We start from the raw sequence: 51,198 nt of genomic DNA, 5'->3' as shown, positions 1-51,198 counted from the left end.
GGAGTAGTAGGTTTTCGCCACGCCGGACCCTGCGTCGGTTGCGGTCAGGGCAACCGTTACGTCAGCGTTCGACCAATCCTTGGTTGCAGCGGCCGTGGTGACCGGTGCGGTTTTGTCGATTTTGACGTAGATGGTTTTCGCGGTTTCCGTGTTGCCGACTTTGTCCGTGGAGTAGTAGGAGACTTTGTTGATGCCTTCCGCACTGACGGTGACCGAGTTGCTTTGGACATACGCGCCGTCGTTCAGAGAAACGAACGTTTTGTCGACGCCGGTGTCGTTGTCGGTTGCCGACAGCGTGACGGTGACCGGAGTTTGGTTCGTCCAATCAGCCGGAGCGCTCGCCGTGGTAACCGGCGGTACGGTGTCGTTGATCAGTTTGACGAACGTGACGTTCGACGGAACCGATTCACCAAACGAGTTGGAGTACGACGTGACAACATAGTTATGGTTCGCATACGGCAAGTTGGTCAACGTGTAGGAGAGCGCGTTGAGGTTCTGCTTCACGAGAACTTGTTTGCCGTCGACGATTTCATAGATGTTGTAGCCGTTTGCGTAGGTGACGAAGCCCCACGAGAGCGTTGCAGACGAGGTGCTCAGCACTTTCGCGGTCACAACCGGAGCTTGCATGACCGGGTAGACGATCGTCATGGTCTCGCGGTTGGACGGTTGGGATTCTCCGAAGCGCGTGGCAAACGCCGTGACTTCATAGGAGAACGTGTCTTGCGCCAAGTTGTAGATCGTATAGGTCAGCGCCGTACCTTTGTAGAGCTGGGTCTTGCTGCCGTCCTTGTTGACTTGGTACACGCGGTACTCGTTCGCCCACTGCACCGATTTCCAGGTCAGGGTCACGTTGTTCGCGTTCACGACCGAAGAAGTCAGAGTCGGCGGCGCAACGACCGGCCAGACCAGCTGGAAGTTCAACGTGCTTCCCTCCGGCGATTCACCGAAGCGGGTCGACACGGAGTGCACTTCAAACGTGTAGTTGCCTTCCGGTTGGTTCGTCAGCGTCAAGGAAACCGCCGTCGTATTCTTGACGAGGGTTTTGACCCCGCCGGAAACTTGGTAGACGTTGTAAGAGTTCGCATACGTCGATGCGTTCCATTTCAAGACGATGTCGTTGCCGTTGGTGATGCTTTGCGTGAAGTTTGCCGGCGCTTGCATCGTCGGGAACACCAGCGAGAGGGACACTTGGCTTCCGTCCATCGATTCGCCGAAGCGGTCGCTGTAAGAAAACACTGCGTAGGTGTAATCACCCGCCGGTTGGTTGGTGAACGTGTACGTAGTGCCGGTCACGGTTTTTTGCAGAACCGGTACACCGTCTTGGATCAAGTAGATGTTGTACGCCGTCGCATAGGTGGCGGCGGTCCATTTCAACTGGATGTCGTTGCCGTTGACGATGGTTTGCGTCAAGCCCATCGGCGGTTGCATCGTCGTCGCGTCGAGCGTCACCGTTACCGTGCTTCCGGTGACCGATTCGCCGAAGCGGGTGCTCGCCGTGTGTACGGAGTAAACGTGATCGCCTGCGGAGACTTTGCTAAGCGTTGCCGTCAAGCCCGTGACCGTGGTCTTCAAGACTTCTTGTCCACCGATCACTTCATAGATTTTGTAGGAGTTGGCGTACGTCGCAGCCGACCAAGTCAACACGACATCGTTGCCGTTTTGAATCTTGGAGGTCAGGTTCGTCGGAGAGAGAACCGTCGGCAGCGTCAAGGTGAAGTTCGTTACCGCCGCTTCCGATTCGCCCAACGTGCTGGAAACCGCCGTTACGAGGTAATCGTACACCCCGCCCGGCTGGTTCGTGAAGGAGATCGACGTGCCGGTGACCGTTTTCAGCAGAACGTTCTGCCCGTCCACCACTTGGTAGACTTTGTAGCTCGTTGCGTATTGTGCAGCGGTCCATTTCAACGTGATGTCGTTGCCGTTGGTCACGGTGTACGTCAAGTTGGTCGGAGCCGGTTGCGTTTGGTCGGTCAGGGTGAACGTCAGAGTGGTTCCTTCCGCCGATTCGCCGAAGCGGGAAGAGTACGAGTGCACTTCAAAGGTGTAATCGCCCGGCGTCATGTTGGTGTAAGAAACGCTCGTGGTGGAAACGGTGGATTTCAGGACTTTCTGACCGTTGGTGACCTGGTAGACTTTGTAGCTCGTCGCATTCGCGGCCGGGTCCCAGTTCAACTTGAACGAAGTCGCGCTGGTGACCGATTGCACGACGTTGGCCGGAGCTGCCATCACCGGGAGCACGAGGGTCAGTTGAACCGTGCTGAATTCCGTCGATTCGCCAAAACGGGTCGAGAACGAATGAATTTCATAGGTGTAATCTCCCGCCGGCATGTTGCTGTACGTGACAGTCAGCGAACTCGTGGTGGTTTTCAAGACCTTCTGATCGCCAATCACTTGGTAGATCTTGTACGACGTTGCGTTGGGCACGGAAGCCCACGACAAGTTGAGATCGTTGCCGTTGGTGATGTTGTACGCGAATTCTTGCGGAGCGGTCATCGTCGGAGTCGTCACCGTCACGGTGACTGTGCTTCCATCCGTCGACTCGCCGAAGCGGTCGCTGTACGAGTGAATCTCATAGGTGATATCGCCCGCCGGCTGGTTGGTGAACGACGTCGATGTCGTCGTTGCGCCCGTCACCGTTTTGATCAACGTGTTCTGACCGTTTGCGACTTGGTAGATTTTATACCCGGACGCATTCGGAACGGTTGTCCAGCTCAAGTTGACGTCGTTGATGTTCGACAGGGTGGCTTTGAAGTTGGCCGGAGCCGTCATCACCGGCAGAACCAGCGTGAAGCTGACTTGCGAAGAGTCTGCCGATTCGCCAAAGCGGTCGCCGTACGAAGTCACAACGTACGCGTAGTCGCCCGCCGGCTGGTTGGTGAACGTGACACTGGTCGTGGTGACCGTCTTTTGCAAAACTTTTTGACCGTTGATCACTTGGTAGACGTTGTAACCCGTCGCGTATTGCGAGGCGCTCCACGTCAACACGATGTCGTTGCCGTTTTGCACTTTGTACGCGAAGTTGCCGGGCGGCAACTGGGTCGTCTCGCCCAAGTCGACTTTGGTCGTCACGGAGATCGGCGATTCCCCGTACAGCGTGTTCACCGCAGAAACAGCGTAGGTGTAAGATCCTGCCGGCTGTTGCGCGAACGTGTACGTGGTCTTGCCCGAAACGGAAGTCACCAGCGTGGTGCTCCCATCCGCCGCTACTTGATAGATGTTGTACGAAGTTGCATATTGCGACGCCGCCCAGTTCAGGACGATGTCATTTGCATTTTGCACTTTGTACGTCAGAGTAGCGGGTGCCTCCATCTTGGGGTACGTGATCGTGACCGAAACCGGTGCGTTCGGACCGGACTCGCCGTCGGAACCATTCGTCGTCACCACGTACTGATAATCGCCTTCCTTCAAGCCCGGGAAGGTGTACGTAGTTGCGGTCGTGGTCGCCAACCGTTGCAATTGGCCGTCGATGATGCCGTAAACATTGTAACCCGTAGCCCCGAAGACGGAACTCCAAGTCAATTTTACGGTGTCAGGAGTCGTCAGAGCAGCGGCCAAGTTGCTCGGCGGCAACAAGGCGCCGGTCGTTGCGGCGCTAAGCGAGGAAGTCGTGGCGCTTGCGGAACTGAGTCCCGAAGGTTTCGTTTCCGGGTTCGTACCCGTCTCCGGAACGGAGATCCCTCCCGACCCGATTCCTCCAAGAATCGGCGTCGTGTCAGGATCGGTCGCTGCCATTGCGTTTACCATAGGAAACACGAGCTGGAACACAAGCAGCAGCGAAGCAACCAGAGACAGTTTGCTGCAAAAGCGTTTTCCCATGTGCAGTCCATCCTTTCTCGTGAAAAAGGGGGACAAGAGGCCATAAAAAATGAACCTCTTAATACAGGTTCATAGACAGAAAACTATGAATCCCTGTGGCAACCGGCTGCCATCCACAACTTGCGTCATGGTCCAGGCCCTTGGCTTTGCGTCTCATGGTTTCCCATGATTTGCCCTTTTCACTTGGTGATTTTGAATACAATTCCATCATATTACTTAAATGAAATGTTGTGAATATGCGACATTTCCTGTCTTTTTGATTCCATGGTCTCACCCATATAGGGCAAAAGTCACTGTTTTTGTTATAGGTATAAAACCCTATAACATTACAAGATAAAAAGCTCAAAAAAAAGCCCTCGCGCTTGTTCGAGGGCTTTTTTCTCTCAATTGTCTGCTAACGTAGAAGGCTGCTAACGGAGAAAGCTTCAGGAGTATGGAAGGACTTAAGTTTAGGCTTCTTGAGACGCTTTGAGCTTGGCGAGTTCGGCTTCGACTTTGTCTTGCAGTTCGGAGTCCGCGCCGAACGTGTTCAGTTTGACGTAGTTGTTGCGGGCGCGCTGGCTCGCTTCGGCGTTCGCTTCCATCCACGCCACTCGCTCTTCCATGCGTGCAAACCCGCGTACGGCGCTTTCGGTGTCGATGGAGTTCAGCGTGCAAGTGAGGGCGTGCGACGTTTTGGCAGCTTGGGCGCGGGCGAGGAGCACGCGTTTCTTCGCTTGCATGTCGGAGTACTTTTCTTGAAGGTCGCGCAGTTGGTTGTTCAGTGTTTCGGAATGGGTCGCCAGCGCTTCCAACTGTTGTTCGTAGGCGGCAAGTCGGGCTTCCAGTTGGATTTTTTCTTGGAGGGCGACTTTGGCGATCTCTTCGTCACCGGTTTCCACGGCGAGTTGCGCTTGGCGGGCGCGTTTGGCGATCAGGGCTTTGGTGTCGGTCACGAGGCTTACATGGCGGTTTTCCAGCACGACTTGGTGCGCGATGGCGCGCTCGGCGTTGGAGATTTCCACTTCCACGTCGCGCAGGTATTGCTTGAGGAGCGCCACCGGGTTTTCCAACTTGTCCAATCCTTCGTGCACGGTGGAGACGACGATGTCGCGAATGCGTTTGAAGATCATGTTATTCTTCCTCCTTGGGGTTGTCGTTTTGGTTGGTTTTCTGATTGGCTTTTTGGTTGAGTTCGCGGCGGGTTTTGGCTTCCCATGCATCGAGAGAGTCCACCGCGCTCGACGTGTAGGTTTGTTCGGCGACGAATTCGGATTGATACGTCGCCACGCTGCGGCGGCGGCGGTAGAAGCGCCAGAGCAGGTAGAGCACGGCGGCCGGGATGATGAGGAACAGCGCCATCATCAACAGCGGCAACAGGGTGATGAAGATCACCCAACCGCCGATCACTTTGCCGGTGCGTCCCGCACGCTTCCAAAGCTGTACGCCGATGAAGAGCAAGAGCAAATCACCGATCAGAGCGGCGATTTTGGCTGCTCCGAACTCGCGGTGCCCGCGCTGTTCGTTGCGGAAATCGCCTTGGCGCATTTCGTTTCGCGGCTGGAAGTGGTTGTGGTTGCGGTCGCCGTAGGTTTGCTGGACTTGCTGATGTTGGGCGTATCCGCGTTCGTTTGCGCCGTACTTCCAATTTCCGTGCGCGTGGCCGAACGTCAGCATCCCCGCGACCGCCAGCACCAGCGCCGCCGCCCCCAGCCACAGGGTCGCGCGCCAGAACTTCGAGGTGCGATTCATCGTGTGTCACTCCCTTCTGTCTTGGTTCTGAAGTCAGTGTACGAGCCCAGCATGAAAGCAAAATGAAAGTGGACAAGCGTTCACGAACTGGACACAGCGAATGAAAAAACGATGAAAACCCTTCGAAAACAGCACCAAAAAGCGCCCTGAGACTTCACGCTGGACGATAGAAAAATGCGTCAGGACTCCGGCCCCGGGCAAAAGAAAAAGCGCCCGGAAGTCGGCTCCGGACGCTTGCTTTTTTACTTGCGCAGGGGGAAGCGCGCCGTGAACGTGCTCCCCTCCCCCGGTTTGCTCTGCACGGAGATTGTGCCGTGGTGCGCTTCGACGATCCACTTGGCGATCGCAAGCCCGATGCCCGTCCCGCCGGTCGCCCGCGAACGGGCTTCTTCCACGCGGTAAAACCGCTCAAACACCCGCTCCTGCTCTCCTTCGGGAATCCCGATGCCCGTATCCGTGACGCTCAAGACGCACGCCCGACTCTCGCCTTGCACCTTCACGGTGACCGTGCCGCCCTCCGGCGTGAACTTCAAAGCGTTGTCGAGCAAGATGGCCAGCAACTGTTTGATCCGCTCACCGTCGCCAAGCATAGAAAGCGCGGGCGGGGTTTCGAGCGCGAGTTCGATCTTGCGCTCCATCGCGAGCGTTTGCCGCAGCCGCACGACTTGCTCGGCGGTGTCGGCGAGGTCGAACGTTTGCTCATACAAATCCACTTCGCCTGAGTCGGAGCGCGCGAGTGTGAGCAGATCGGAGACGAGCTTGCTCATGCTCTGCACTTCGTCTTTCATATCGGCGAAGACTTGTTTCGAATAGTCGGAGAGATTCTCGCCGTCCTCCAACTCGATCACGTCAAACGACGACTTCAACACGGTCAGCGGCGTGCGCAATTCATGCGACGCGTCGGCGACGAACTGCTGTTGCCGCTGGTACGACAACTTGATCGGCACCATCGCCCTCGCGGCCATCCGCTGCCCGAAGAATGCGACGAGCAGCCCGAACGCACCGACGAGGATCAGCAAGACTTTGATCAACTCTTTGAACGTTTCCCAATACGTCGTGATATCGTTGCCGACGTACAACATCCCCGCCAATTTCCCGTTGCGGTAGACCGAACGGCCGCCGATCAACAATTCCAAATTGTCACCGTGGCGAAACGCTTGGTGAATCGTCACCCAGCGGACTTCCCCTGTTTTCGGAGCCCACGAAGAGAGCGTCCGCAAAATCGGCTTGCGCAACTCCGGCATCCGGTCCTGCTGGACGAGCGGATTCCCGTCGGCATCGACAACATACAGAAAAAACTGCCGACTCCCGGCCGTCGAGTTGCTGTCGGGGAGCGTGCCCCCGCCCTCCGGCAAGTGTTGCAGCACATCTTGGTAGAGCGTCGCCGATTCGTCGGTCAACGTCTGCACTTGCCGGATCTGCTCTTGGGAGTTCTCAAAAAACAGCACCGCCGATACGATTCCCGTGAAGACGAGCAAGATCAAGATCAGCATGCCGCTGTACGTCACCGTCAACCGCAAGCGAATGCGGGTAAACGGGTCGAGCGGCCACCACTTGCGCCGCAGATTCCCGAGGCGTTCTCGGAAACGCCGGATGGGAAGGCGACGGATGCCCTTAAAGTTCAAGTTTGTACCCGATGCCGCGCACGCTTTTGATCAAAGTGTCGCCGTCGGGCGGGTCGATTTTTTTGCGGAGCAGTTTGACGGTGGCGTCGATGGCGTTCTTCGTGACGTCGCTGTCAAAGCCCCAGACCCGGTCGAGGATCACTTCGCGCGGCAGCACATGGCCGCGGTTTTGCAACAGCAAATCGAGCAGCTGAAACTCGCGCGGCGACAGTTGCACGAGCACGCCGTCCCGAGACACGGTGTGCTCCGAGCGGTTCACGACAAGCCCCGGCAGCGTCATCACGTCCGTTTGCAGCGGCGCAAACGAACGGCGGCCAAGCGCCCGGATGCGGGCTTGCAACTCCTCGAATTCAAACGGCTTCACGAGGTAGTCGTCCGCTCCGGCGTCCAGTCCTTGCACGCGGTCATGGACGGTGTCTTTCGCCGTCAGCATGAGAATCGCGCCCGCATAGCCGTCGCGGCGCAAGCGGCGGCAAACTTCCAGACCGTCCGTTTGCGGCATCATCCAGTCGAGGATGACCACGTCGTAGGCGGCGGCTTTGGCGTATTCGTAGGCGTCGTCGCCGGATTGCACCCAGTCGACGCGATGGTTTTCTTTTTTTGACAACAGATGTGTGACCAGCTGTCCAAGCCTGCGGTCGTCTTCTGCGAGCAGTATGTTCATATCAAATCACCCGTTTTCAGGTTACCAGAGTTTGATGAATTTGGCGTGAAAGAATACAGGGGTAGGAAACCGCAATCACGATGTGCTCACCCATTTCTTACTTTTGTTTTGTCACTTACTTTTCTAAAGTGAATATGGTATAGTGAGAACATCGAAGCTTTATTAAGGGAGGATCTTCAGATGATCGAACCGCTTTTTTTGGCGCACGGGTCGCCGATGCTGGCGATTCAAGAGAATGCGTACAGTGAGTTTTTGCGGTCGCTCGGGCAGAGTGTGAAGCCGCAAGCGATTGTGATTTTTACCGCGCATTGGGAGAGTCAGGTGTTGACGATCTCGGCGTCGGACGAGGTGTACGAGACGATTTACGATTTCTACGGGTTCCCGGAGGAGATGTACCGGATCAAGTATCCGGCGCGGGGGTCGTCGAAGCTCGCCGGACGTTTGCAAGCGAAGTTGGAGGCGGCGGGAATTCCCGTTCGGCTCGATACGTCGCGGGGGTTGGACCACGGGTCGTGGGTGCTGTTGCAGAAGATGTACCCGGAAGCGGACGTTCCGGTCGTGCAAGTTTCGGTGCACCCGTTCCTCTCGCCGCAAGAGCAGATCGAGATCGGGAACGTGTTGCGCGGCTTGGATGCCGAAGACATCCTCGTCATCGGCAGCGGCGTGACGGTGCACAACTTGCGCGCCGTGAAATGGGGGCAAAGCGAGCCGGAGCCGTGGGCGCTTCAATTTGACGAATGGCTGTTGGAGCAGATGCAAAAGCCCGGCTACGGAGAGTTGCTGAACTACGAGCATGCCGCCCCGCACGCCCGAATGGCGGTGCCGCGTCCGGAGCATTTCGTTCCGCTTCTGATCGCGCTCGGCAGCGGCTCGCCGGATCGTGCGCCGAAGGAAATCTTCCGGGCGTATGAGTTCGGGACGCTCAGTTATCTGTGCATGGCGTTTTAAGCGTTTGTGGAAAAAAAGACCCGTCCAGCGGCACTCTTGCAGCTGGCGGGTCTTTTCTACTTCCCGAGCGGTTCGGGAATCCAGTTGCGGACGCCGTTGTCTTCCAAGATGCCCATCGTCACGTCCGACACATCGGGGTCGGCCAGCACGAGGTCGCGCACGCGGTACTTGATGTCGTCGGCGTCGGCGAGGCTCAAGCCCGGACGCAGTTCGACGTACGCGTCGACGTGATACGTGCGGCCTTCCTGCACGATGCGCAGCAAGTTGATGTCGGTCACGTCCGGGTCGGAAAACAGAATCTGCGCCACCCGCTCTTCCACTTCGCGCGGCGCGGCAACCCCGATCAAGCCGACCATGTTGTCATACCCCACACGAAACGCCACGAAGAGCATCATCAGCCCGATCAAAATCGTCACCGCGCCGTCGAGCACATGCCAGCCGAGCAAGTACGAGGCGAGAATCGCCAGCAACGCCAACAGCGCCCCGGACGTTGCCACCAAATCTTCGTAAAAAACCAACCGGGTCGGCGGCGCCGCTTGTCCGACGTTGCGAAACGCGGTGAACACGACGCCGAATCCACGCGCTTCTGCCCGCGTCTCTTTGACGATCTCCCCCATCGCTTTGACGAGGATAAGCCCGTCGACGAGAATCCCCACGCCAAGCGCCAACACGTCCCAGAGGATGCTCGCAATCTCGGCGGGATGCGCCCAGAGATGCAGTCCTTCGCGAATCGTTTCGTACGCCATGATCGTGACGACCAAGACGGCGACCATGCAGAAGAGGTTGATCACACGCCCGAAGCCGGTCGGAAAGCGCTTCGTCGGCGCGCGCTCCGCCAATACGCTCCCGGTGAAGACGAATGCTTGGTTGACGGCATCGGCCAGCGAGTGCATCGTCGACGCAAACATCGCGCCGCTTCCGCTGAGCGCGGCGGCAATCCCCTTGAGGATCGCAATCCCCGCGTTGCCAAGCGCCGCCATCGCGGACGAAGTGTTGCCTTTTTTGAGTAAGGCCCGGAGTGATGCCATTGGTTTTTTGTTCCTCCATGCGGTACAGTTTACCTAGATAGAACTATCATACCACGCCCTTCCTTTAGCATTTCCAAAAATTATCGTAACGATTTGGCATCTGTTTCGTAGAAGAGAGCACGACAGGCGACGGGAGGATCTATGGAGACACGTGAAGAGTTGCTGGCGGCCTTGAAGGTCGTGGAGAAGTGGGAGGGTGAGCAGAAAGACCTCTGGTTTTGGGAGAAGCTCGGCCGGTTGCCGTTTGCGCTCTTGGATAAGATCACGCCCGCTTTCTTGCAGGAGAAAGTCGGGCTGGCTCTCGATGAGATGATCGGGTACGTCGAGACCGGCGGCCGGTATCTGACCAGCGCCGACGATGTGCTGCGGCGCGTGCAAGAGCGCACGGGCCGGGGTGAGTTGACGCTTGGAGAAGTCGGAGAACTGCCGCTCGCCGTGATGAACGACGTCGCCCGCGAGTACGCGAAGTCGCGGACGAAGTTTGCCGCGTGGCAAGGCGCGACGACCGGCATCGGCGGGCTGTTCACGCTGGCGATCGACATTCCGATGTTACTCGGTTTGTCTCTGAAGGTGTTGCAGGAGATCTGCATGTGCTACGGATACGACCCCAACGAAAAGTCTGAGCGGGTGTTCCTCATCAAAGTGTTGCAGTTTTCGTCGTCCGACTATGTGGGGAAGCAGGCGATCCTCGCCGAATTGAGTCAGTACCACCAAGCTCCCGCGCGCAACCAGCTGTTTTCTCAATTGCAAGGCTGGCGCGAAGTCGTGCTGATTCACGCCGAGAACTTCGGGTGGAAGAAGCTGTTTCAACTCATCCCCGTCGCCGGAATTCTGTTCGGGGCTTATCTGAACCGCAAAACGATCGAAGAGTTGGCGGAGACGGCGAGCATGTTGTATCGGAAGCGGCGGATTTTGGAGCGATTTGCGCAGTATGAAGGCATCCTTTGAGGGTGGCTTGGGTGGGTGGTCGGACCGGCAGGATGCAGCTCCCCGGCTCCTGAGAAAAATTCCTTTTTTTGAATGAGTAAAACCGTCGAGTGGAAAAAAGAATGTTTTCAAAGTCGCTCGGGTAGCCACATCCCGCCTGTCCCACCGCCGCCTTTGTCGCTGGCAGGGACGGGCTTTTTGGTTTTTTGATTTTAGCGCGGTTGCACTTGGGGGCTCATGCCCCTTTCGGCAAGCCATTGGTAGACCCAAATGGACGCTCCTAGCCAGAATCCACCCGCAAGGTAGCCCCCGATCACGTCGCTGGGATAATGCACCCCCAGATAGATGCGGCTGATTCCGATCATCAGCGTCATCGCGATTCCCAAGAGCACGATCAGTGCTCTCCCCCACCTCGTGGGGACGTGCCTCCAGAGGAGAAACGTGAGCACGCCGTACATGGCGAACGCACTCATCGAGTGCCCGCTGGGGAAGCTGTAGCCCGTGATCTCAATCAGCCGATGCAAGTCCGGTCGCGGGCGATGGAAGATCATCTTGAGCAATTGGTTAAGTGCAGCCGCTCCCGCCATCACGGCAAGAAACAGCACACACTCGATTCGATGGTGCAAGTACTTGTACAGCAGGTACAAGATGATGACGGAAAGCCCCAACACCGCAGGTGTGGAGCCGATGAAGGTGAAAAATTTCATGATCGCGGTGAGGGTCGGACTCTCTCTTTGTTGAACGGAGTTGATGATGGCGGTGTCGAAGTCCGCTACTTTTTGGCCAAGGACGAGGATCGTCACAAGGCCAAATCCAAGGACGGCCAGCAGGCTGAGGAGGAAGGCTTTCGTAAGTTGGATTTTGAGGGTCTTGGCGGTCATGGGAGCCTTCCTTTCTGGAGGTTGTGTTGGTCTTAGTATGGCATGTTTTGGGTTTGATTAGTTGGTAGCATACCATTGGGCTTGGAGGTTGTACAAACGGCTGTACTCGCCCTCATCACTCATCAAGTCGTCGTGTGTGCCCGATTCGACGAGAACTCCCCGTTTCAAGACCAAAATCCGATCGGAGTATCTCGCCCACCCCAGTCGATGCGAGATCAGAACGACCGTCTCGTCTCGGAAGAGCTCTTGGTAGTGTCGGAACACTTGCACTTCGGCCAGCGGGTCGAGCGCCGAGGAAAGTTCGTCGAGGATGACAAGATCGGAGCTTTTGAGGGTGCTTCGCGCCATCGCCAACAAGCTCCATTGCCCTCCGGAAAGCTCATACGCCGAATCGCCAAACCCGCCTAAGCGGGTTTGCCAGCCTTGCGGCGCGGCGTTAATCACGTCGCGGAATTTCAGGCGTCCCAAAAAGGATTCGAGTCGGACACTCTCAGAGTGATCGCTTTGCAAGCGACTTCTCGTGCAATCTTGCGGATCATCTTGTAGGTTTTGAACATTTCCCAGTTGCAGATTCTCTTCGAAGGTCAGCGGAAACCTCGTAAAGTTCTGCATGACCACGGATATTTTTCGATACAGGAGTTCAGGCGAATACTCGCGCAGCCGGCGCCCGTTGAGGAGCAGTGTGCCGGAGGTCGGCTCGTAAAGCCCCGTCAGAAGTTTGATCAGCGTGCTCTTGCCGCTGCCGTTTTCGCCGACGATGGCGATTTTTTCACCCCGATGGATTAGCAGATTCAAATTGCGCAGGACGTATCGGTCGGTGTTCGGATACCGGAAGGATACGTTTTTGAATTCGAGGGTATCGATTTGGAAGTTCTCTTCGTTCGGTATTGCCCGCCCATCGGCGGTCGTCGAGGTTGACGCAGTCTCCGGGAGTTGGAGCAGCTCCAACAGGTCGCGCGCTCCCAGCGCCGACGCGACGAACGCCTGCACGGGAAACACCAATTGCAACACCGCCTGCTGGACGCTCAACACCGCCCAGATGACGACGATCGCTTCCCCCGCACTCACGCCATCGTGTATTCCCGATGCCAGCGTGTACAGCGAGAACCCGAACACCACGATGTTGCACAGCCCGATCCATCCGCCCGCCTTGATCTCCCGGCGGCGCAAGTCGCCGCGTTTCTGGAGGACCGGTTTGAGCAGGTCTTGGAATCGGCGCAGCAATTCTTCGGCAAAGCCGAACACTCGGAGTTCCTTGGCGTAGGTTTTGTCGGTGAGTATCCGGTTGATGTACTCTGCCCGCCGCCCGTCGTGCGTCGCCTCGCGATTCAGCGATTTGATCGCGATCTCGGTGCGGATTTTGATCAGCAGCGCCGGAGCCGCCGCCGCCGTTACCACTGATGCAATCCAAGGATTGATTGCCAGAATCACCAGAAGGGTGGACACCATCGTAAGCAAGATTCGCAGCATCTCGGTCTGCGAACTCGCCAGTTGCAGGAGTTGTGTTCCCGCAAATTCGTTGGCACGCCGGAGGGCGTCTTGGGTGTGGCTCTGTTCGATTGTGGCAAACTCCAAGCGAAACGCTTTGTGCCAAACGGCTTCGCGAATCAAGATCGTGCCCCGGTCTTGCAAGCGGAGCGTGAGAACACGAGAAATCGTCGTGAGCAGGAACTGCCCGAACGTCGCCAGGAACAGCAAGATCATCGGCAGCGCCAATTCCCTCATCGCACTTTGAAAAAAATCCCCCTGCACGTGCGCCGCGATCACATCGATCATGTCTTTGCGCGCCCCGTACAACGGATACGTCAATCCCCCGATGCCAAGCGGCAACAGCAACCAGAGCGTCGTCCTCCACGGATGCACGCTCCAGATCAACTTGAATACGCGCAGGGAGTTGTGCAACGCTTGCCAACTTTTCATCTCGGCACCTCCTCGGCGTACCAGCTCGCTTGGCTCTCAAACAGGTCTCGATACCGACTGTCTCGGCTCATCAACTGCTCGTGCGTGCCGATTTCCACGATCCGGCCACGCTCCATGACGACGGAGCGGTCCGCTTTTTTGACCGCGGCGAGGCGGTGGGTCACGATCAGTTTGGCTTGGTTTTCTGCAAGCCGCAAAAACAGTTCGATCAACTCCACTTCGGCCTTGGGGTCCAGCGCCGCCGTCGGTTCGTCAAACGTCACCAGCCGGTGCGGTTTCAAAAGCGCACGAGCAATCGCCACTCGCTGCCACTGCCCGCCAGACAGGTCTTCCCCGCCAAATTCAGTGCCCAATTGCTTCTGTAGAAATTCCAAATCGTGCGGCAAGCCGAGGTCTTGCAACAGTTTCTTCATTCGCTCCTTGTTCTGGAGATCTGCAAGATGACCCAAGCCGATGTTCTCCTGTACGGTCATGTGGAAGCGGTTGAAATCCTGAAACACGGACGTCACCGGAAATGTAGCGCCCAGCGCCACCGTCTCCGCATTCCACACCACTTCCCCCGTCTCGACGGGCAACAGTCCCGCAAGGACTTTAACCAACGTCGACTTGCCGCTGCCCATCTCGCCGACGATCGCAAGCGTTTCGCCCTCATAGATCGTCAAGTCGATCTCTTGCAACGCCGCTCTGTCGGCGTTCGGGTAGCGGTAGGAGATGTTGCGCAGGGAGACGACGGCGTTTTTTTCCGGAAGGGGTTGGGTGACCGCTTTCGGACGAAGACCTGCTGGCAGGTTCAGGAACTGCCACAGGTCTTCCGCCATCCGCGCATCTCGAATCAACACGTTCAGCTTCCCGGAGAAGCCCGTCGCCAAGTCGCCGAACAAATTCACCAGCGTGAACAAAAAAACAAAGTCCCCCGCCGTCCCGCCTTCCCGAATCACCCCCCAGCCGACGAACGCCGCCAACAAGGCTTGCAAGAAAAAATACACCAGCACCGGCGGGGTGGTTCGCCATGCGGCTTGCCGCTCGCGGGACGCCAATGCTTCGACCAGCATGTTCATGTGTTGTTTCCAACGTTTTCGTAAGAAGTCATTCGCCGAGAGAACCCGTATCTCCATGTGCGACTCCCGCTCGATCCCCAAGCGAAACAGCCGGTCGAGCAAGCGTTGCTCACTTCCCTGCGCACGGACGAGGTCTGCCGTTCGTTTCGTCTGCACAGTCTGCGCATAGACACCCCACGCCGTAAACAACAACACCATTCCCGCCGCCAACCCGTTCCCAAACACCAGCACCAAGACCAAAATCACCGCCAGCGACAGCGCGTCGCACAGCACGCTGTACGCGTTGACCCCCGCCTTCGCAAGATTCAGTCTCTTGCTTTTGAACAGCAGGTCCTGCACACCCGCGTCTTCTGCTTGCTCCAAACTCAAGCGCTGCATGTTCTCGGCAAGTTTTCGTTCGTACAGCGGCGGCAGCGCGTCCTGCAACCTCGTGCGAGCGAGCAATTCGACGGTGCCGAACAACTGGCGCAACAGCATGATCGCGGTCAAAAACCCAATCGCCGAAAGCATGCTCTCCGTCCCGTCGCCCCATCGATTCAGAAACGCCCGCATCCCGAACGGCTCGAACAGAACCAACGCCGTGTAGACCGCGAAGCAACTGTAGAACAACTTCGATTGTCTCGGGTCCGCTTGCTGGATCAGGCGGGCACAAACTTGAATTTTTTCAAAAGAGGAGGCTTGCCTCACCGTCTCGCTCCTTCCCAATCTATGGAATCTGGTAAAGTACATCTATCATAGTGGATTCCACGAAAAAAATCCCGCGCATCGGCGGGATTTTTTCATTCGCATTCGTTAGGTCGTGAGGTCGACATCGGTGCCTTGGGTCTCCGGGCCGAGAAACAGCACAGCCAAAGCGCCGATCACGATGGCGACGAAGAAGATCAGGAAGATGGTGGTCAGGGGCGTTTTTTGTGCGACGAGCATGCCCACTACGTACGGGCCGATCACACCGCCGATCCGTCCAAACGCCGCCGCCAGCCCCACGCCGGTCGAGCGAATCGCCGTCGGATAGTGCTCCGGCGTGTACGCGTACATCGCCCCCCACGCGCCCAAGTTGAAAAACGACAGGCAGATGCCCGCCGCGATCAGCGACGTTTGCGTCGCCGCCGTGCCAAACCAGATCGCGCTCGCCGCCGTCAGCAGCAGATACAAGACGAGCACGAACTTGCGCCCCAAGCGCTCGATCAGATAGGCGGCGGTGAAGTAACCCGGCAGTTGGGCGAGTGTCATGATCAGGACGTATTGGAAGCTTTTCACGAGCCCGAAGCCTTTCATGACCATGACGGTCGGCAACCAGAGGAACATGCCGTAGTAGGAAAAAACGACGGTGAACCACAGCACCCAGAGCATGATCGTGGAGCGCAGATAGTTCGCCGACCAGACGCTGGCAAGTCGCCTAAGAAATGGCATCTGTACCGTCTCTTGCGCCGTGAAACGCGGCGAGTCTTGGATCGCCCGGCGCAGGTAGAGCGCATAGAGCGCCGGAATCGCAGAGATCACAAACGCCGTTCGCCAGCCGTAGTTCGGGATGACGAAGTACGAGATCAACGCCGCTGCAATCCAGCCGCCCGCCCAGAAGCTTTCCAACAGCACGACGGCGCGGCCCCGTTCTCCCGTTTGAAACGATTCGGAGACCAGCGTGGAGGCAACCGGCAGTTCTCCGCCCAGTCCGAATCCGGCGAAGAAGCGCAGGAAGCACAGAAACACAAATCCGGTGGCGAGCGCCGACAAGCCGCTCGCCGCCGAGAAGATCAACAGCGTCCAGACCAGTACGGTGCGCCGCCCGAAGCGGTCCGCCAACGACCCGGCGACCGCCGCTCCGACCGCCATGCCGATCGAGTTGATCGCCGTCAACGTCCCGACCTGCTGCGCGCCGAGGTGCCATTCCACCGCAAGCGCCGCCGCGAGAAAGGACATCATGCCGACGTCCATCGCGTCGAACAACCAGCTGAGGCCGGCGCTTAGGAGCAGTTTTTTCTGATAGGGATTGCGCAAGAGCGGGGTTTTGTTCATAAATGGGCAAAAGCCTCCTTTTTTTCACACGTGCAAGTCACGTTCGCGCGCCTCTCTGTATAGCATAGTGCCAACTGCATCGGGAGGGGTAGCCATGGATCTTTGGATGACTTGGGGTACAATTTTGTTGTTGGCCTTGTCCTCCAGCATTGACAACTTTGGGGTCGGGGTTTCATACGGAATTCGAGGAATCCGCATCCGATTCTTTGCGAATTTCATCATCTCGATCATCGCGTTTTGCTTCAGCGAGATCGGCATTCATGCGGGCAGCTGGATGTCGGTCGTGCTGCCGGGCGCGGTGTCGAACATCGCCGGCGCGTTGGTGTTGCTCGTCATCGGCCTGCGCATCATCTTGCTGACCCTGCCCAAGAAGAAGAGGCAGCAACAGCCCGACTCCACAAAACCCCGCTCGATCACGGGCTACTTGGAGTCGCCGGAAAAAGCGGACCTTGACGCGTCCGGGGAGATCGGTTTTCTTGAATCGTTGGTGCTCGGCGTCGCCGTGTCGCTCAACGCGCTCAGCAACGGATTGGGCGCCGGCTTGATTCATCTGTCCGCGCTGGAAATTTCGTTGTCGGCGGCTGTGTTCAGTTTTTTGGCGATCTGGTTGGGCATGCTGCTCGGAAACAAAGTAGCAAGCCTTCGAATCGGCTCGCTGAACATCGGGCAATTCAGCACGGTCATCAGCGGCGTGATTCTGCTGTTCATCGCGATGCACGCGCTTCTCTAGCGAAGCCAAGACCGGTCTGCAACCAGGACAAGAAAAAAGACATGCCCCCGCAAAGGGCATGTCTTTTTCAGGAAGCTAGAGCAGGGCTCCCAGTACTCCGCAGACGAGAACGACCGCCCAAGACGGCTGTTTCCACACCATCAGCAGTCCGAACGCAAACAGCGCAAGCGCCGCATCGAACGGGCTGTGAATCGCTTGGGTCATCACCGGGTCGTACAACGCCGCCAGCAACAGGCCGACGACGGCTGCGTTGACGCCGTTTAGAATGCCCCGGACGTTCGGCATCACGCGCAGTCTGGACCAAAACGGCAACGCGCCCGCCACGAGCAAATACGATGGCATGAAGATGGCGAGCGTGGCGAGGAGTGCCCCCTTCCAGCCGGAGATCACCGCGCCCAAGTACGCCGCGAATGTAAAAAGCGGCCCCGGCACCGCCTGTGCCGCTCCGTATCCGGCGAGAAACTGCGTGTCGCTCATCCAGCCGGGTGCCACGACTTCCGACTGCAACATCGGCAACACGACATGACCTCCCCCGAACACCAGCGAGCCCACGCGAAAGAAGCTGTCAAACAGCGCGAGAAACGGCGAGGAAACTGTGTGGCGAAAAGCAGGCAATCCGAGCAGGAGCACCGCAAGCACCGTCAGGCAGATCACGGCTCCGCGCTTGGAGAGCGTCGCGCCGGGCGTCGGAATCACTTGCATGAGAGGCTTCGGCAACCACTGCCACCCGATCCACCCCGCGAAGAGGAGCAACAGAATCTGCTCCCACGCGGACGGCCACACGAGCGTGAGAATCGCGGCACCGAGCGCCAGCGTGGCGCGCGGACGGTCGGGCGCGAGCGACTTCGCCATCCCCCAAACCGCCTGTGCCACGATCGCGACCGCCGCCGCCAGCAATCCGTGCAGCCAGCCGGGCTCGCCGATGTTGCTTCCTTGGAGCAGCCAAGCAAAAATCGCCAAGGCAAGCGCCGACGGCAGCATAAATCCAATCCAAGCGAGGATGCCGCCGATCCACCCCGCCCGCAGCAAACCGATCGCGATGCCGACTTGCGATGAGGCAGGCCCCGGCAAGACTTGGCACAACGCCACGAGATCGGCATAGGCGCGCTCGTCCAGCCATTTGCGTTTTTCTACGTATTCGGCTCGGAAGTACCCGAGATGGGCGGTCGGTCCGCCAAAGGAAGTCAGACCGAGTCGGAAGGAAACGGCGAGTACTTCGAGCAGGGCTTTGCCGTTCATGGGAGGTGAGACACCCTTTCCAATCAGAGAAGTTGCTTGGAGTGTAGCCCTCCGTTGCATAGATGTCAAGGATTGTTCCTTTACATGCGAGTCAGGGAACGAACCGTTGCTTACGGAAACAGAAAGACAATGCCGATGAGGATGGCGATCACGCCCGACACACGCCCCATGATCAGGGCGGCGTCGCTGGGTTCGGCGTTTTTGAATTGCCAACCGGCTCGCAGATACCAAGCTGCTTGAGGGAACAGTACATTAAGTACGCCAATCAAGATGATGATCAGGGCGAAGAGAGTGTTCAAAAAAAGCCACCTCCCGTGTCAAGGGATTTCTAATATATGGTATTCGACAAGAAAAGCGGCAGTACCTTCAAAAAAGAGGTGTACACGGCACGGCTGCCGAGTACACCTGTTTCTTCGAGGACTTGCAATGGGATTTCGATTGATGAAACCCGGTTCCGGCGTGCTGTCAGCATCGCAGGGAATGCTTTTTACTCCGGTTTAAGGTCAGTTCTTAGCCTTGTTGAGGATGCTCGTGTTCGAGGCTTGCGTGCCGGATTATTTTTTGACGAGGCCTTGTTCTTCCAGCCAGCGGGCGGCGACGTCGCTGGCTTTTTTCTTGTCGACGTCGACTGCGGCGTTGAGTTCCGCCATTTGCTTTTCGTCGATTTTGCCCGCGAGTTTGTTCAAGACTTCCCCCACTTCCGGGTGCTGTTTGAGCACTTCGCTTCGCACGATCGGCGCGGCGTAGTAGGGCGGGAAGAAGTGCTGGTCGTCTTCGAGCAGCACGAGGTTGTTTTTCGCCAAGCGGCCGTCGGTCGTGAACGCGTCAATCGCTTGTACATCTCCGGAGGTCAGCGCTTGGTACTTCAGTCCGGGGTCCATCGCTTTGACGTCTTTGAAATTCAGGGCGTACGTTTTCTTCATGCCTTTCAACCCGTCGTCGCGGTCGAGGAACTCCTGCTCGGTGCCAAACACGATCTCGCCTTGGTGCGCTTTGAGATCGGAGACGGTCTTGAGGTTGTATTTTTGCGCCGTTTCTTGCGTGACGGCGATGGCGTACGTGTTGTTAAAGCCGATCGGGCTCAGCCAGTCGATTTTGTACTTGCCGGGGAACTCGTCTTTGACTTTTTGGTAGACCGCGTCCGGGTCGCTCATCACGGTCTCGCCCATGATGTTGACGAGCCCGGTGCCCGTGTATTCGACGTAGACGTCGGCAGAGCCGTTTTTCATGGCGGAGAAGCAGACGTCGGTGCCGCCGAGGTAGGACTTGGTCTTGACTTTGAGGTCGGTGTTCTTCTCCAGCATCTCAGAGACCAAGTTCGCCATGATGTCTTGTTCGGTGAAGTTTTTGCCGACGACGGTGATTTCGTCCGCGCTTTTCGAAGTTCCGATCGAGCAGCCCGCCGTGAGTCCGGCGAGCGCGAGCGTCAAAATACCTGCTGTCAGAACGTTACGGGTACGTTTTTTCAAAATGTTTGATCCCCTCTCCCTTAGTTGACTTCTTTGCGAATGCGCAGCCCTTTCGGCGTGACCATGCGGTCCACCCAAGCGAGCAACAAGTCGAACAGGATTGCCAACACCGCAGCCGGAATCGCGCCTGCCAGAATCACGCCGGTGTCGACCATCGAAATCCCGCGCAAGATCAAGTCGCCGAGGCCGCCGGCCCCGATGAACGACGCGAGCGTCGCCACGCCGATCGTCATGACGGTCGCCGTGCGAATGCCGGCGAAGATCATCGGGCGGGCGAGCGGAAGTTCCACCATGCGAAGCTGTTGCGAGCGCGTCATCCCCATGCCGCGACCTGCTTCAAGCAGCGGCGCGTCGACGTCGAGGATGCCGGTGTAGGTGTTGCGCAAGATCGGGAGCAGCGCGTAGGCGACCATCGCAAGGATCGCCGGAACCGACCCGATGCCAAAGACGGGAATCAGAAAGCCCAGCAACGCCAAGCTCGGGATCGTCTGCAAGACGGAGACGATGCCCATCACGAGCCCTGCGAGCTTGCGGTAGCGCGTCAGCAGGATGCCAAGCGGCACCGCGATGAGAATCGCCCAGAACAGCGCGATCAAGGAAAGCGTGATGTGTTGCAAACTCGAATCCACGATGTCGGTCCAACGGTCAGCAAACGTCGTCAACCATTCATTCACCACTTGCCATCGCCTCCTCCAGATACGGCTTCGCGAGCAGATCGACGAGGGAAGCGCGGGTCATCAACCCGACCAGTTTGCCCTCGGCGTTGACGACGGGAACATGTCCGAAGGGGGCGTTTTGCACCTGCGAGATCGCTTCGGAGAGCGGCATCTCGGGCAGGAGCGTCGGCACGTTCGTCCGCATGACATCGCCCAGCGTCATCGACTCCTCGTGGAATCGTTTGTAGATGTCGCTCGTGTCGGCAATGCCTCGGTAGCGGCCGTCTTGGTCGGCGACCAGAATGGACGTGACGCGTTTGCGCTGCATGGTCTGCACCGCTTCGGCGAGACCTTTGTAGCGGCTCATCTTGACCGGGTTGGGCAGCATGACGTCGGCGACGGTGTGCGAGCGGTGCGAAGAGAGGCGTTTCTCTCCCAAGAAGCCGCGGACAAACTCGTTGGCCGGATGACGAAGAATATGGTCAGGTGAACCCTGCTGGATGACGCGACCGCCGCCCATGATGATGATGGTGTCGGCGATCTTCAACGCTTCGTCCATGTCATGCGTGACAAATACGATGGTTTTGTGCAGTTCTTCGTTGAGACGGATCAGTTCGTCTTGCAATTGTTCGCGCGTGATCGGGTCCAGCGCGGAAAACGGTTCGTCCATCAAGATGATCGGCGGATTCGCCATCAGGGCGCGCGCCACGCCGACGCGCTGCTGTTGGCCCCCGGACAACTCCGCCGGGTAACGGTCACGATACGAGGCTGCATCAAGCCCGACCAGTTCCAGCAACTGATCAATCTTGGTCAGATCATGACCTTTCTTGCCGTTGGTCAACCTTGGCACCAGCGAGATGTTCTCCGCGATCGTCATGTGCGGAAACAGGCCGATCTGCTGGATGACGTACCCGATGCGGCGGCGCAGTTCGGCGCGGTCCGGTTTGCGCACGTCTTGGTTGAACACGAACACCTCGCCCGACGTCGGCTCGATCAGGCGGTTGATCATCTTCATCGTGGTCGTCTTGCCGCACCCGGACGGGCCGACGAGCACGACGATGTGGCCTTGCGGGATCGACAGGTTTAAGTTGTCGATCACCACTTTGTCACCGTACGATTTGGTGACGTTGCGAAACTCGACTGCTGTTCTTTTCACTTCAACATCCCCTCCCAATTGCTGGTCTTCCCAGTTTTGGCAGGGCCTTTTGAGCCTGTAAAAAAACGCAAAGAGACCCTGCCAACAACGACCAGGGTCCGCAAAAAAGTATGCAAAAAAGACCCTGCCTGCTTGCTCGGGTCAATGTGTGTGAAACCTTCATGCAATTGACCCATCTGACGCTGACGAGGTTAGCTGACGGGCTCGGGATAAGATGGTTCCCTACGAAGCTTGGCGGCCTCTGCATTCAATCGCCACGCTCCGATACGCCCCAGGAAAATTTGGTTCCCCCGCTTCCCAATTTGAATACTTGGGAATTAAGCACTGGTATTAGTATAAACATAGAGGATGAGAATTGTAAACCTCTGTGGTAACCATTTCCTTTCAAGGTGGTGTGCCTACCTACCCTCATCGTATGCAGAGGGAATTGAATTATTACAGGTGGATAGTCAATGGGTAGGATGTGATCAGGATTAAGGAAAAAAGAACCTATCGAGTGAGTTCCGCGCTCGACAGGTTCTTTTTTGATTCTACGTTGCTCTTGCACGGGCGAATTCCATTTTTCGTACTTCGAGTTCCCCTTTTCTTTGCTTTAGTTCGATGAGGAACGGCTTGACGGTGGTCATCATTGCATCCGGACATATCAACTGAATCTCGGACAGCTGTTTTTCGATTTTGAGGATCAAAATATTTAGAGACAAGATGGACCGATTGATCTCATCGATTTTTTGACGACGCGCAAGAGCGGCCTCTCGATCAAGTTGTTCCCAGACTTGTCTAACCTTTGCATTGGCCGCCTCTGTCATTTGGCGTGTAAGCAAGCGAAGAACTTCATCCCAGATTTGAACGAGACTGTCGATCATGCTTCCTCCGATTTTTCCTGAACAACTGCACGCATCGCTTGCTGATATGTCTCAATCAACATTTTCTGTACCTCTTCCGTAATCCCCGAGATCGCAAGGGCTGCTGTCAATTCTCTCATAATATTGGAAACCGCCTGTGCTTTGGATTCGAACTTCTTACGTCGCTCCATTTCTACTTCCACAAACGCCTTGGTCTGTTCCCGAATCACTTTCGACATCGCTTCTGCTTGGGCTTCGATTTTTTTTACTTCAGTCCACCGTTTTGCTAATTCGATCAATTCGGGGAGGGAATCGACGACTTTAGTTAGCACTTGTGCACCCATTTCCTTAGAAAAAACGGAATTCGAGTTCTTCCCTGTTAGGACTTCTTGATGAAAGGACTGTGTTGCATCCGGTAATGTGGTTCTTCTTGACGTCATACCAGCGCCTCCTGAAGAGTTTCGTCCAATTCATCAATCATTTTCTGCGTTTGTAAAAGAATTTGTTGGACGATAGCAAAACGTACCTCTTCCTCTTCTTCAACTTCAGAAACTGCAAATGCTTCACGATACGCTGTGAAGTACTCGTGGAAATTTTGGTAATTATGCTCTTCCAGTTCTGTCAGGCTCTCTTGACTGCCCGAAAGAGCATTTTGCTGCCACTCCACCAATGCACGGTCGATTGCCTTGCCCAGTTTTCCTTGCCAAGTTAAAGCCTCGTACACGAAAAATGCTCCTTCGACGAACACGATTGCTGCTGCCGATATCGCACGGGTGGAAGTCGCTCCAATTTTGGCCAAGAAGGAAGTCAATCCATTATGGGTTGAACGAGAGAACGTATGCCCAAACGCGTCTCCCAGCACTTTTAACCCATGGCTGGCCGCATTCGCCACTCCGGCACCCGCGCCCCCGGCTCCTCCGTATTGAGCAAAAAATTGCACCAAGCCCGCCCCAATCACGTCTTTTGCCACGTTTCGTGTCAAGGAGATCATCAGAGGCTCAAAGGATGGCGCCTCTACGCGCACTTCGTATTCAAACTTTTCTACTGCCGTGTTCAAGAGAGACTCAATCTCGGCATCCAAGCGCTCAAGCTCTCTCATCAAATACTCAGTAATCGTCTTGGTCTCTTGACGAACCAACAAAGGCATTGAATGAGCCTGTACAAACTGTGCGCATTCATCTTGGCTCGTCCACTTGTTCGCCTCTTCGATTTGCGCCTGCAATTTAATCGCGATCCGCTCAGTGGCGGTGTTAAACAGTCGCGGTAACTGGTCGTTCAGTTTAGCGAACGTCATTTTGATTTTCATGCGGATTTGTTCTTCTTGCTCCAAAAATGTGTGGATTCCACTCGCAACCGCGTCTTTCTCGGCCTGATTTGCTTTGGCGAAAGCAAGTGTTTTCTCTGCCTCTTGTTGAATCAGCGATAACAAATCTTTTTGGTAGTGAGTCAGAGAATGCAGCAATGCCTCTTGACGCTGCGGCGACAACAGATTGATTTTCAGGTACTCCCACAGGTCAGCTGCAACGGGCAAAACAGGCTTGGGCGGCCCTTGTGGTGATTGCTGGACTGTCGGAACCAGGAAATACTGCAGCGAGCGATGCAAACTATCTTCTGCATGTTGAACGATTTCGAGAATACGGCGGTCTGACCGCTCCACATCTGATGGAACACGATTGACTACGAGAACGAATTCTGTAGTTGGTTGCAAAACATTTTGAATGTATTGCATAAACTGATGGTCATTCTCCTTGAATCCGACCCGGTAGGAAACCACATACACAATCACGTCACTGTTGGGGATGAAATCCTTCAACACCTCTTCGTGTTCGTTTGCCAATGAATCATATCCTGGGGTATCAAACAGTCGAAGTCCTTTCAACTCATGCGGGAATTGGGGCACCATGAGCCGTAGTCTTGCAAGATTGCTATCGGGGTGCATGCTCAGTTCATGAAAACGATCCCGAGAGATCGACTCCAGTGTCGCTTCCTCGTTCACGCGGAACGTTGCTTCAGCCTCCAGTTCCAGGTCATCCATCAATTCGATCACCGTTCCGGTTGTCGGTCGTGCACTTGCGGTCAGGCGTTCCTGTCCCAACATGCCATTGATCAGAGAGGTTTTCCCGCTGCTCGTTTCCCCAAGCAAAATGACAAAGTGTTCTGGGTAGGAAACGCGCTCGCGAAGAAACCGTCCCAGCGCTGTTAGCTTGTCGTTTCCCAATCGTTCGAGCAGTTCTTCGATCTGCTCCATTCTCTGTTGTAACTCAGTTTGAGTACGCAAGCACGCTCACCTCGAATTGTGTCATCCACTCCAGATCTTGTTGCAATTTCTCTCGCATTTGCTGATCAAACTGTTCATTTCTGAACATGGCTTCGTCATGCTGCTGTTTTTCAGCCTGCAAGATTTCGTATTGGGTACGAACGAAACTCTCAAGCCCCTGTTCGATTTGCACAAACGCGTGATCGGCGAAGGATTGAATGATCCGTTTCACCTCCGACTCAAACTCACTCAAAGGTCCTTCAAGATCTCTCAGTGTGTATTTCTGCCTTTGCTGGTTGACCGCGCTCTTGGCTTTGCGTCCGAGAAAACCGCCAAGCAGCCCCATGCCAAGTCCCGCCACGAGCCCTACCACGATTCCAACCGGTCCGCCAACTGCGGATGCAAGAAACACAGCACCAATCGCGCTGCCCAGATTCATAGCATGCGGAATCGCTTTTTCAAACTTGAACGCTTCCTCTCGATGAAACGTTCCATCTTTCGTAAACTCACCTTGAAAGTCCTGAATTTGCAACTGCCCTAGCATGGCTGACAAATCTTGCTGCATGCGGTACACCCCAAGAGAGAGGTCTTCCATGAGATCGCTGATGATGTATTCCTGTTGCTCCTGATACGCGCGGTTCAAGAGATGCCCGTCGACGACACCGCCTTGGATGATTCGTCTCATTTCATTGCGCAGATTTTCTGTCTGCCGTTTGCTTTCCTCGCGTGCCAACACTTCATATTCGGTACGATAAGCGGAGATTTTCTCTTCGATTTCAGAGATCAGATTGCGGTTGTAGCGGTATTTTTCTTCGTGATGTCGTTCTTGCTCTTGATACTTGGCCAGACGCTCTTCCCTTGATAACGAAAAGTCCGCAAGCCGTGTTGCAATCGTTTGCTTGAGATCCTGAATCAGATGAAGCAACGATTGATGCGCTTCTTCTTGCAAGACTTTTTGCCAGTTCAGAGATAAATCCCGCAAGAGTTCGCGAATTTCGTGGACACCGGATTGTTCATACAGTTTCGGGTCGTGCTGGAGTCGTGCCTGTAACGCTTGATATACGTTTAACACCCGAATCTCTACAGCGCCGCCCGTCTTATACTGGTCGGCAATCTGTTGCAAGGTTTGTAAGTTATAGGCTCGGCTGTCTTCCACTTCATCCGGGGTTTCGTCGTTCCATTGATTTTGAACAAACCAAGCCGTTGTCAATTTCGGCCATGCGCTCGCTAAAAACGCCCGTTCCGATTTGGTGATCGTCGGGACCGTCCGCAACATAAAGATCGCGGCAGACAAACGCTCGATATAGCTCATCGTGCTCTCCACATTCCGCGGAGTCAAACTTCCCACCCCAGGCAAATCGACCAGCACCAGTTGATTGGCCAGCAACTCATCCGAAGAGTAAACCACCACATGCGTAACCTGCTTTTCGTTGCCGGGGTTATACAAGTTGTGAACGTAGAGTTCCAATTCCTTCGGGTTCTCCAAGATCACTGCTTGGTCTTGATCTCGGAAGAATACGTGCACCTCTCCGTCTCGCTTCCCATACCGTACTTCCACAGGAATACACGTCGTCTCATCAGCGTCGACCGGCAGTACCAAATCCTTCATCAACAACGCATTTAACAGACTGCTTTTTCCCGTTCCTTGCAGGCCGAGGACGGGAACCAAGAATTCAGACGTGTTGAGTTTCTCAAGTTTTGCCGCAAACAAGTCACGGTATGACGATTGACCCTGTTCCGTAATCAAAGGGATGTACGTGTCTGCCAGTGTAATAAATTTTTCATCCAACATCGGGTGCGTGGTTGCAATCATCTTATCGTCTCCCTCCAAACAAACGCTGCCAGATCGGTTTTTGGCACCATTTCACATCGTTCTCGACCGCTTCCATCTTCGTTACAAGCAGAGCGCAAAGTGTAAGCAGTTCCTGATTCTGCTCGGATTGCCGTTGCTGTGACGCTTTGATTTGAGCAAATTGCTCGTTAAACTGCTGCTGAACTCGGAAGAGTTGAGTTGCAGACTGTTCAACATGAGCAAGCAATCGCTGCTCCATTTCATGCAACTGTTGGAGCAAAGTCGCGTGTGCTTCCTGCGTTGAAATGGCTTCCGATTGCGAGATATTCGTCATCTCTTGCAAGGTACGGCCCATTCGCTGGATCTCAGATTGCAACGGCAGCATCTGCTCATTGGTCAGTTTGGCTTGTTTAATGGCCGTGTCTAAAGAGCGCTGCAATGTTTGTTGCACTTGCTCCATCCGTTCGGAAAACTCTTGCAACGCAGTTTCTTGAGATCTTCTCGTTCCATCAAAAATTCTCTCCTCGATCGTTTCCAGCATGCTTTTGGTCACGTCATCCACTTGAATCAAGAGCGAGTCGCTCATGTTTACACGTACCACCTTTACGATTGAAATTCACTGTACGCTCGGAGAATCTGGGTACAAAATTCACGACTGGATTCATTCAACAGGTAAGGAAACAGCCTCCACAATAGACTCATGATCTCACTCTCGTCAGCGATGGTCAGATTCAAACGATGGGAGAGCTCACACATCAACAACGAGTAGACCGGGTTGCTGTCATTAAGCAATAGAACTCCTCGATTGGACTCTGCGATTTCTTGTTGCAGGTTGAGCAAGCTGAAAATACCTTCTCCCATATTTCGCCCCGTTTTGAATTCTTCAAGTGATTGACCGACCAAGTTCACCCTCGCAGTTCTCATTTGAAGCATTCTGTGTATGAGACTGGTCTTGAATTGTTTCTTCGCCGCCCCCTCTTGGATAGCGTTGACCAAGACATACGCGTGAAACGGTCTGTTTTCCAACATCAAACTCAATTCTGGAGCGGACTGCGGCCCAAAACTCTGTTCATTGACGAGAACAAAGCGGTGTTGTTCGTGATCGATCGAAAGGTACCCCACTTGTTCCAAACGCGGCAGGTGATCAGGGAGGTCCAGAGGGAGAAACCGTCGCGCGAATTGTGAAAGCGAGAATTCATCCCATCCCCAGATCACAGTGGTAGAAAACGACCCTCCAAACTTTTCATTTGCTGATTGGCAGTAACTCCAGATTTGGTGAAATTGCCTTGTTAGAAGATGGCGGCTGAGTTGGTAGAGGTGATAAACCGAGTTCTGGATTTCCACATTTTGGAGGTTAGGGAATTCCGCACGTTGTTCCGGTTGAGGTTTCAAAACCTCACGAGCTGCCGCGGTCTCATGGACCCCAAGGTGCTCACCGATCACGGCAGTCCACTCTTGCAATGACAAGACCAGCTCTTGTGCTTTTTGCTTTGCGAGGCGTTGTTTTCGTTTCTTCATGACTTCCTCAATGCGGCGGCCCACCTCTTGGTTGACGATCTCTTGCAAATGACCCATCCGCTGCTCCCATTGATCGAGGAAGTGGGTCATCGTTTCCATCGTTTTCTGGTAATGCATCATCAAACTTTCATGGGTGGCGCTGGGATTGAATACTTCGTATTCGATTTCTTTCTCTTCGTAGCCACCCCCAAATATTCTTTTAATCGCGTTAAAAAAACCCTTCTTTTCTCGCCGAACCGTGCGAGATTCGATTCTCTTCTTCAGTTGAAAAGCACTCGCACTCGTTCGCGGGTTGGGAATGTCGTTTCCAAGATAATCTTCCGGATTCAAGTTCAACGATGTGAGTACCGTGCTGATGTTTTGGTGAAAGACCCTCAGCCCTTGCACAATTTGTGACTCCAACGATTGCACTTGACTCTTGACTTCTTCTATTCGTTTTTCCGCTTCTTGAACTCGTTCCCGATTCAACGAATCCAAGTACGAGTGCGCTCGCTGAAAGGTGTATTGGATTTGGGTTAACAAGCCTTGCGTCTTCTGTTTTGTGCCTTCAAACTGTTTTTCGATTTCATTCTGATTGTTGAGATGCGGTACAAGTGCAGCAGAAATTGGCTCTGACACCTCAGCCACTGGATCTGATTGCAAATTCAATAGCTCCTCCGAAACCAATTCGGAGATGTGTCTGTACAATTGAAGCAATCGGTTGCGCTTCATTTGCGGGCGAATATGTCCCACATGTCGCTGAATCGTCTCGATCAAAATCTCCAATTGGGATTGTTGCCAATTTGGATTGGCATGTTGTTTTCGAGATTGGAGGGCCTGTTTGGCGGAAACCTGAACAACATTCACACTAGATTGGAGCGAGGGGTCCACTTTGGAAACAATCCTCAAGACGCGGTCTCGATGGTCCCTCGCCACTTCGTCTTTGTTTTTTAATACCGCCCCTCCCGAACCGATTTTTTTCTCGACGGAATCGAGCATGTTTTGCACGATGATCAGCGGTTTGTGATGGTGGCGAATCGATTCGATCACTCGGTACGTCGTACTGTCTGAATTGGCCTTCATGGTCACCACATAGAGACAGAGGTCGACAGTGGGTAACAGATTCTCCATCGTCAAAGCTTCGTGCGAGTCATATCCGTACGCATCGAGTCCTGGACTGTCAACGATTTGCAGATTGGAGTCTAACAGATAATCAGGTGATTCAATCGCGATCACACGAATGTTTTTTTCGTTGTTCGGATTATCTCTTTCATCGGCGTAGTTTTTGATTTCCTCCGCAAGATTGTCTCCGCTCTTGGTTAGAGGAGGGCTCCCATCAGAAAAAAAGAATTTCGCCTGCAACTCTGGTCCTTTTACACATGTGATCAACGTCCCGGAGCTGGGTCGGACAGCAGTCGGCAAAACTTCTTCCTCAAGGAGTGCATTTAACAGGGTCGATTTTCCACTGCTTGTGACCCCAACCAAGCCAATGCGTATGAACTGGGTGTTCCATAACTCCGCTCGGTCTTTGAGCCATTGAATATTGGTTTCAAAGTACTCAGCGACCAGTGGGTCTTGTTCAAGACTGGTTATCATCTGTTTTGCAATTTGTAACTCATCCATACGACATTGACCCCCAAGTTCCACCTTCATACCCAATTTTTCCGAAACAATATGATCATACTACACAACTCTAACTGTTTGTAAGGTAACACTATGTATTTGATATATTTCCTTTTGTTAAATCAAAAAAATGAAGCCTGTTGAGTCTCGCACTCAACAGGCTCCTTTTTATAACCGATGGTTTTTGTCACGACGCCATTCACCGGGGGCAAGCGTAAGAAACGGCAACAAACTGACGACGATCGCCCCGACGAACGCGGCTTCTGCTCCCCACTTCGCCGTCAACGCGCCCAGCAAGGACGTGGACACCCCGCGTGAAAAAAACTCCACCATCCGCATCGTGCTCCCCACCCGCCCGAGCATATCGCTTGGCGTGCGGTCCTGCATTTCCACGGTGTATGCGAGGGTGTAGAACAGTTGCCCGACGCCGCTTAACACCAAGGCGATCGGCATGATCCAGAAGACCGGGATCAGCAGCAAACCCAGACTGACGGCGGTGACGAGCAGGCCGTTTACCATGAGTTTGTTGTTGTTGACGTTCTTCAGACGCGGGGTGATCAGCGAACTGAGCAGCGCACCCGCCGCGCTGAGCGTGAGGTAGCCGGAGATGGTTTCGTCGGTGAGGCTGTAGCTGTTTTTCAGCGAGAAGATCATCACCGTCGTGATGCCGCCGGTAGCGAGGCTGTAGAACAGACTGCCGGAGAGCAGCCGTACCTGAGTTTTATCCCGGTAGAGAAACAGCAGCCCTTCGCGCAAGTCGGCGGCAATTTGACTTGCCGACCGGACGCCGCCCAAGTTTTCACGAGGAATTTTCATCCAGTAGAGCGCCGCGAGCGGCGCAAAGTACGTCACCGCGTTGATCCAGAGGATCGCGCTGTACGACGTCAGCGCCAAGAGCAGACTCGCCAGCGCCGGGCCGAGAATCATCGACAGGCGGAACATCGAGTTCGTGCCGGAGTTCGCTTCCATCTTGCGGTCGCCGAACATCAGCGGGACGACCGCGAAGTTGGCGGAGCGCACAAACTCATGCGCCGTCGCGATCAAGCCGCCGAGCACGTAGAGCATCCAGATCTCCAACGTGCCGGTGGAGTTGAGAAGCGCGATGGCGACGCTGCAAACGGACTGGAACGTCAACGCCGCGCTCAACACGACTTGGCGGCTGACCCGATCCACCAACGGCCCCGCCAAGAATAGCCCGATCAGCGAGCGCGGAATCGTCTCGCAAATCGCCATGATCGACATCGCGCCGACAGACCCCGTCAACGCAAAGACCATCAGCGGCAAAGCGACCAAGTAGATGCTGTTGCCTGTATTGTTGACGAGACCGCCCAAGGCGTAGAGCACAAAGCGGGGGTCTCGCCAAATGGATGCTTGCATGTGTTTTCCCAACTCCTCCAGATTCATCCCTTTCATTATAGCGGCAAATTGGAAATTCATGGAGAACAAAAAACGACCGCCTCCAAAGCGATCGTTTGTACGTTCAGATGTGGTTAGCAACTGCGCTCTTTGCCAAACTCAATCGCGCGGCTCGCAATGTCAGCAACGGTGAGAGTCTCCAACTCGGCGAGAACCACCGTGTCCACCCGCTCCATCACCTCTCCAAATGCGGCGCGAATCCCGGCGCCGACCGGACAAGCGACATTGGGTTCGGCGACGCTGGGAGAGAGAACGCCGTCAGGTTCCATCACGCGATAGACCTCCGCCAACGTCAGCTCCTGTGCCGGACGCAGAAGTCGGTATCCGCCCCTCGCCCCTTCCCGTGTTGCCAAGATCCCCTCCGTCACCAATTTCGCCAAGACCTTTCGCAAAAAAACGGAGTGTGTATTCACACTGCCCGCTATATAAGAACTGGAATACCCGTCTTCCGAAGTGGACAACAAAGCCAGCGCATGCACAGCCAACGGAAACCATCCTGTTGCCATTCGTTACACCTCCACTCGAACCTTTCAAACCCTTTCATACCTAGTATAGCACGAACCTCTCATGCAGGGTGTTGACACGGCACCTAACTGCAACTAAAATGATTGTAGTTAAAGCACACACAGACGAGAGGAAGATGGACATGAAAGTATTGGTATTGGTGGCCCACCCGAATTTGGAACAATCCCGCATCAGCAAACGCTGGGTACAAGAGTTGCAAGCAGCAGGCGATGTGACGATTCACAATCTGTACGAAGCCTACCCGAACTTCCAAATCGATGTGGAGCGCGAGCAACAACTGTTGCTGGAGCATGATCGCATCGTCCTGCAATTCCCGTTCTTCTGGTACAGCACGCCGCCGCTGTTGAAACTGTGGGAAGACTCCGTGTTGACCTACGGTTGGGCATTCGGCACGGAAGGCGGCAACAAACTGCACGGCAAGGAATTGCTCCTCGCAACCTCGACCGGCAGCCCGAAAGAAGCGTACCAGCACGGCGGCTTCAACAACTACACGATGGAGGAACTCTTGCGACCGCTGGAAGCGACCAGCAACTTGATCGGCACGAAACTCCTGCCGTCCTTCATCTTGAACGGTGCTTCCAACCTGTCCGACGAAGAGTTGGAAGCGTCCGCAAAAGCGTATGTACAAGCGGTCTTGGCTTAACTTCTAAAGCGAACAAACGAAAAGACGCCCTGCCAAGCGAGGCGTCTTTTTCATTTCGTTTTTTACTTCACATCAAACGTAATCGGCAATTCCTTCACCGCAAAAACCAACGTCGACGTGACCGGTTGCAGTTCCGTGCCCGCTTTGAACCGGATGTTCGGCATGCGCTCGATGATCGCTTTCAGCGCGATCTGCCCTTCCAGACGTGCAAGCGGTGCGCCGAGGCAGAAGTGAATCCCCCAGCCGAACGCCAGATGGGGGTTCGGGTTGCGGTCGACGAGGAATTGATCCGCGTTCGGAAACTTCGCTTCATCGCGGTTCGCGGAGTTCAGCCAAGCCACGACTTGGTCGCCCTGCTTGATCCATTGACCGCCAAGCTCCACGTCTTGCGTGGCGAAACGGCTGGGGATCGCGGCGACCGGCGAGTAGTAACGCAGCGCTTCCTCCACCGCGCTCGGGATCAAGTCCGGGTTCTCGCGCAGCTTCGTCTGCAACTCCGGCTGTTCCGCAAACGCACGAACGGCGTTGGTGATCAAGTTGGTGGTCGTTTCGTTCCCCGCCACCAACAGCAACAGGCAGAACGACAGCAGTTGCTGTTCGTTCAAGCGCTCCCCTTCGACTTCCGCTTCGAGCAACACGGTCAACAGGTCGTCGCCGGGTGTCACGCGGCGGGCATCGAGTTGCTTCTTAAAGTAAGCGCCGAGCTCTTGGGAGACACGGGCTTTTTCCATCATGCTGGCTTGGTACGCTTCGTCATGTTGCGCATGGGGCGACTCGACCAGTTTGTCGGACCACTCCTTGAACAGGTGACGGTCCGCCGCCGGAATGCCGAGAATGTCCGCGATGACGATGACCGGAAGCGGCCCGGCAAACTCCCGGATGAGGTCGACTTCGCCCGTGCCCTCCACCGCGTCAAGCAGTTCGCGGGTGATCTCCTCAATGCGCGGCGCCAAGTCCTGCACGCGTTTCGGGGTGAACGCCCGGTTGACGATGTTGCGATACTTCGTATGCTGCGGCGGGTCCATCGCGATCAAACTGGCATTGTCAGAGCTCTGGTTCGATCTGAGCACCGCATTGCGGTTGGACGAGAACGTCGTGTGATCGGACAGGACGCGGTACACGTCTTCATAGCGAAACACATCCCACGTGTCGCGGTCCTGATCATACCGCACCGGAGCCGTCTCCCGCATGTTTTGGAAAAAAGCAAACGGGTTCAGCCGTTCCTCGCGTGTCATCAGACCCTTAACCGGAGTCATGATGCCGGAGCGCACTTGTCGTTTTTGCTGTTCCATCGAGTTATCGCCTCCAATAGTATTTACTGGTAATCCTATCACATTTACAAGCTCCTCATCTGCCGCAATTTTGTATTTTTTCCTAATTAAAAAAGACTGCCTGACGCAACCGGATTCGGCCGCGCAGACAGTCTTTTTTTCATGCTCTGCAAGTGTCAACGACGGGGAAACGCAGGCTCCAACGGTGCGGAACCCACAGCGGATTTCTCTCGTCTGCCCACGCTTTGCACGCCGACGAGGCTGACCAGACCGAACAGCAGGGACACGTCGGTCACATGGAACAGGATCGCGGCGAGGTGCAAGTGCGTGACGACGAGCAACACGCCGCTCACCCCTTGCAGCAAGACCAAGACGAACATCGCGATCGAGATCCCGACGAAGTGTTGGTGCTTTCTCGCCAACATCATGAAGCCGAACGACAGCAAGACGAGACCCAGCGCCAACCCTCGATGCCCGAGGTCAATCCAGAGCGTATGCAGCGGCGTGGACGCCGGTTCGGTCGGAATCAACGCGCCTTGGAACATCCCGCCCGCTCCCGTGCTCGCCACGTACGCGCCGAAGTAGATCGCCACATACAGGTAGACCAGCAAAAACCACGCGTACCGCACAAACCCTTTGCTCATCGGCTTGCCGAGCGGCTTCAGCTCCGCCTCGCGGATCGTGTACGCGAGGTTCAAGAGCGCGGCGAACGAGATCAGCGCGATGCCGATATGTCCCGCCATGATCAACGGCGGGCTGTTGAAGAACACGGCGAGCGCGCCGAGCGTCGCTTCGGCGACCACGCCGCCGATCGCAAACAGGATCAAGGCTTTTACTTTTTTCGTTTTGTACCGTCTCCACGCCATCACGGAGACGATCACCAACAGCGACATGCCGATCAAGACGACCAGACGATGGACGTACTCGATCACCGAATGGTAGTTGTTGAAGTCGGGATAGAGTTTCCCGTTGCAGAACGGGTAATCCTGACCGCACCCTTGCGTGGACACGGTGAACGTGTCGAGGAACCCCATAAAGTTGACGAAGAAAAACGCAATGGCCGACCCCATCGCCAAGCGTACATTCCGCATGGAAATCACCAGCTCTCTTTCAGTTCTCTCATTTCTGCCTCTACAAGCTGCCTCTCTATTCTACCTCTCTACATTCCAATCATCATCGCGGTAAATACCACCAGAATATACACCAGCGACCAGAAAAACGTCCGTTTCGCCCAGACAAACGTATCGTCCGCTTCTTGGTGCATTTTGATCGTCGCGTACAAGAACACGACGTTCATCGGGACGGCAATCACGAGATAGAGGGCCCCCACCGCATGGGTGAAATACAGGGCGATCGACGTTGCAAACAGCAGGACGGTGTAGACGACGCTTTGACGTTTCGTGGAGCGCGGCCCTTTCACGACGGGCATCATCGGCACCAACGCTTTCGTGTACTCGGCGTTTTTGTACAACGCCAGCGCCCACGAGTGCGGCGGTGTCCAGAAGAAGATGATCAAAAACATCAAGATCGGCGCCAAACTGAGCGTTCCGGTCACAGCGGCCCACCCGATCAGGACGGGCATCGCACCCGCACCGCCGCCGATGACGATGTTTTGCGGCGTTCTGCGTTTCAACCACACGGTGTAGATCACCGCGTAGTAGATGTAGCCCGCGAGCCCCAACCACGCCGTCAGCGGATTGACCAACACGTACAGGACGACAAAGGACAGAACGCCCAAGAGGAGGCCGAACCGAAACGCTTTTTCCGGGTCGATCATTCCTCGGGGGATCGGACGCCCTTGCGTGCGTTCCATCACGGCGTCGATGTCCCGATCGTACCACATGTTGATCGCGGCGGCACCGCCGGACGACAGCGCCGTCCCGATGAACATGAACAGCAGTTTGGCAAAGTCTACGCTGCCGTGCGTCGCGACCAACGCCGCGCTGAACGACGTGAACGCCAACATGAGCAGGATTTTCGGTTTGGTCAACTCGCAATAGGCGCGGATGACTTGCAGAGGCGACCTATAGGAACCCACAGCGGACATTTGATTCGGTATGGACATCGTTCGTACTCCTTTCGGAAGTCGAGATTTGCAAACGGGGATGAGACCATTCTACTACTCTTTCTACTATAACAAAGCGGGCGTTTTTTGCGGTATCGGGCGATTCCCTGAGTCCGCTTCCCGAAATCCCTGAATCCATCAGGGAATCCCCCTCTCAAGATCGGTGAATTCACCGATACTCCGCACCCAGACACAACCCCTACAATGGAGACGAACCAAAACCTGTATCACACTGGGGGGGAACCAATGAAAAGGAACCTTATCAAACTCCTGACAGTCCTGGGTGCCACGGCACTTCTGGCATCGGGTTGTGATTCGCGCTACATCATGCTCCATCCAGTCGGTCCCGTCGCCAAAACAGAGTTGGATCTCATCTACTTCTCCATTCTCTTGATTGCGGTGATCGTCATACCGGTCCTGGCCCTCTTGATCTTTATCGTCTATCGGTACCGCAACAAACCGGGCAACAAAGCGAAATACATGCCGGAGTGGGAAGACAACAAAGTTCTGGAGTACGTCTGGTGGGGGATCCCGATCCTCATCATCGGCATCCTCGGCTACCAAACCGCCAAAACGACGTTCGTGTTGACCGAGCCGCCGGTGAAAGACGTCAAGCCGATCACCATTCAAGTCACCTCGCTGAACTGGAAGTGGCTCTTCCAATACCCGGATCAAAAAGTCGCGACCGTGAACTACGTCGAGATTCCGGCGGGCGTGCCTGTGCAGTTCGTGCTCACCGCCGACGCGCCGATCAACTCGTTCTGGGTGCCGCAGCTCGGCGGTCAAGAGTACGCGATGCCGGGCATGGCGATGCGGCTGTGGCTGCAAGCGGACAAGCCGGGCACGTACTACGGCTCCGGCGCAAACTTTACCGGCGAAGGCTTCCAGCACATGAAGTTCGAAGTCGTCGCCAAGCCGCAAGCGGAATTCGACGAATGGGCGAAGGGAATCAAACAAAAAGCTCCCGCGCTCACCATGCAAGGCTATGAAGACCTGCAGAAACCGGGTGTCCTCGACAACGTCCAAGAATTCTCGTCGTACCCGGAAGGCCTCTTCCATGACATCGTCATGAAGGACGGCGGTCAGTACATGGACATGTCCAAAATGGAACACGACTTGTTGAAATAGGAAGGGTGAAATCATGGCAGAGAACGCAAATGCACCCGCGCACTTTTTCATAACCGGCGATCCGCTGATCTACGGAGCGGACGTCGCGATCGTTTTGTGCGTGCTCGGCATCGTCTTCGCACTCACCAAATTGAAAAAATGGAAATGGCTGTGGACGGAGTGGTTGACATCGGTTGACCACAAGAAAATCGGGATCATGTACTTCATCGCCTCCATCTTGATGCTGTTCCGCGGCGGCGTGGACGCCCTGTTGATGCGCATTCAGCTGTCCGTTCCGAACAACCACTTCTTGGAGTCGGAGCACTACAATCAAATTTTTACCACGCACGGCACGATTATGATTCTGTTCGTCGCCATGCCGTTGATTTTTGCTTTCTTCAACGTCGCCGTACCGCTGCAAATCGGGGCGCGCGACGTTGCGTATCCGTTCTTGAACGCCGTCTCGTTCTGGATGTTTTTCTTCGGCGCGCTGCTGTTCAACCTGTCGTTTGTCATCGGCGGTTCGCCGGACGCCGGGTGGACGAGCTACCCGCCGCTGTCCGGTCTTGAGTTTGACCAAGGGCCGGGCGAGAACTTCTATCTCATGGGCCTCTCCATCTCGGGGATCGGGTCGCTTGCCACGGGCATCAACTTCATCGTGACGATCTTCAAGATGCGTGCGCCGGGCATGCGCCTGATGGACATGCCGCTGTTCACGTGGTCGGTTCTGGCTTCTTGCTTGACGATTCTGATCGCGTTCCCGGTCTTGACGGTGGCGTTGGCGTTGCTGGCGGTCGACCGCTTGATGGGCGGCCACTTCTTCACGATGCTGCACGGCGGGAACCCGATGATGTTCATCAACTTGTTCTGGATGTGGGGTCACCCGGAAGTGTACATCGCCGTGCTTCCGGCGTTCGGGATCTTCTCCGAAGTCGTCTCTGTCTTCTCCAGAAAGAAAATTTTCGGCTACAAGTCGATGGTCTTCTCCATGATCTTGATCTCGATTGCCAGCTACTTCACCTGGGCGCACCACTTCTTCACGATGGGCGCGGGTGCCGACGTCAACGCGTTCTTCGCAATCTCGACGATGGCCATCGGGATTCCGACCGGCGTGAAGATCTTCAACTGGCTGTTCACCATGTTCCGCGGCCGCATCGAACTGACGCAGACGATGCTGTGGACGGTCGGCTTTATCCTCTGCTTCGTCGTCGCAGGGGCCACAGGGGTCATGCTGGCGGTTGCGCCGGCCGATTACCAATACCACAACTCCTACTTCCTGGTGGCGCATTTCCACCAAGCGCTGATTGGCGGTGCCGTTTTTGGCCTGTTTGCTGGTATGTATTACTGGTTCCCGAAAATGTTCGGCGTCATCCTCAGCGAACGCTTGGGCAAATGGGCGTTCTGGCTGTGGAACATCGGTTTCTACGTTTGCTTCATGCCGCAATACGCACTCGGTTTCATGGGGATGACCCGCCGCGTCTACACGTACAGCCCGGAAATGGGCTGGGGCAACCTCAACATGGTCTCCACCGTCGGCGGGTTCCTGATGGGGATCGGCTTCCTCTTCCAAGGGGCGCAGCTGGTCATGGCGATCATCAAGCCGCAGCGCGATCTGACCGGCGACCCGTGGAACGGGCATACGCTGGAATGGTCGATTCCGTCTCCGGCTCCGCTGTACAACTTTGCCGTTCTGCCTGAAGTCAAAGGCCGCGATGCGTGGCTGACGGAAAAGAAAGAGATGAAAAAAGGCTCCTCCAAGAAGAAAACGTTGCTGGTGGAAGACATCCACATGCCGAAAAACACGGGCATCCCGTTCGTGATGGCGTTCTTCTTCTTCGTCGCAGGCTTCGGTCTCACCATGACGTATTGGTGGATGGGCGTCGTCGGGTTGCTCGGCATCGTGGCCTGCCTGATCGCGCGTTCGAACACCAGCTACGAAGCGGAATATTGGATTCCGGCACAAGAAGTCATCGACACCGAAAAACAGTTGAGAAAGGGAGGATCCGGAGATGGAGTACAGACTCGCATCGTCTAAAGGGCACGCCGAACATCACAACCCCGGCCCGATCAACCAGCTCGGTTTCTGGCTCTTTCTGATCTCCGACTGCTTGTTGTTTGCCAGTATCTTCGCCTGCTATGCGATCTTGAACACGCACACCGACGGCGGGCAGGGTGCCAAGGAACTGTTTGACGTGCCGATCTTCGTCACGGAGACGTTCTTGCTGTTGACCAGTTCGTTCACCAGCGGTCTGGCGATGCTCGCCCTGCAAAAGGGCAAGAAAGCCGCGTTGCTGAACTGGCTGGTGATCACCGCGATCTTGGGCGCCGGGTTTATCGGCCTTGAAGTGAGCGAGTTTGCGAACCTCGTGGCAGACGGCGCGACGATTTCCCGCAGCGCGTTTCTGACCTCGTTCTTCACGCTGGTCGGAACGCACGGCTGCCACGTCACGTTCGGCTTGATTTGGATGATCACGCTGATGGTTCAGATCAAGAAGCGCGGCATCAACGCCAAGACCACGAACAAAGTCGGGCTGTTCAGCTTGTACTGGCACTTCCTCGACGCGATTTGGATCTTCATCTTCAGCGTCGTGTATCTGATGGGGGTGATGTAACATGTCGAACCACGGTCACGATCCGGCCCGCGTACACGCACACGGTTCCACCGGACAGTATGTCACCGGGTATCTGATTTCGTTGGTGCTCACGATCATCCCCTTGCTCTTCGTTCTGACGCACAGCTTGAGCCGTACGGGGTTGGTCGTCACCATCATGGTGACGGCAGTGCTGCAATTCTTCGTGCAGTTGTTCCTGTTCATGCACATCCGCCAAAAGCAAGACGGCGGGCCGCACTGGCACGGAATGGGCATGGTGCTCGGCGTCGTCATCGCGCTGACGATCGTCGGCGGCTCGATTTGGGTCATGAGCTTCAACGAGCAAGTGCAATAACCACCGCTGGAAAAAAAGAACTCCACCCCTCTTCGTCTGAAGAGAGGCGGAGTTTTTTTCTGTAAAAAAATCACTTGGCACGGTTTCTCCTCCGGAACAGAAACTTATAACCTGCCCATAAGGCCACCAACATCGCAACACCCAATCCAGTGAACAACCACACCCAATATGTCATTTGCGCTCCCCTTTTCTGCACGAGTGTATGCTTTGCTTCGTAGGATGCGCGGAGCCGGGGTTTGCCATTCGCTTGACCCTATTGCGGGTAGGCTTCTTTTTTCGATACGCGGATCATGTCGCCGGGGAAATACTTTCGGAAGTAGGTTTCCACCCTCGCGTGCAAGTCTTCCATGTACCACTTGGAGAGCTCGTGTTCCTCATACACGCGGGGCATCCCCAATCGTGCGGATCGCTTTCCCATCGCACCGTCGCCGATATTCAGGGTGTCGATCCAGATGCGGTCCACGAGTCCTTCCAATCGCTTGGGAAAGTCGGGTGTAAACGGCAGAACGGGAGAGACGGCAGCTTGCGTGGCGATTCCCGCGTCGTGAACTTCCTGCAGCGCCTTCATCCGCACTTGAATCCCCGGCGCGGCGGGCGCAAAAATCCGCTTGATGTCTTCTCGATCCGTTTCAACGGTCATCGAGACGATGACTTCGCACTTCGCTTGCAGTTCCACCAACAGATCGAGGTCTCTCGTGACAAGCGGTCCCCGGGTTTGGACTTGCAGAAAATCAGGCGGGTGGTCGCTCATCTCACGCAGGAGGGCGCGCGTGATGCCGGCCTTGCGTTCGATCGGTTGATAGGGGTCGGTTGCCGAGGACATGAACAGGCGCACCGGTTTGTTTCTGGCGCGGAGTTTCTGGATTTCCCTGCGGTACGTCTCGGCTGCGTTTGTTTTGATGTCCACCCAGTCTCCCCACGGGATTTCGCTAAACTTTTGGATCGGCAGTTCACGTACATAACAGTACCGGCAAGCAAACGCACAGCCGCTGTACGGGTTCAAGGAATGGGTGTACCCCGCGTCCAAGTACCCCTTGGCTTCCGTCAGCACCGTTTTCGCAAGTTTCTCCTTGATGGCAATCCCCATCCGGCACGCTCCTTCCCTTTCTACCCTCTCTATTTTGACACGAAAAAGGCCGTTGCCTTCTCCTGAGGCAACGGCCTTGCTCTTTTGTTTCGACCGCGAGGGTTAGGCCCAATTCGGCAGCAGGGTTTCTCCCCGGTCGGTTGCCGGTTGCGGAGTGACCGAGAGGGCGGAGATTTCCTCGCGCCATTGCGGGGTCATCTCCACATCGAGAGCTGCGAGCGAATGTTCCAGCTGTTCTACATTTCGCGCCCCGATGATCGGCGCGGTGATCGCCGGATGCGACATCGCCCACGCGACGGCAAGCGTTGCCGGGTTGATGCCGTGCTCGGCGGCATAGGCGGTAAACCGATCGGCGACGACGAAGTTCATCTCCTCCCCATAGCGGGCGGAGTATCGTGGGTCTTCCACGAGGCGTCCTTGGTCGGGGCGTTTTTGTACCCCGTACTTGCCGGTCAGAAGACCGCCGCCCAAGGGACTGTAAGAAATTACGCCGATTTGCTCGGAAACGGCGAGCGGCAGAATTTCCACTTCGGCTTGGCGTTTCACCAAGTTGTACATCGGTTGTATCAACTCAAAGCGCGCCAATTGTTCCTTGGCGGAAATGCCCAGGGCCTTGGCGATTTGCCACGCCGCCCAGTTGCTGACCGCCGGGTAGAGGATCTTGCCTTGCGCCTGCAGGTCGTCGAGCGCACGAAGCGTTTCTTCCATCGGGGTGTTCTCGTCGAACATGTGCACGAAGTAGAAATCGAGGCGGTCGGTCTGCAAGCGCCGCAAGCTGTTTTCCACTTCCAGCATGATGTGACGGCGGGAGAGGCCCTTTGCGTTGATGTCGGCACCCGTGGGGAAAAACACTTTGGACGTCAGGACGATCTCATCCCGGCAATCCGCGATGCACTCGCCGAGGATTTCCTCCGACCGTCCCCCGCTGTACACGTTCGCCGTGTCAAAAAAAGTAATCCCCGCTTCCCGGCAACGCTGAAACATCGCCTTGGAGGTCGCCGCATCGGCATTTCCGCCAAACGACATCGTGCCGAAACACAGAGGGGAAACTTGAATGCCGGTCTTGCCTACGGTGCGGTATTCCATGTGAAAACCTCCTGCCTGAACTTACAGAGTCGCGACGTCAATGACGAAGCGGCAGCGCGCATCGCCATTTGAGTTCCGCCTGTTTTGCTTACAGAGTCGCGACGTCAATGACGAAGCGGTAGCGCACATCGCTCTTGAGCACGCGCTGATACGCTTCATCGACTTGGTCGGCGCTGATCACTTCAATTTGCGGGGCAATGCCGTGCTCAGCGGCAAAGTCGAGCATCTCCTGCGTTTCGCGAATCCCGCCGACAAGCGATCCGGCGATGCTGCGGCGGCCCATGATCAGGGAGAACACACGGTACTGATCCGGTTCAGCCGGTGCGCCGACGTTGACGAGCGTTCCGTCGATGCGCAACAGCGACAAGTACGCATCCACGTCGAGGTTCGCCGATACGGTGTTCAAGATGAGATCGAAACGACCCGCCAACTCCGTGAACGTCGCGGGGTCGCTGGTGGCAAAGTAGTGATCGGCACCAAAGCTCAGGGCTTCTTCTTTTTTGTTCAGAGAGCGGCTGAGGACGGTGACTTCCGCGCCCAGAGCATGCGCAAACTGGATGGCGAGATGGCCGAGCCCGCCCATGCCGACGATCGCGACTTTCTTGCCGGGGCCGGCGTTCCAATGTTTGAGCGGCGAGTATGTGGTGATGCCCGCGCACAGCAGCGGGCTCGCAACGTCCAGGGACAGCGCGTCCGGAATGCGGACGACGAAGCCCTCCGTGACGACGATTTTTTGGCTGTAGCCGCCGTAGGTCGGGTTGCCGTCGTAGTCGAGCGCGTTGTACGTGGAGACGACGCCTCGCGTGCAATATTGTTCTTCTCCGCTCAGGCAGTATTCGCACTCGCCGCAGGAATCCACGAAGCAGCCTACACCGACGCGGTCGCCGACTGCAAATTTGGAAACTTCCGAACCGACTGCCGCTACGACGCCGGCGATTTCGTGACCCGGCACCATCGGGAAGATGCCGCCGCCCCATTCGTCAAACGCGCTGTGAATGTCGGAGTGGCAGATGCCGCTGAATTGAATGTCGATCAAGAGATCGTGCGGGCGCAGTTCTCTGCGTTCCAACGTGGTACGTTCAAACGGCGCTTTTGCGCTCGCTACGCTCAAGACTCGGGTTGTGGTGGTATGGTTTTGGCACATGTGATGTTCTCTCCTCCTGTATGTGTGTCTGAGGTAAGCCTACAACTTGGAGTCAACTCCAAGTCAACCCCGCATTCGATAAAAAATGAAATAAAAAAAACAACTTCCATAGCCGAATGGAAGTTGGCAAAGTTACTGAGGGACTGTTCCTTTTTTGGACCGAAGTTTCTCCGGCAAGCAAATTTCTTGGTAATGCTCCACTTTGTGCTCAAGAACCTTGTATGCGGCCTGCAAGTCCGCAATGTTGGATTCCAACTGTTCCTTTTGCGCCGTCAGCAAGGCGAGCCGTTCCGAAGCGGCGTTGGGGTCCTCTTCCAAGTTCAAGCTCAAATAATACTTGATGTTCTCAAGCGACATACCCGCTGACTTCATATGCGTAATGAAGACCATGAGCTCCAGATCGTCCTCTCCATAGACCCGTCGTCCGCTGCTGTTTCTGTTTGCCGGAGGGAGCAGATCGATTTTTTCATAGTACCGAATCGTGTCCTCGGTGAGGCCGGTTTTTTCTGCGGCTTGTTTGATCGACATGGTTTCCAACTCCATCACCTCTTGGTCTTAGAATCCACAGAATCTATATAAAGTAATCTTACAACTTGGAGTTGACTCCAAGTCAACTCCAAGTTGGTTCAGGTGACAGGGGTGCAAAAGTGTGCCATACTTTTCGAGTGCTTCAAGCACAACTTTCAACGCATGGAGGATGAGATGGAAATCCAAAAACAATACAACACCCGCGCCATCATGGCATCGCTTTTGATCTGCGGATTCGTCGGTTTTTTCAACGAGACCGCTCTGAATATCGCGATCACGAACTTGATGGACGTGTTTCACATTACCGCCGCGACCGCCCAGTGGTTGACGACGGGGTTCTTGCTGACGCTTGGCATCATCATGCCGGTCAGCGGACTGCTGTTGCAGAGTTTTAGCACGAGGCAGCTGTTTATCGGCTCGCTCCTCAGCCTGATCGCGGGCACGTTCATCGCGGCGCTCTCGTTCAATTTTCAAATGTTGATGGTCGCCCGCGTCCTGCAGGCGATCGGCATGGGCATGTTCATTCCGTTGATGTTCAACACGATTCTGGTCGTGTACCCGCCGGACAAGCGGGGGGAAGCGATGGGGTTTGTCGGACTGGTCATCATGTTCGCCCCGGCAACCGGCCCCACCGTGGCAGGGATTTTGATCGAGTATCTCAGTTGGCATTATATCTTCTGGTTGTCGCTGCCGTTTTTGATCATCGGGCTGTTCGTGGGACTGAAGTACATGGAAAACGTCACCGACGTCACGAAGCCTCGGATCGATCTGCTGTCGGTCGTCCTGTCCACGGTTGGATTCGGAGGCGTTGTCTTCGGCTTCAGCAAAGCGGGTGAAGGAACGAGTGCTTGGAGCAGCACGGTCGTGATCGCTTCGCTGGTCATCGGGTTGGCGGCGCTCGTGCTGTTCACAATCCGGCAGTTGTCGATGCGCGATCCGATGATGAATTTGGGAGTCTTCCAATATCCCATGTACATCGTCGGGCTGCTGATGGTGCTGGCGTGCATGTTGATCATGATGTCGAGCATGATCATCCTGCCGATGTACCTGCAAAACGGGGCAAAACTCTCCGTGTTCGTCACCGGGCTGATGATGTTGCCGGGCAGCGTGCTGAACGGGGTTCTCTCGCCGCGCATGGGCAAATTGTTCGACCGCTACGGGCCGAAGTGGCTGGTGATTCCGGGTCTCGTGCTCGTCGCCGCCATCCTCTGGCTGTTCACGGGCGTCACGCCTGTGTCGTCCGTGGTGTTTCTGATCGCGTTGCATATCGGTCTGATGATCGGCATCTCGATGATCTGGATGCCCGCGCAAACGAACGGTCTCAACCAATTGCCGCCGGAGCTCTACCCGCACGGCACCGCCGTCATGAACACGCTTCAGCAAGTTGCGGGCGCGATCGGTACGGCCGTCGCGATCAGCATCTTGACGAGCGGGACGGAGTCGTACTTGCGCAGCTCTTCTGCGCCGACCGATCCCGCGGAACTTGCCAACGCGATAACGCAGGGCTCTCAACATGTGTTCTGGTTCGCGCTGATCATCACCTTGATCGGCTTGGCGGTCTCGTTCTTGATCCGCCGCGTGGTCGTCAAACAACCGGCGCATTAAGAAAAAGTGATCTACCTGAAAAAGCCTCCGCCCTGACGACGGAGGCTTTTTCATGCGCAAAACGGCACTTCCTTATCGGCCTCCCATACATAACCGACAATACTTTTGACGACAACAATGTTGACGGAACCTCGTTTTCATTCAATTGAGGGGATGCGTGGATGTTTGCTATCCTGAAACTAAGTAAAACGCTTTCATATTTGGGGGATAGGGAGGGGACACCCAATGAGCAACAACAAGACGCAATCACAAGCAGATCCGACGACCGGAACTCGTGTTCAGATTCAGAAGTTCGGCCGCTTCTTGAGCGGCATGGTCATGCCGAATATGGGGGCCTTCATCGCATGGGGGATCATCACCGCCCTGTTCATCCCGACAGGTTGGATTCCCAACGAGAACTTTGCCAAACTCGTCGGCCCGATGATCACATACCTGTTGCCGCTGTTGATCGGCTACACCGGCGGTAAGATGGTGCACGACACCCGGGGCGGTGTCATCGGGGCCGTCGGGACGATCGGGGTGATCGTCGGCGCGGACATTCCGATGTTCCTCGGCGCGATGATCATGGGTCCGTTGTCCGCCTGGGTGCTCAAGCAATTCGACCGCGCCGTCAACGGCAAGATCAAATCCGGCTTTGAAATGCTCGTCAACAACTTCTCGCTCGGGATCATCGGCGCGATTTTGACGATGATCGCGTTCAAAGGCATCGGCCCGATCGTCGAACTGATCTCCAAAGGGCTCGCAAGCGGCGTTCAGTTCTTGGTCGACCACGACCTGCTGCCGCTGGCGAACGTCTTCATCGAGCCGGGCAAAGTGCTGTTCCTGAACAACGCGATCAACCACGGCGTCTTGAGCCCGATCGCCCTGCAACAAGCTTCGCAAACCGGCAAATCGATTCTCTTCATGCTCGAATCGAACCCGGGTCCGGGTCTGGGCATCCTCTTGGCGTACATGTTCTTCGCCAGAGGCACGGCGCGTCAATCGGCACCGGGTGCCGCGATCATTCACTTTTTTGGCGGGATTCACGAGATCTACTTCCCGTACATTCTGATGAACCCGCGCTTGATTCTGGCGGCGATCTTGGGCGGTGTGGCCGGTACGTTCACGTTCAACATGACCGGTGCGGGACTCGTCGCAACGCCGTCTCCGGGCAGTATCTTCGCCTACATCGCCATGGCGCCCAAGGGCGGGTTGCTCCCCGTACTTTCCGGGGTTGTGGTTGCCGCCGTCGTTTCGTTCGTCGTCGCAGCGCTCTTGCTGAAAACGGTCAAACAGACCGAGGAAGACGAGGATCTGGAATCGGCAACCGCGAAAATGAAAGAAATGAAAGCTGCGGGCATCACGCCGGCCAACGTCACCGCCAATCCGGAACCGGTCGGCATGACACCGGCAAGCGAGATCAAGAAGATCGTGTTCTCCTGCGATGCAGGGATGGGTTCCAGCGCGATGGGCGCTTCGGTGCTGCGCAAAAAAATGCAGCAGGCCGGCGTCGACGTCACGGTCATCAACACGGCGATCAGCGAAATTCCCGACGATGCCGATCTGGTCGTCACGCACAAGTCCTTGACCGACCGCGCGCGCGCCAAAGCGCCGCAAGCGGAGCACGTCTCCATCGACAACTTTATGAAGAGCCCGGAGTATGACACCTTGGTCGAGCGACTCAAAAAATAAACTCCACAAAAAAACAGCAAACGTTAGCCCTGCGGCTAGCGTTTGCTTTCATACACGAGGGTCTGTCCCATGATAAAAGTCACGAGCAGGCAACGATCGATTTTGGAGTTTCTGACCACACGCACGAAGGAAGTCACCACCAGCGAAATCGCCGGTGTAATCGGGGTGAGCACGCGAACCATCCACCGCGAGTTGATCTCGCTCGATGAAGTTCTCACCCCCTACCAACTCCGTTTGCAAAAAAAATCAGGCAGCGGCATCCGCATCCTCGGCGACGACGACCGGCTCCAAGCGCTTCGGCGCGACATGCTAGAACCGCAGACGACAGAGTACCTCTCCGAAGAGCGAAAACTTCTGATTCTCTGCGCGCTGCTCGAAGCCCGGGAGCCGATCAAGTTGTTTACGCTGGCAGCCGATCTGAAAGTCGCCGTCGCCACCGTGAGCGCCGACTTGGACGTCTTGGAAACGCGGATTGACCCCGACAAACTCACGCTGGTTCGCAAGCGCGGATACGGCGTGGAGTTGTCCGGGCCGGAGACGTTCAAGCGTCACGCGATCTGCCAATTGATTTTGGAGAGCGTCGACGAATCCGATCTGTTCGGGCAGGCGCCGGAGTCCGGCAGCAGCCCGACCACGCTGCGCATCTTGCGCTTGCTGGATGTCGACACGCTCTTGCCGCTTGAGAGCGTGCTCTGGGAAGTCGACGCCGACTTGGCGGACCACCTCTTGGAACATTCGTATCTGGAACTGGTCATCCAGTTAGGCGTTACGCTCAAGCGCATTCGCACCGGGCATCTCCTGGTTCCCGAAGAAGCCGCGTCTTGGGCTTCGAACCGCCGTGCGAAGTCGCTGGACCTCTTGGTCCGCAAGCTGTCCGACCTGTTTGACCTTGTTATCCCGCCGCTCGAAGCCGAGTACCTCGGCATGCTGCTGCACCAAAGCGCCGAGTCCGAGTTCCAAGAAGACCGCTTGCTGCCGGTCGAAGCGGAGTGGGTGGAGCGCGTCAAGCGGATGATCGAGTTCTGCGAGCAGCGTTTGGACGTTGCGTTTCATGAAGACCCTTCCTTGGCGGACGGGTTGATCCAGCACAGCTCCTCCGCGTTTGAACGGATTCGACGCGGCATGAAGATCCGCAATCCGTTGCTCAGTCAAATCAAAAAGCAATACAGCCGTCTGTTCGGCGTGGTGCAAGAAGCGGTGAACGACCAGTTTCCGAGCCTTGCGATCCCGGAGGAAGAAATCGGCTATCTCGTCATGCACTTCGGGGCGTCGATGGAGCGGTTGGCGAATTCAAACCGCCCCGTCCGCGCGGTGCTCGTCTGTTCCAGCGGGATCGGGACGTCCAAGATGTTGGCGAGCCGGTTGCGCAAGGAAGTTCCGCAAGTGGAAGTGGTCGGCAATTACACGTGGTACGAAGTCGGGCGCTTGAACCGCGATGATTACGACCTGATCATCTCCACCATCGAACTGCCCGTGGACCGACCGAACACGATCAAATTGAGCCCTTTGCTGGCTCCCGAAGACGTGGAGCGGTTGCGCCAGTCTCTGCGCGAATTGCCGTCACGCACCCACCCCCAAGACCGACCGGCTGCACCGCAGACCGTACATACACTCCGCCGCTTGCGCTCTTGGAAGACGTACTTGGAAGAGATTCTGACGATCTTGGAGCGTTTTCACGTGTACAGCTTGCCCGTTCAACAAACGCTAACGGAGTACCTGACGACGATGTGCACGCTGATCCAACCGCAGGCGGAATTGCTCGATGTCCCGTCTGTGGTTGCGCAACTCGTGGAGCGGGAGCGCTTGGGAAGTCAGGTCATCCCCGACACTCCGCTCGCCCTGTTCCACACGCGCAGTGAATGGATTCAACAGCCGGCGCTGGCGTTGTTCCGTCTGGAAGCGCCGTTGCCGCTGGGAACGACTCCGACCGTTGAGGTCGATCAAGTCCTGCTGATGCTCGGTCCAAAGAACATCGGCAAAGAAAGTTTGGAAGTGCTGAGCGAGATCAGTGCGTTGCTGATCGAGACCGACTTGATCGCGCTCTTGGAAACAGCCAGCCAGAAGGAGATTCAAGACTTTCTGGCCCGGCATTTGATGATGTTTTTTGAAACCAAAACGGAAAAGGGGACACACTCATGACGAACATCCTGTCTGCAGATAAAGTAAAACTCGGTGTCAACGCCTCGAACAAGGAAGAAGCGATCCGCATCGCCGGCCAACTGCTGGTCGATGCAGGTCACGTGGACGCCGCATATATCGAAAAAATGCTCGAACGCGAAGCCGCGCTCTCGACCTTCATGGGCAACGGGATCGCCATCCCGCACGGCACCAACGAATCGAAAGCTTTGGTGAAATCGACGGGCCTCTCCATCGTGCAAATTCCAAACGGCGTCGACTTCGGAGACGGAAACGTCGCCAACCTGCTGATCGGCATCGCCGCAGCGGGCAACGAACACGTGGAGATCCTCACCAACATCGCCATGATCATCTCCGAAGACGAGAACGTGGAACAAATTCTGAAAGCACAATCGGCGGACGAAATCATCGAGATCTTCGAGAAGGGGCTGTAAACCATGAAAGTCGTCCACTATGGCGCCGGCAACATCGGCAGAGGCTTCATCGGCCAAGTGCTGTCGCAGGCCGGGTATGAAGTAGTTTTCGTTGACGTCAGCGAAACACTGGTCAACCAGTTGCAAGAACGCGGCGAATACACCGTTTCGTACGCGTCCGATACCCCGGAGACGTTCCACATCCGCAACGTGACGGCGATCAACGGCAACGACCACGAAAGTGTCATCGAAGCGATCGCGTCGGCGGATCTCGTGACGACGGCGATCGGCGTGAACATCTTGAAACACATCGCGCCGGTGATCGCCCAAGGTCTGGAACGCCGTCTGCAAGAAAACCCGCAACGCCTGCACGTCATCGCCTGCGAGAACGCAATCGGCGGCAGCGCGCAACTCAAAGCCCACGTATACTCGCACTTGAGTGACGACGTAAAAAAACTCGCCGACACGTACATCGCGTTCCCGAACGCGGCGGTCGACCGCATCGTGCCGATTCAGCAGAACGAAGACCCGCTTCACGTCGTCGTGGAACCGTACCACGAGTGGATCGTCGACAAGTCGATGATGTTTGACGACTTCCAACCGGTCGAAGGCATCCTCTTGGTCGACGACCTGGAGCCCTACATCGAACGCAAACTGTTTACTGTCAACACCGGGCACTGCGTCGCGGCGTACTTGGGCTATCTGCAAGGGCTCGAAACGATCCAAGACGTGATGAAAAACACCGACCTCGCCGCACAAGTGGAGTCCGTCATGAAAGAGACGGGAGCTGTCTTGATCGCGAAGTACGGCTTCAACAGCGACGAGCACTCCGCGTACATCCGGAAAATCCTCGGCCGTTTCCGCAACCCGCACCTGACCGACGAAGTCGTGCGCGTCGGCCGCTCGCCGATTCGCAAGATTTCGCCCAACGACCGCCTGATCAAACCGGCGGCGGAAGCGCAGGAGCGCGGTCTGTCTGCCAACTACTTGGCGAAGGGCGTCGCGGCTGCTCTGCGTTTTGACTACCCAGAAGACCCGGAAGCGGTTGAACTGCAAACTTCTCTGCGTGAAAAAGGTCTCACCGAGACGCTGACCGCCTATACCGGACTTCAAGCGGATCACCCGGTACATCAGGCGATCGTTGCTCAATACGAGCAGTTGCACACCGCATCCCGTTAAAACACCATCCCGTTAGATTCGAAAGGAGTTGCCTCCCCATGCACTCTCAACAAACCACCATCCAAAACGAACACGGCATTCACGTCCGTCCCGCTCAATTGCTGGTCCAAACCGCAAACAAATTCTCTTCCGACATCAAACTGGTGGCAGAAGACGGCCGCCGTGTCGAAGCCAAGAGCATTCTCGGCATCATGACGCTGGGTCTGACCAAGGGCGCCGCAATCACCATCGAAGCGAACGGCGCCGATGAAGAAGCGGCGGTTGCCGAACTCGTCAAATTGTTTGAAAGCAAGTTTGGTGAGGAATAATGGCGGAACAAAGTTTGAAGGGAATCGGCGTCTCGGACGGAATTCGGTTTGGCAGCGTCCTGCTGTACCAACCGAACTCCGCTTCCCAGACCCCCGTACGTGAAACGATCGACCCCTCGGAAACGGACGCAGAACTTTCGCGCCTGCAAAAAGCCAAGGACGCCTCCTATCAAGAGCTGGAGGATCTGGTCGCGCA

General features: G+C 55.8%; 44 protein-coding genes, 1 pseudogene and 2 riboswitches (1 of these 47 cut by a window edge). Of the genes and pseudogenes, 15 read left to right on the top strand and 30 right to left on the bottom strand.

Going from position 1 to position 51,198, the window contains the following annotated elements; genetic code table 11:
- The 5 genes from EL26_RS06470 to EL26_RS06445 form a co-directional block, all read right to left on the bottom strand.
- Positions 1–3,816, bottom strand: a 3,816-nt coding sequence (locus tag EL26_RS06470; RefSeq protein ID WP_038085818.1) for an OmpL47-type beta-barrel domain-containing protein, incomplete at its 3' end; no start/stop codon positions are given.
- A gap of 94 nt (positions 3,817–3,910) precedes the next feature.
- Positions 3,911–4,001: riboswitch (cyclic di-GMP riboswitch) on the bottom strand.
- A 264-nt stretch (positions 4,002–4,265) separates the two neighbouring features.
- Positions 4,266–4,928, bottom strand: coding sequence for a PspA/IM30 family protein (locus EL26_RS06465; protein ID WP_038085816.1), 663 nt, complete (start codon positions 4,926–4,928; stop codon positions 4,266–4,268).
- Between the two features lies 1 nt (position 4,929).
- A complete protein-coding gene (locus tag EL26_RS06460) occupies positions 4,930–5,547 on the bottom strand; it encodes a hypothetical protein (RefSeq protein WP_052036064.1) in 618 nt (205 codons plus the stop codon).
- A gap of 242 nt (positions 5,548–5,789) precedes the next feature.
- Positions 5,790–7,172: a sensor histidine kinase gene (locus tag EL26_RS06450; RefSeq protein WP_052036063.1), complete on the bottom strand. Its 1,383-nt coding sequence runs from the start codon at positions 7,170–7,172 to the stop codon at positions 5,790–5,792.
- The gene (locus tag EL26_RS06445) at positions 7,162–7,836 is read right to left on the bottom strand and encodes a response regulator transcription factor (RefSeq protein ID WP_038085811.1); all 675 of its coding nucleotides are present in this window, start codon (positions 7,834–7,836) and stop codon (positions 7,162–7,164) included. Before EL26_RS06445 ends, EL26_RS06450 begins: the two co-directional genes overlap by 11 nt.
- 180 nt (positions 7,837–8,016) lie before the next feature.
- Between EL26_RS06445 and EL26_RS06440 the strand changes: the two genes are divergently transcribed.
- Positions 8,017–8,784 (top strand): DODA-type extradiol aromatic ring-opening family dioxygenase, encoded by a 768-nt coding sequence (locus tag EL26_RS06440; RefSeq protein WP_038085808.1) that lies wholly within the window; start codon positions 8,017–8,019, stop codon positions 8,782–8,784.
- Between the two features lie 56 nt (positions 8,785–8,840).
- Here EL26_RS06440 and EL26_RS06435 read toward each other — a convergent pair whose 3' ends face one another.
- On the bottom strand, positions 8,841–9,812 hold the full coding sequence (locus EL26_RS06435; RefSeq protein WP_038085806.1) for a cation diffusion facilitator family transporter: 972 nt from the start codon (positions 9,810–9,812) through the stop codon (positions 8,841–8,843).
- A 141-nt stretch (positions 9,813–9,953) separates the two neighbouring features.
- Here EL26_RS06435 and EL26_RS06430 point away from each other — a divergent pair, with 141 nt between their 5' ends.
- The gene (locus EL26_RS06430) at positions 9,954–10,760 is read left to right on the top strand and encodes an EcsC family protein (RefSeq protein ID WP_038085804.1); all 807 of its coding nucleotides are present in this window, start codon (positions 9,954–9,956) and stop codon (positions 10,758–10,760) included.
- Between the two features lie 191 nt (positions 10,761–10,951).
- On the opposite strand, the gene EL26_RS06425 is transcribed toward EL26_RS06430, so the two are convergent.
- The 4 genes from EL26_RS06425 to EL26_RS06410 all read right to left on the bottom strand — a co-directional run bounded on the left by EL26_RS06425 (position 10,952) and on the right by EL26_RS06410 (position 16,611).
- Positions 10,952–11,620 carry a phosphatase PAP2 family protein gene (locus tag EL26_RS06425; RefSeq protein WP_038085802.1) on the bottom strand — a complete coding sequence of 223 codons (669 nt, stop codon included), beginning with the start codon at positions 11,618–11,620 and terminating at the stop codon, positions 10,952–10,954.
- Between the two features lie 57 nt (positions 11,621–11,677).
- Positions 11,678–13,540 (bottom strand): ABC transporter ATP-binding protein, encoded by a 1,863-nt coding sequence (locus tag EL26_RS06420; RefSeq protein ID WP_038085800.1) that lies wholly within the window; start codon positions 13,538–13,540, stop codon positions 11,678–11,680.
- Positions 13,537–15,285 carry an ATP-binding cassette domain-containing protein gene (locus EL26_RS23525; protein ID WP_052036062.1) on the bottom strand — a complete coding sequence of 583 codons (1,749 nt, stop codon included), beginning with the start codon at positions 15,283–15,285 and terminating at the stop codon, positions 13,537–13,539. Before EL26_RS23525 ends, EL26_RS06420 begins: the two co-directional genes overlap by 4 nt.
- Before the next feature lie 105 nt (positions 15,286–15,390).
- The gene (locus EL26_RS06410) at positions 15,391–16,611 is read right to left on the bottom strand and encodes an MFS transporter (protein WP_038085798.1); all 1,221 of its coding nucleotides are present in this window, start codon (positions 16,609–16,611) and stop codon (positions 15,391–15,393) included.
- A 106-nt stretch (positions 16,612–16,717) separates the two neighbouring features.
- On the opposite strand from EL26_RS06410, the gene ytaF reads away from it, so the two are divergent.
- Positions 16,718–17,341 carry a sporulation membrane protein YtaF gene (ytaF, locus tag EL26_RS06405; protein WP_038085872.1) on the top strand — a complete coding sequence of 208 codons (624 nt, stop codon included), beginning with the start codon at positions 16,718–16,720 and terminating at the stop codon, positions 17,339–17,341.
- 75 nt (positions 17,342–17,416) lie between these two features.
- On the opposite strand, the gene EL26_RS06400 is transcribed toward ytaF, so the two are convergent.
- The 13 genes and pseudogenes from EL26_RS06400 to EL26_RS06340 all read right to left on the bottom strand — a co-directional run bounded on the left by EL26_RS06400 (position 17,417) and on the right by EL26_RS06340 (position 31,794).
- Positions 17,417–18,580 (bottom strand): chromate transporter, encoded by a 1,164-nt coding sequence (locus tag EL26_RS06400; RefSeq protein WP_038085796.1) that lies wholly within the window; start codon positions 18,578–18,580, stop codon positions 17,417–17,419.
- Between the two features lie 110 nt (positions 18,581–18,690).
- Entirely contained in the window at positions 18,691–18,879 is a 189-nt protein-coding gene (locus EL26_RS06395) for a DUF6199 family natural product biosynthesis protein (protein WP_038085795.1), read from the bottom strand.
- A 255-nt stretch (positions 18,880–19,134) separates the two neighbouring features.
- Positions 19,135–20,049, bottom strand: coding sequence for an ABC transporter substrate-binding protein (locus EL26_RS06390; RefSeq protein ID WP_238546068.1), 915 nt, complete (start codon positions 20,047–20,049; stop codon positions 19,135–19,137).
- Positions 20,050–20,069: 20 nt separating this feature from the next.
- Complete coding sequence (locus tag EL26_RS06385) at positions 20,070–20,723, bottom strand: ABC transporter permease (protein ID WP_038085867.1); 654 nt, start codon at positions 20,721–20,723, stop codon at positions 20,070–20,072.
- A complete protein-coding gene (locus tag EL26_RS06380; RefSeq protein ID WP_038085792.1) occupies positions 20,716–21,861 on the bottom strand; it encodes an ABC transporter ATP-binding protein in 1,146 nt (381 codons plus the stop codon). Before EL26_RS06380 ends, EL26_RS06385 begins: the two co-directional genes overlap by 8 nt.
- Before the next feature lie 165 nt (positions 21,862–22,026).
- Positions 22,027–22,195: riboswitch (cyclic di-AMP (ydaO/yuaA leader) on the bottom strand.
- A 196-nt stretch (positions 22,196–22,391) separates the two neighbouring features.
- Positions 22,392–22,724 carry a hypothetical protein gene (locus EL26_RS06375; protein ID WP_038085789.1) on the bottom strand — a complete coding sequence of 111 codons (333 nt, stop codon included), beginning with the start codon at positions 22,722–22,724 and terminating at the stop codon, positions 22,392–22,394.
- Entirely contained in the window at positions 22,721–23,143 is a 423-nt protein-coding gene (locus EL26_RS06370) for a hypothetical protein (RefSeq protein ID WP_038085787.1), read from the bottom strand. The genes EL26_RS06375 and EL26_RS06370 overlap by 4 nt, the downstream gene beginning before the upstream one ends.
- Complete coding sequence (locus EL26_RS06365; protein ID WP_152559185.1) at positions 23,140–24,951, bottom strand: dynamin family protein; 1,812 nt, start codon at positions 24,949–24,951, stop codon at positions 23,140–23,142. Before EL26_RS06365 ends, EL26_RS06370 begins: the two co-directional genes overlap by 4 nt.
- A gap of 13 nt (positions 24,952–24,964) precedes the next feature.
- Entirely contained in the window at positions 24,965–26,773 is a 1,809-nt protein-coding gene (locus EL26_RS06360) for a dynamin family protein (protein ID WP_038085782.1), read from the bottom strand.
- 1 nt (position 26,774) lies between these two features.
- Entirely contained in the window at positions 26,775–27,338 is a 564-nt protein-coding gene (locus EL26_RS06355; protein ID WP_038085780.1) for a hypothetical protein, read from the bottom strand.
- 17 nt (positions 27,339–27,355) lie between these two features.
- Positions 27,356–29,743, bottom strand: a pseudogene (locus EL26_RS06350) (dynamin family protein); the annotation flags it as partial.
- A gap of 297 nt (positions 29,744–30,040) precedes the next feature.
- Positions 30,041–31,249: an MFS transporter gene (locus EL26_RS06345; protein ID WP_038085776.1), complete on the bottom strand. Its 1,209-nt coding sequence runs from the start codon at positions 31,247–31,249 to the stop codon at positions 30,041–30,043.
- 113 nt (positions 31,250–31,362) lie between these two features.
- Positions 31,363–31,794, bottom strand: a complete 432-nt coding sequence (locus EL26_RS06340) for an Rrf2 family transcriptional regulator (RefSeq protein ID WP_038085775.1) — start codon at positions 31,792–31,794, stop codon at positions 31,363–31,365.
- Between the two features lie 140 nt (positions 31,795–31,934).
- Between EL26_RS06340 and EL26_RS06335 the strand changes: the two genes are divergently transcribed.
- On the top strand, positions 31,935–32,456 hold the full coding sequence (locus EL26_RS06335) for an NAD(P)H-dependent oxidoreductase (protein ID WP_038085773.1): 522 nt from the start codon (positions 31,935–31,937) through the stop codon (positions 32,454–32,456).
- A 62-nt stretch (positions 32,457–32,518) separates the two neighbouring features.
- Here EL26_RS06335 and EL26_RS06330 read toward each other — a convergent pair whose 3' ends face one another.
- From EL26_RS06330 to EL26_RS06320, 3 genes are all read right to left on the bottom strand, one after another.
- Positions 32,519–33,748: a cytochrome P450 gene (locus EL26_RS06330; protein WP_052036061.1), complete on the bottom strand. Its 1,230-nt coding sequence runs from the start codon at positions 33,746–33,748 to the stop codon at positions 32,519–32,521.
- 155 nt (positions 33,749–33,903) lie between these two features.
- Positions 33,904–34,818, bottom strand: a complete 915-nt coding sequence (locus EL26_RS06325) for a COX15/CtaA family protein (RefSeq protein ID WP_081857021.1) — start codon at positions 34,816–34,818, stop codon at positions 33,904–33,906.
- A 68-nt stretch (positions 34,819–34,886) separates the two neighbouring features.
- A complete protein-coding gene (locus EL26_RS06320; RefSeq protein WP_202962846.1) occupies positions 34,887–35,792 on the bottom strand; it encodes a heme o synthase in 906 nt (301 codons plus the stop codon).
- A gap of 246 nt (positions 35,793–36,038) precedes the next feature.
- Between EL26_RS06320 and EL26_RS06315 the strand changes: the two genes are divergently transcribed.
- From EL26_RS06315 to EL26_RS06300, 4 genes are read left to right on the top strand one after another with little or no spacing between them, the layout of a single operon-like run.
- Entirely contained in the window at positions 36,039–36,920 is an 882-nt protein-coding gene (locus EL26_RS06315) for a ubiquinol oxidase subunit II (protein WP_038085770.1), read from the top strand.
- 13 nt (positions 36,921–36,933) lie between these two features.
- Positions 36,934–38,934 (top strand): cbb3-type cytochrome c oxidase subunit I, encoded by a 2,001-nt coding sequence (locus EL26_RS06310; RefSeq protein ID WP_038085767.1) that lies wholly within the window; start codon positions 36,934–36,936, stop codon positions 38,932–38,934.
- Complete coding sequence (gene cyoC / locus EL26_RS06305; RefSeq protein ID WP_038085764.1) at positions 38,909–39,511, top strand: cytochrome o ubiquinol oxidase subunit III; 603 nt, start codon at positions 38,909–38,911, stop codon at positions 39,509–39,511. Before EL26_RS06310 ends, cyoC begins: the two co-directional genes overlap by 26 nt.
- 1 nt (position 39,512) lies before the next feature.
- A complete protein-coding gene (locus EL26_RS06300) occupies positions 39,513–39,845 on the top strand; it encodes a cytochrome o ubiquinol oxidase subunit IV (RefSeq protein WP_038085761.1) in 333 nt (110 codons plus the stop codon).
- Positions 39,846–40,098: 253 nt separating this feature from the next.
- On the opposite strand, the gene EL26_RS06295 is transcribed toward EL26_RS06300, so the two are convergent.
- The 4 genes from EL26_RS06295 to EL26_RS06280 all read right to left on the bottom strand — a co-directional run bounded on the left by EL26_RS06295 (position 40,099) and on the right by EL26_RS06280 (position 43,690).
- On the bottom strand, positions 40,099–40,932 hold the full coding sequence (locus tag EL26_RS06295; protein ID WP_038085760.1) for an SPL family radical SAM protein: 834 nt from the start codon (positions 40,930–40,932) through the stop codon (positions 40,099–40,101).
- 102 nt (positions 40,933–41,034) lie between these two features.
- Positions 41,035–42,018 (bottom strand): aldo/keto reductase, encoded by a 984-nt coding sequence (locus tag EL26_RS06290; protein ID WP_038085758.1) that lies wholly within the window; start codon positions 42,016–42,018, stop codon positions 41,035–41,037.
- 88 nt (positions 42,019–42,106) lie between these two features.
- Entirely contained in the window at positions 42,107–43,162 is a 1,056-nt protein-coding gene (locus EL26_RS06285) for an NAD(P)-dependent alcohol dehydrogenase (protein ID WP_038085757.1), read from the bottom strand.
- Between the two features lie 132 nt (positions 43,163–43,294).
- Positions 43,295–43,690 carry a MerR family transcriptional regulator gene (locus tag EL26_RS06280; protein WP_038085861.1) on the bottom strand — a complete coding sequence of 132 codons (396 nt, stop codon included), beginning with the start codon at positions 43,688–43,690 and terminating at the stop codon, positions 43,295–43,297.
- Between the two features lie 162 nt (positions 43,691–43,852).
- Between EL26_RS06280 and EL26_RS06275 the strand changes: the two genes are divergently transcribed.
- The 7 genes from EL26_RS06275 to ptsP all read left to right on the top strand — a co-directional run.
- Positions 43,853–45,295: an MDR family MFS transporter gene (locus tag EL26_RS06275; protein ID WP_038085860.1), complete on the top strand. Its 1,443-nt coding sequence runs from the start codon at positions 43,853–43,855 to the stop codon at positions 45,293–45,295.
- A gap of 225 nt (positions 45,296–45,520) precedes the next feature.
- Positions 45,521–46,966: a PTS mannitol transporter subunit IIBC gene (locus EL26_RS06270; RefSeq protein ID WP_038085755.1), complete on the top strand. Its 1,446-nt coding sequence runs from the start codon at positions 45,521–45,523 to the stop codon at positions 46,964–46,966.
- 69 nt (positions 46,967–47,035) lie between these two features.
- On the top strand, positions 47,036–49,105 hold the full coding sequence (locus tag EL26_RS06265) for a BglG family transcription antiterminator (RefSeq protein WP_052036058.1): 2,070 nt from the start codon (positions 47,036–47,038) through the stop codon (positions 49,103–49,105).
- Entirely contained in the window at positions 49,102–49,536 is a 435-nt protein-coding gene (locus tag EL26_RS06260; RefSeq protein ID WP_038085753.1) for a PTS mannitol transporter subunit IIA, read from the top strand. Before EL26_RS06265 ends, EL26_RS06260 begins: the two co-directional genes overlap by 4 nt.
- Before the next feature lie 3 nt (positions 49,537–49,539).
- Positions 49,540–50,694, top strand: a complete 1,155-nt coding sequence (locus EL26_RS06255; protein ID WP_038085751.1) for a mannitol-1-phosphate 5-dehydrogenase — start codon at positions 49,540–49,542, stop codon at positions 50,692–50,694.
- Positions 50,695–50,732: 38 nt separating this feature from the next.
- Positions 50,733–51,002 carry an HPr family phosphocarrier protein gene (locus EL26_RS06250; RefSeq protein WP_038085750.1) on the top strand — a complete coding sequence of 90 codons (270 nt, stop codon included), beginning with the start codon at positions 50,733–50,735 and terminating at the stop codon, positions 51,000–51,002.
- Positions 51,002–51,198, top strand: partial view of a phosphoenolpyruvate--protein phosphotransferase gene (gene ptsP, locus EL26_RS06245; protein ID WP_038085749.1) — the 5' end (the start) only. It continues 1,528 nt past the right edge of the window; 197 of the gene's 1,725 nt are visible here — the first part of the coding sequence; the start codon lies at positions 51,002–51,004; the stop codon falls past the right edge of the window. Before EL26_RS06250 ends, ptsP begins: the two co-directional genes overlap by 1 nt.

It is taken from the genome of Tumebacillus flagellatus, from assembly GCF_000714935.1.
GTDB classification, from domain to species: Bacteria; Bacillota; Bacilli; order Tumebacillales; family Tumebacillaceae; genus Tumebacillus; species Tumebacillus flagellatus.
This window is presented reverse-complemented; position numbering and strand designations above follow the sequence as displayed.

Bases quoted from the DNA above. Each gene is read 5' to 3' on its own strand.
- EL26_RS06465 (WP_038085816.1), bottom strand. From the start codon at position 4,928: ATGATCTTCAAACGCATTCGCGACATCGTCGTCTCCACCGTGCACGAA.
- EL26_RS06460 (WP_052036064.1), bottom strand. From the start codon at position 5,547: ATGAATCGCACCTCGAAGTTCTGGCGCGCGACCCTGTGGCTGGGGGCG.
- EL26_RS06445 (WP_038085811.1), bottom strand. From the start codon at position 7,836: ATGAACATACTGCTCGCAGAAGACGACCGCAGGCTTGGACAGCTGGTC.
- EL26_RS06440 (WP_038085808.1), top strand. From the start codon at position 8,017: ATGATCGAACCGCTTTTTTTGGCGCACGGGTCGCCGATGCTGGCGATT.
- EL26_RS06435 (WP_038085806.1), bottom strand. From the start codon at position 9,812: ATGGCATCACTCCGGGCCTTACTCAAAAAAGGCAACACTTCGTCCGCG.
- EL26_RS06430 (WP_038085804.1), top strand. From the start codon at position 9,954: ATGGAGACACGTGAAGAGTTGCTGGCGGCCTTGAAGGTCGTGGAGAAG.
- EL26_RS06425 (WP_038085802.1), bottom strand. From the start codon at position 11,620: ATGACCGCCAAGACCCTCAAAATCCAACTTACGAAAGCCTTCCTCCTC.
- EL26_RS06420 (WP_038085800.1), bottom strand. From the start codon at position 13,540: ATGAAAAGTTGGCAAGCGTTGCACAACTCCCTGCGCGTATTCAAGTTG.
- EL26_RS06410 (WP_038085798.1), bottom strand. From the start codon at position 16,611: ATGAACAAAACCCCGCTCTTGCGCAATCCCTATCAGAAAAAACTGCTC.
- ytaF (WP_038085872.1), top strand. From the start codon at position 16,718: ATGACTTGGGGTACAATTTTGTTGTTGGCCTTGTCCTCCAGCATTGAC.
- EL26_RS06400 (WP_038085796.1), bottom strand. From the start codon at position 18,580: ATGAACGGCAAAGCCCTGCTCGAAGTACTCGCCGTTTCCTTCCGACTC.
- EL26_RS06375 (WP_038085789.1), bottom strand. From the start codon at position 22,724: ATGATCGACAGTCTCGTTCAAATCTGGGATGAAGTTCTTCGCTTGCTT.
- EL26_RS06370 (WP_038085787.1), bottom strand. From the start codon at position 23,143: ATGACGTCAAGAAGAACCACATTACCGGATGCAACACAGTCCTTTCAT.
- EL26_RS06365 (WP_152559185.1), bottom strand. From the start codon at position 24,951: ATGGAGCAGATCGAAGAACTGCTCGAACGATTGGGAAACGACAAGCTA.
- EL26_RS06360 (WP_038085782.1), bottom strand. From the start codon at position 26,773: ATGATTGCAACCACGCACCCGATGTTGGATGAAAAATTTATTACACTG.
- EL26_RS06355 (WP_038085780.1), bottom strand. From the start codon at position 27,338: ATGAGCGACTCGCTCTTGATTCAAGTGGATGACGTGACCAAAAGCATG.
- EL26_RS06345 (WP_038085776.1), bottom strand. From the start codon at position 31,249: ATGCAAGCATCCATTTGGCGAGACCCCCGCTTTGTGCTCTACGCCTTG.
- EL26_RS06340 (WP_038085775.1), bottom strand. From the start codon at position 31,794: ATGGCAACAGGATGGTTTCCGTTGGCTGTGCATGCGCTGGCTTTGTTG.
- EL26_RS06335 (WP_038085773.1), top strand. From the start codon at position 31,935: ATGAAAGTATTGGTATTGGTGGCCCACCCGAATTTGGAACAATCCCGC.
- EL26_RS06330 (WP_052036061.1), bottom strand. From the start codon at position 33,748: ATGGAACAGCAAAAACGACAAGTGCGCTCCGGCATCATGACTCCGGTT.
- EL26_RS06325 (WP_081857021.1), bottom strand. From the start codon at position 34,818: ATGCGGAATGTACGCTTGGCGATGGGGTCGGCCATTGCGTTTTTCTTC.
- EL26_RS06320 (WP_202962846.1), bottom strand. From the start codon at position 35,792: ATGTCCATACCGAATCAAATGTCCGCTGTGGGTTCCTATAGGTCGCCT.
- EL26_RS06315 (WP_038085770.1), top strand. From the start codon at position 36,039: ATGAAAAGGAACCTTATCAAACTCCTGACAGTCCTGGGTGCCACGGCA.
- EL26_RS06310 (WP_038085767.1), top strand. From the start codon at position 36,934: ATGGCAGAGAACGCAAATGCACCCGCGCACTTTTTCATAACCGGCGAT.
- cyoC (WP_038085764.1), top strand. From the start codon at position 38,909: ATGGAGTACAGACTCGCATCGTCTAAAGGGCACGCCGAACATCACAAC.
- EL26_RS06300 (WP_038085761.1), top strand. From the start codon at position 39,513: ATGTCGAACCACGGTCACGATCCGGCCCGCGTACACGCACACGGTTCC.
- EL26_RS06295 (WP_038085760.1), bottom strand. From the start codon at position 40,932: ATGGGGATTGCCATCAAGGAGAAACTTGCGAAAACGGTGCTGACGGAA.
- EL26_RS06290 (WP_038085758.1), bottom strand. From the start codon at position 42,018: ATGGAATACCGCACCGTAGGCAAGACCGGCATTCAAGTTTCCCCTCTG.
- EL26_RS06285 (WP_038085757.1), bottom strand. From the start codon at position 43,162: ATGTGCCAAAACCATACCACCACAACCCGAGTCTTGAGCGTAGCGAGC.
- EL26_RS06280 (WP_038085861.1), bottom strand. From the start codon at position 43,690: ATGTCGATCAAACAAGCCGCAGAAAAAACCGGCCTCACCGAGGACACG.
- EL26_RS06275 (WP_038085860.1), top strand. From the start codon at position 43,853: ATGGAGGATGAGATGGAAATCCAAAAACAATACAACACCCGCGCCATC.
- EL26_RS06270 (WP_038085755.1), top strand. From the start codon at position 45,521: ATGAGCAACAACAAGACGCAATCACAAGCAGATCCGACGACCGGAACT.
- EL26_RS06265 (WP_052036058.1), top strand. From the start codon at position 47,036: ATGATAAAAGTCACGAGCAGGCAACGATCGATTTTGGAGTTTCTGACC.
- EL26_RS06260 (WP_038085753.1), top strand. From the start codon at position 49,102: ATGACGAACATCCTGTCTGCAGATAAAGTAAAACTCGGTGTCAACGCC.
- EL26_RS06255 (WP_038085751.1), top strand. From the start codon at position 49,540: ATGAAAGTCGTCCACTATGGCGCCGGCAACATCGGCAGAGGCTTCATC.
- EL26_RS06250 (WP_038085750.1), top strand. From the start codon at position 50,733: ATGCACTCTCAACAAACCACCATCCAAAACGAACACGGCATTCACGTC.